Source organism: Nocardia gamkensis NBRC 108242, from assembly GCF_001612985.1.
Classification (GTDB): Bacteria; Actinomycetota; Actinomycetes; order Mycobacteriales; family Mycobacteriaceae; genus Nocardia; species Nocardia gamkensis.
In genome coordinates this window covers 1-57,671 of sequence record NZ_BDBM01000033.1, presented here as the reverse complement: position 1 = coordinate 57,671, position 57,671 = coordinate 1, and the positions used below count along the sequence as shown (strand labels likewise).

At 68.6% G+C, this 57,671-nt stretch carries 52 protein-coding genes and 1 pseudogene (1 of these 53 running past the window's edge); 20 read left to right on the top strand and 33 right to left on the bottom strand.

Annotation, left to right across the window (positions count from 1 at the left end):
* The 6 genes from NG1_RS24525 to typA form a co-directional block, all read right to left on the bottom strand.
* Nucleotides 1–242 carry the 5' portion of a hypothetical protein gene (locus tag NG1_RS24525; RefSeq protein WP_062974548.1) on the bottom strand. It extends 196 nt beyond the left edge of the window, so the window shows 242 of its 438 coding nt (coding positions 1–242); the start codon lies at nt 240–242; the stop codon falls past the left edge of the window.
* Nucleotides 239–397: a hypothetical protein gene (locus NG1_RS37535; RefSeq protein WP_168434053.1), complete on the bottom strand. Its 159-nt coding sequence runs from the start codon at nt 395–397 to the stop codon at nt 239–241. Before NG1_RS37535 ends, NG1_RS24525 begins: the two co-directional genes overlap by 4 nt.
* Nucleotides 398–433: 36 nt before the next feature.
* Complete coding sequence (locus NG1_RS24520) at nt 434–1,903, bottom strand: amino acid permease (protein ID WP_062974546.1); 1,470 nt, start codon at nt 1,901–1,903, stop codon at nt 434–436.
* 108 nt (nt 1,904–2,011) lie between these two features.
* Nucleotides 2,012–2,896 (bottom strand): N-acetyl-1-D-myo-inositol-2-amino-2-deoxy-alpha-D-glucopyranoside deacetylase, encoded by an 885-nt coding sequence (gene mshB / locus NG1_RS24515; RefSeq protein ID WP_062974618.1) that lies wholly within the window; start codon nt 2,894–2,896, stop codon nt 2,012–2,014.
* Complete coding sequence (locus NG1_RS24510; RefSeq protein ID WP_439956476.1) at nt 2,893–4,620, bottom strand: ABC transporter family substrate-binding protein; 1,728 nt, start codon at nt 4,618–4,620, stop codon at nt 2,893–2,895. The genes mshB and NG1_RS24510 overlap by 4 nt, the downstream gene beginning before the upstream one ends.
* A 944-nt stretch (nt 4,621–5,564) precedes the next feature.
* Nucleotides 5,565–7,463 (bottom strand): translational GTPase TypA, encoded by a 1,899-nt coding sequence (typA, locus tag NG1_RS24505; protein WP_062974543.1) that lies wholly within the window; start codon nt 7,461–7,463, stop codon nt 5,565–5,567.
* A gap of 232 nt (nt 7,464–7,695) precedes the next feature.
* On the opposite strand from typA, the gene NG1_RS37530 reads away from it, so the two are divergent.
* Nucleotides 7,696–7,872: a hypothetical protein gene (locus NG1_RS37530; protein ID WP_085994939.1), complete on the top strand. Its 177-nt coding sequence runs from the start codon at nt 7,696–7,698 to the stop codon at nt 7,870–7,872.
* A 51-nt stretch (nt 7,873–7,923) separates the two neighbouring features.
* Complete coding sequence (locus tag NG1_RS24500) at nt 7,924–8,211, top strand: 4a-hydroxytetrahydrobiopterin dehydratase (RefSeq protein WP_040869527.1); 288 nt, start codon at nt 7,924–7,926, stop codon at nt 8,209–8,211.
* Nucleotides 8,212–8,428: 217 nt separating this feature from the next.
* Here the strand turns inward: NG1_RS24500 and NG1_RS24495 are convergent, their stop codons facing one another.
* Complete coding sequence (locus tag NG1_RS24495) at nt 8,429–9,727, bottom strand: mannosyltransferase (RefSeq protein WP_210750005.1); 1,299 nt, start codon at nt 9,725–9,727, stop codon at nt 8,429–8,431.
* A 252-nt stretch (nt 9,728–9,979) separates the two neighbouring features.
* On the opposite strand from NG1_RS24495, the gene NG1_RS24490 reads away from it, so the two are divergent.
* Nucleotides 9,980–10,780, top strand: a complete 801-nt coding sequence (locus NG1_RS24490; RefSeq protein WP_040869528.1) for an Rv1157c family protein — start codon at nt 9,980–9,982, stop codon at nt 10,778–10,780.
* A gap of 129 nt (nt 10,781–10,909) precedes the next feature.
* Nucleotides 10,910–11,269: a hypothetical protein gene (locus NG1_RS24485; RefSeq protein WP_062974541.1), complete on the top strand. Its 360-nt coding sequence runs from the start codon at nt 10,910–10,912 to the stop codon at nt 11,267–11,269.
* Nucleotides 11,270–11,284: 15 nt separating this feature from the next.
* Here NG1_RS24485 and NG1_RS24480 read toward each other — a convergent pair whose 3' ends face one another.
* From NG1_RS24480 to NG1_RS24470, 3 genes are all read right to left on the bottom strand, one after another.
* Nucleotides 11,285–11,998 (bottom strand): DUF1906 domain-containing protein, encoded by a 714-nt coding sequence (locus tag NG1_RS24480; RefSeq protein WP_062974539.1) that lies wholly within the window; start codon nt 11,996–11,998, stop codon nt 11,285–11,287.
* Between the two features lie 176 nt (nt 11,999–12,174).
* Complete coding sequence (locus NG1_RS24475) at nt 12,175–13,302, bottom strand: hypothetical protein (protein ID WP_062974537.1); 1,128 nt, start codon at nt 13,300–13,302, stop codon at nt 12,175–12,177.
* 230 nt (nt 13,303–13,532) lie between these two features.
* Entirely contained in the window at nt 13,533–14,150 is a 618-nt protein-coding gene (locus NG1_RS24470) for a CHAP domain-containing protein (protein WP_062974535.1), read from the bottom strand.
* A 181-nt stretch (nt 14,151–14,331) separates the two neighbouring features.
* On the opposite strand from NG1_RS24470, the gene NG1_RS24465 reads away from it, so the two are divergent.
* The 4 genes from NG1_RS24465 to NG1_RS24450 are packed head-to-tail and all read left to right on the top strand — an operon-like array spanning nt 14,332 to nt 17,906.
* Nucleotides 14,332–14,982: an ABC transporter permease gene (locus tag NG1_RS24465; RefSeq protein ID WP_062974617.1), complete on the top strand. Its 651-nt coding sequence runs from the start codon at nt 14,332–14,334 to the stop codon at nt 14,980–14,982.
* Nucleotides 14,975–16,174: an ABC transporter ATP-binding protein gene (locus NG1_RS24460; protein ID WP_062974533.1), complete on the top strand. Its 1,200-nt coding sequence runs from the start codon at nt 14,975–14,977 to the stop codon at nt 16,172–16,174. The genes NG1_RS24465 and NG1_RS24460 overlap by 8 nt, the downstream gene beginning before the upstream one ends.
* The gene (locus NG1_RS24455) at nt 16,171–16,935 is read left to right on the top strand and encodes an ABC transporter permease (protein ID WP_062974531.1); all 765 of its coding nucleotides are present in this window, start codon (nt 16,171–16,173) and stop codon (nt 16,933–16,935) included. Before NG1_RS24460 ends, NG1_RS24455 begins: the two co-directional genes overlap by 4 nt.
* Nucleotides 16,932–17,906, top strand: a complete 975-nt coding sequence (locus NG1_RS24450; protein WP_062974530.1) for a glycine betaine ABC transporter substrate-binding protein — start codon at nt 16,932–16,934, stop codon at nt 17,904–17,906. Before NG1_RS24455 ends, NG1_RS24450 begins: the two co-directional genes overlap by 4 nt.
* Before the next feature lie 119 nt (nt 17,907–18,025).
* Here NG1_RS24450 and NG1_RS24445 read toward each other — a convergent pair whose 3' ends face one another.
* The gene (locus NG1_RS24445; RefSeq protein WP_062974528.1) at nt 18,026–18,667 is read right to left on the bottom strand and encodes a TIGR03086 family metal-binding protein; all 642 of its coding nucleotides are present in this window, start codon (nt 18,665–18,667) and stop codon (nt 18,026–18,028) included.
* Nucleotides 18,668–18,756: 89 nt separating this feature from the next.
* Here NG1_RS24445 and NG1_RS24440 point away from each other — a divergent pair, with 89 nt between their 5' ends.
* A complete protein-coding gene (locus tag NG1_RS24440) occupies nt 18,757–19,728 on the top strand; it encodes a helix-turn-helix transcriptional regulator (RefSeq protein ID WP_062974526.1) in 972 nt (323 codons plus the stop codon).
* Between the two features lie 368 nt (nt 19,729–20,096).
* On the opposite strand, the gene NG1_RS24435 is transcribed toward NG1_RS24440, so the two are convergent.
* The gene (locus NG1_RS24435; RefSeq protein ID WP_245660032.1) at nt 20,097–21,551 is read right to left on the bottom strand and encodes an MFS transporter; all 1,455 of its coding nucleotides are present in this window, start codon (nt 21,549–21,551) and stop codon (nt 20,097–20,099) included.
* Nucleotides 21,552–21,622: 71 nt separating this feature from the next.
* Between NG1_RS24435 and NG1_RS24430 the strand changes: the two genes are divergently transcribed.
* Together NG1_RS24430 and NG1_RS24425 are read left to right on the top strand one after the other, a co-directional pair.
* The gene (locus NG1_RS24430) at nt 21,623–22,105 is read left to right on the top strand and encodes a MarR family winged helix-turn-helix transcriptional regulator (protein ID WP_062974522.1); all 483 of its coding nucleotides are present in this window, start codon (nt 21,623–21,625) and stop codon (nt 22,103–22,105) included.
* Nucleotides 22,106–22,279: 174 nt separating this feature from the next.
* Nucleotides 22,280–22,594: a hypothetical protein gene (locus NG1_RS24425; RefSeq protein WP_062974520.1), complete on the top strand. Its 315-nt coding sequence runs from the start codon at nt 22,280–22,282 to the stop codon at nt 22,592–22,594.
* Between the two features lie 43 nt (nt 22,595–22,637).
* Here NG1_RS24425 and NG1_RS24420 read toward each other — a convergent pair whose 3' ends face one another.
* From NG1_RS24420 to NG1_RS24370, 11 genes and pseudogenes are all read right to left on the bottom strand, one after another.
* Nucleotides 22,638–23,222 carry an NADPH-dependent FMN reductase gene (locus tag NG1_RS24420; protein ID WP_062974518.1) on the bottom strand — a complete coding sequence of 195 codons (585 nt, stop codon included), beginning with the start codon at nt 23,220–23,222 and terminating at the stop codon, nt 22,638–22,640.
* A gap of 80 nt (nt 23,223–23,302) precedes the next feature.
* Nucleotides 23,303–23,674 carry a hypothetical protein gene (locus NG1_RS24415; RefSeq protein WP_040869544.1) on the bottom strand — a complete coding sequence of 124 codons (372 nt, stop codon included), beginning with the start codon at nt 23,672–23,674 and terminating at the stop codon, nt 23,303–23,305.
* Nucleotides 23,675–23,685: 11 nt separating this feature from the next.
* Nucleotides 23,686–24,162, bottom strand: a complete 477-nt coding sequence (locus tag NG1_RS24410) for a roadblock/LC7 domain-containing protein (RefSeq protein WP_245660031.1) — start codon at nt 24,160–24,162, stop codon at nt 23,686–23,688.
* A complete protein-coding gene (locus NG1_RS24405) occupies nt 24,159–24,989 on the bottom strand; it encodes a hypothetical protein (RefSeq protein WP_062974516.1) in 831 nt (276 codons plus the stop codon). The genes NG1_RS24410 and NG1_RS24405 overlap by 4 nt, the downstream gene beginning before the upstream one ends.
* Nucleotides 24,979–25,338 (bottom strand): hypothetical protein, encoded by a 360-nt coding sequence (locus NG1_RS24400; RefSeq protein ID WP_084499166.1) that lies wholly within the window; start codon nt 25,336–25,338, stop codon nt 24,979–24,981. Before NG1_RS24400 ends, NG1_RS24405 begins: the two co-directional genes overlap by 11 nt.
* Nucleotides 25,339–25,800: 462 nt before the next feature.
* Nucleotides 25,801–26,142, bottom strand: a complete 342-nt coding sequence (locus NG1_RS24395) for a hypothetical protein (RefSeq protein WP_063910422.1) — start codon at nt 26,140–26,142, stop codon at nt 25,801–25,803.
* A gap of 58 nt (nt 26,143–26,200) precedes the next feature.
* Complete coding sequence (locus tag NG1_RS24390) at nt 26,201–28,150, bottom strand: vWA domain-containing protein (RefSeq protein WP_062974512.1); 1,950 nt, start codon at nt 28,148–28,150, stop codon at nt 26,201–26,203.
* 25 nt (nt 28,151–28,175) lie between these two features.
* Nucleotides 28,176–29,568, bottom strand: a pseudogene (locus NG1_RS24385) (sigma 54-interacting transcriptional regulator).
* A 276-nt stretch (nt 29,569–29,844) separates the two neighbouring features.
* A complete protein-coding gene (locus NG1_RS37775; protein ID WP_062974511.1) occupies nt 29,845–31,461 on the bottom strand; it encodes a hypothetical protein in 1,617 nt (538 codons plus the stop codon).
* A gap of 243 nt (nt 31,462–31,704) precedes the next feature.
* Nucleotides 31,705–32,748 carry a transglycosylase SLT domain-containing protein gene (locus tag NG1_RS38495; protein WP_062974509.1) on the bottom strand — a complete coding sequence of 348 codons (1,044 nt, stop codon included), beginning with the start codon at nt 32,746–32,748 and terminating at the stop codon, nt 31,705–31,707.
* 478 nt (nt 32,749–33,226) lie between these two features.
* Entirely contained in the window at nt 33,227–33,865 is a 639-nt protein-coding gene (locus NG1_RS24370; RefSeq protein WP_062974507.1) for a TetR/AcrR family transcriptional regulator, read from the bottom strand.
* A gap of 113 nt (nt 33,866–33,978) precedes the next feature.
* Between NG1_RS24370 and NG1_RS24365 the strand changes: the two genes are divergently transcribed.
* Nucleotides 33,979–35,418, top strand: coding sequence for a cytochrome P450 (locus NG1_RS24365; protein ID WP_062974505.1), 1,440 nt, complete (start codon nt 33,979–33,981; stop codon nt 35,416–35,418).
* A 239-nt stretch (nt 35,419–35,657) separates the two neighbouring features.
* On the opposite strand, the gene NG1_RS24360 is transcribed toward NG1_RS24365, so the two are convergent.
* The 5 genes from NG1_RS24360 to NG1_RS24340 form a co-directional block, all read right to left on the bottom strand.
* Nucleotides 35,658–36,314, bottom strand: coding sequence for an HAD family hydrolase (locus NG1_RS24360; protein ID WP_062974503.1), 657 nt, complete (start codon nt 36,312–36,314; stop codon nt 35,658–35,660).
* Between the two features lie 450 nt (nt 36,315–36,764).
* Nucleotides 36,765–37,250, bottom strand: coding sequence for an SgcJ/EcaC family oxidoreductase (locus NG1_RS24355; RefSeq protein WP_245660030.1), 486 nt, complete (start codon nt 37,248–37,250; stop codon nt 36,765–36,767).
* 37 nt (nt 37,251–37,287) lie between these two features.
* Nucleotides 37,288–38,250, bottom strand: a complete 963-nt coding sequence (locus NG1_RS24350; RefSeq protein ID WP_062974499.1) for an RNA polymerase subunit sigma-70 — start codon at nt 38,248–38,250, stop codon at nt 37,288–37,290.
* A gap of 248 nt (nt 38,251–38,498) precedes the next feature.
* Entirely contained in the window at nt 38,499–39,593 is a 1,095-nt protein-coding gene (gene ychF / locus NG1_RS24345) for a redox-regulated ATPase YchF (RefSeq protein WP_062974497.1), read from the bottom strand.
* Between the two features lie 223 nt (nt 39,594–39,816).
* A complete protein-coding gene (locus NG1_RS24340) occupies nt 39,817–40,740 on the bottom strand; it encodes a quinone oxidoreductase family protein (protein WP_062974495.1) in 924 nt (307 codons plus the stop codon).
* A 478-nt stretch (nt 40,741–41,218) separates the two neighbouring features.
* Between NG1_RS24340 and NG1_RS24335 the strand changes: the two genes are divergently transcribed.
* Both NG1_RS24335 and NG1_RS24330 read left to right on the top strand, forming a co-directional pair.
* Entirely contained in the window at nt 41,219–42,055 is an 837-nt protein-coding gene (locus NG1_RS24335; protein ID WP_062974493.1) for an AraC family transcriptional regulator, read from the top strand.
* Nucleotides 42,056–42,065: 10 nt separating this feature from the next.
* A complete protein-coding gene (locus tag NG1_RS24330) occupies nt 42,066–42,482 on the top strand; it encodes a VOC family protein (protein ID WP_062974492.1) in 417 nt (138 codons plus the stop codon).
* A gap of 91 nt (nt 42,483–42,573) precedes the next feature.
* Here NG1_RS24330 and NG1_RS24325 read toward each other — a convergent pair whose 3' ends face one another.
* The 3 genes from NG1_RS24325 to NG1_RS24315 are packed head-to-tail and all read right to left on the bottom strand — an operon-like array spanning nt 42,574 to nt 45,718.
* A complete protein-coding gene (locus tag NG1_RS24325) occupies nt 42,574–43,422 on the bottom strand; it encodes a carbohydrate ABC transporter permease (protein ID WP_062974611.1) in 849 nt (282 codons plus the stop codon).
* Between the two features lie 56 nt (nt 43,423–43,478).
* Nucleotides 43,479–44,354 carry a carbohydrate ABC transporter permease gene (locus NG1_RS24320; RefSeq protein WP_062974609.1) on the bottom strand — a complete coding sequence of 292 codons (876 nt, stop codon included), beginning with the start codon at nt 44,352–44,354 and terminating at the stop codon, nt 43,479–43,481.
* A gap of 50 nt (nt 44,355–44,404) precedes the next feature.
* A complete protein-coding gene (locus NG1_RS24315; RefSeq protein ID WP_062974607.1) occupies nt 44,405–45,718 on the bottom strand; it encodes an ABC transporter substrate-binding protein in 1,314 nt (437 codons plus the stop codon).
* Nucleotides 45,719–45,921: 203 nt separating this feature from the next.
* Between NG1_RS24315 and NG1_RS24310 the strand changes: the two genes are divergently transcribed.
* The 4 genes from NG1_RS24310 (at nt 45,922) to NG1_RS24295 (ending at nt 50,769) form a co-directional block, all read left to right on the top strand.
* Entirely contained in the window at nt 45,922–48,180 is a 2,259-nt protein-coding gene (locus NG1_RS24310; protein ID WP_062974605.1) for a carbon starvation CstA family protein, read from the top strand.
* Between the two features lie 53 nt (nt 48,181–48,233).
* Nucleotides 48,234–48,437, top strand: a complete 204-nt coding sequence (locus NG1_RS24305) for a YbdD/YjiX family protein (protein ID WP_062974603.1) — start codon at nt 48,234–48,236, stop codon at nt 48,435–48,437.
* Nucleotides 48,438–48,607: 170 nt separating this feature from the next.
* On the top strand, nt 48,608–50,230 hold the full coding sequence (locus tag NG1_RS24300) for a DNA-3-methyladenine glycosylase 2 family protein (RefSeq protein WP_062974601.1): 1,623 nt from the start codon (nt 48,608–48,610) through the stop codon (nt 50,228–50,230).
* Nucleotides 50,227–50,769, top strand: coding sequence for a methylated-DNA--[protein]-cysteine S-methyltransferase (locus tag NG1_RS24295; protein WP_062974490.1), 543 nt, complete (start codon nt 50,227–50,229; stop codon nt 50,767–50,769). Before NG1_RS24300 ends, NG1_RS24295 begins: the two co-directional genes overlap by 4 nt.
* Nucleotides 50,770–50,905: 136 nt before the next feature.
* On the opposite strand, the gene NG1_RS24290 is transcribed toward NG1_RS24295, so the two are convergent.
* Together NG1_RS24290 and NG1_RS24285 are read right to left on the bottom strand one after the other, a co-directional pair.
* Entirely contained in the window at nt 50,906–54,286 is a 3,381-nt protein-coding gene (locus NG1_RS24290) for an AAA family ATPase (RefSeq protein WP_062974487.1), read from the bottom strand.
* Between the two features lie 34 nt (nt 54,287–54,320).
* The gene (locus NG1_RS24285) at nt 54,321–55,496 is read right to left on the bottom strand and encodes an exonuclease SbcCD subunit D (protein ID WP_062974486.1); all 1,176 of its coding nucleotides are present in this window, start codon (nt 55,494–55,496) and stop codon (nt 54,321–54,323) included.
* Nucleotides 55,497–55,782: 286 nt separating this feature from the next.
* On the opposite strand from NG1_RS24285, the gene NG1_RS24280 reads away from it, so the two are divergent.
* On the top strand, nt 55,783–56,928 hold the full coding sequence (locus NG1_RS24280; RefSeq protein ID WP_062974484.1) for a DNA recombination protein RmuC: 1,146 nt from the start codon (nt 55,783–55,785) through the stop codon (nt 56,926–56,928).
* 58 nt (nt 56,929–56,986) lie between these two features.
* Nucleotides 56,987–57,671: DUF6542 domain-containing protein (locus tag NG1_RS24275; protein WP_174554918.1), on the top strand; the 685-nt coding region annotated here is incomplete at its 3' end.

Genomic DNA, 57,671 nt, shown 5'->3' with positions numbered 1-57,671 from the left:
GTGACCGATCGCGCGCCCGCGACGAGCAGCACGTTCACCACCCCCGCCACCACGGCGGACGCGGGGAAGGCGACGGAGCCCAGGTAGGTCGGCAAGTACAGCGCCTCGAGCGCCAGCGTGAGCAGGGCGTTCAGGACCAGGAGCACCAGGATCACCGAACCGACGACGCCCATGGGACGGCGGGCATCCGCGGCTGCCACAGGAGCCCGATCGCCCGCGTGGTCATCGAGCTTCGTCGTCACGGCACCGGCGGGTAGCCGAGGAGGGTCAACAGGTGGCTCTGCATATCGGCGAACGCGTACAGCACCGTCATATACATGTCGTGCTGTTCGGGCCAGTGCGGCCGCATGCTTTCGACGAACGCCGCGATCGCGTTCTGGAGCTCCCAGTTGTACATACTGCCGAGTCTATTCCGGCGCTACGAGATGCATGATCAGTTCTCCCGGTCGGCAGGCAGCGCGGCGACCACCGGGAACTCGCCGGTCGGACCGCCGCGCTCCGCCGCGATGGCCAGCACCCGCTTACGCGCGGCAAACCAGCCGACGATCAGCGCGGGGACGATCAGGGCCAGGGTCGCGACGGTCCAGGTGCCCACCGGATAGTCGAACCCGGTGAGCACGACGACGAAGAACAGGAACACCAGCGTGAGCAGGCCGGTGTAGGGCGCGCCGAACATGCGGAACGCGGGCCGCTCGATGCGTCCCCGAGTGGACCAGCGCCACAATTGCAGCTGGCACAGCACGATGGTGGCCCACGAGGCGACGATGCCCAGCGACGCCATGTTCAGCACGATCTCGAACGCCCGATTCGGGACGATGCCGTTGAGCGCGATACCGACCAGCGCGATCAGGCTGGTGAGCAGGATGCCGCCGTAGGGGACGCCGTTGCCGCCCATCACCCCGGTGAATTTCGGCGCGCTGCCGTTCATCGACATCGAGCGCAGGATGCGGCCGGTCGAGTACAGGCCGGCGTTCAAGCTGGAGAACGCCGCGGTGAGCACCACGAGATTCATCACGCTGCCGATCCCGGGAACGCCGAGCATGGTGAAGAACGTGACGAAGGGGCTCTCGTCGGCGGTGTACCGCGTGTACGGCAGCAACAACCCGAGCAGCACCAGCGAACCGACGTAGAAGACGGCGATCCGGGCGATCACCGAATTGATCGCCCGCGGCATGATCTTCTCCGGGTGCTCCGTCTCGCCCGCCGCGGTGCCGACCAATTCGACTGCGGCGTAGGCGAAGACGACACCGGATACCACCACGACCAGCGGCATGATCCCGGTCGGGAACAGGCCGCCGTGATCGGCGACCACGCTCGGGCCGGTCGCTTCACCGTGCACGGTGAAGCGACCGAGCAGGAAGATCGTGCCGACGATCAGGAACGCGCTGAGCGCGAACACCTTCACCAGCGCGGCCCAGAATTCCATCTCGCCGAACCACTTCACCGAGATCAGGTTGACGCTCAGCACGAGGACCAGCGCGACCAGTGCGAGAACCCACTGCGGGACGGCGGCGAACCCGGACCAGTAGTGGAAGTACTGCGCTATCGCGGTGGTGTCGGCGATGCCGGTCATCGACCAGTTCAGGAAGTACATCCAGCCCGCGACGAAGGCGGCCTTCTCGCCGAAGAACTCGCGCGCGTAGGAGACGAACGACCCCGAGGAGGGCCGGTGCAGGACGAGTTCACCGAGCGCGCGCAGGATCAGGAACGCGAAGAACCCGCACACGCCGTAGACCAGGAACAATCCGGGTCCGGCGCTGGCCAACCGCCCGCCTGCGCCGAGGAACAGGCCGGTGCCGATGGCGCCGCCGATCGCGATCATCTGCAGCTGCCGCGGCTTCAGACTCTTGTGGTAACCGTGGTCCTCGATGCTGAGGTGAGTTTCGTCGCCGCGCGCGGTCATGAAACGCCGGTTCCTCCATTTCGATGTCCCGAGATCACGCCGAACGGTACCCGCCGCGCGGGCACCGCCGGATGGCAACCCTCGGGCGACGACATCGGCGGAGTCCGGTCACCCCAGTCCGGCGAACAGATCGTGCTCCCGCCCGTCCGGCCCGAGCGGACCACGTCGCCCTCGCACCAGGATGAAGTGCTCTTCGGGCAGAACCGGCTGGGCGACTTTGTTCGACAGGGCGAATTCCCGGCCGGACGGCGCGACGGTGACCTGGGTGGCGTGTGCCCGCAGCGCGGCGCGCTTGGCCGTCAGCACGTCGGACACGTCGATCGTGGTGGTCACCGCGTCACTGGGCACGCTCGCGAGCTCGCCTTCGGCGGGCAGCCGCCAACCCGGTGGCAGCGCGCCGGGCAGGCCCGCGGCCGTGCGCCGGGCCAGCGCGGCGGTGTGCAGGCGCAGCATGTCGGCGTCGGTGACGGTCCAGTAGTACTTCGGGGTGTCCCAGCCCTCCCCCGCCGCCACCTGCACGGCGGCCGTGGTGATCTCGTGTGCTCGGATGTGGTCCGGGTGGCCGTAGCCGCCGTTCGGGTCGTAACCGACCACGACGCGCGGCCGTAGCTCGAGCACCGCGTCGGTGAGGGCCCGCACCGCTTCGTCCCCGGAGCGCACGAATACCCGGGGCTTGTGCGCGGCGGGCGTGCCCGCCATGCCGGAGTCGCGCCAGCGTCCCGCGCCGCCGAGGAAGCGCGGCGGGCCCGCGTTCAACGCTGCCAGCGCATGAGTCAACTCGAGGATGCGATAACCGCCGAGCTGGTCGGCGTGCTGCGCGGCGAGCAGCGCCCACTCGTCGCCGATCACCTCGCCCTCCTCGCCGAGCGTGCAGGTGAGCACGGTGACCGGCACGCCGCGACGGCGGTAATGCGCGATCGTGCCTCCGGTGGTGATGGACTCGTCGTCCGGGTGGGCGTGCACCAGCAGCAGCCCGCCCGTCCCCCCGGTCACGGAATCCTGCGCCACATAGACGCGTCGCCGAAGATGCCGACCTGGATCGCGCCGCTGAGCGAGGCGCCGTCCAGCCGGGGACCGGATGCCGCGACGGCGTTGTCCTGCACGATCGGCAGCACCGTCGCCATGGCCCACAGTTTGGGCTCCGCTTCGGCGAGCGCCCGTCCCACGTCGCCGCCCCGCAGAGCCTCATCGATCGCGGGTTGCAGCGCCGGATCACATATCCCGGACAGGTTGCTCGGCGCGCGTTGCGCCGCCTCGGCGATGGCCTGCGCCGGGCCGGTGACCCCCGGCAGCGCGGGCGGCGGGCATCCGTAGCGGGACGCCAGCACGGTGGCCGGATCGGATCCGGCCACCTCCCAGCCGACGATCGCGTCGACCGTGCCCTCGATCAGTTCCTTGCCGTAGAGCTCGTCGGCGGCGACGCTGCGCACGGTGGCGTCGATGCCCGCGCTGCGCAGCTGGTCGGCAGCGGTATTGGCCACGGCCAAGGCGGTGGCGTCCCGATCCACCGCGCCGATGCGCACGGCCAGCGGCTTGCCGTCCTTGCCGAGGGTGCGCGGCTGCGGGGCGGGCGAGGTCGGGGAGATCGCGGGCGGCGGCTCCGGCGCCCGGCCGTAACCCGCGGCGGCGAGCAGCGCGAACGCCTCCTCCGCCGACGGACGCGGCGGAGCGGTCGGCGCGTAACCGGGATCGGACGGCGCGAGCACCTGCGCGCGAGCCGGTTCCACCCAATTGCCGGTCTGGGCGCCGACCGTCGCCAGCAGGGCGGGGTCGAGCAGCGCCAGCACACCCGAACGGACCCTGGGATCGCTCAGTTCGCCTTTGCGCCCGTTGAGCGCCATTTGCAGCACCCGCGACTGCGGCATGATCGCGGTCCGCACGGAGGGAATCGCCCCCAACTGCGCCTGGGTCGCCACGCCGCCGTGGACCAGCGCCATCTGGATGTCTCCGGTGCGCAGCGAGCCCGCCAGCTGCGCGGGCGTGCCGCCGCGGCGCAGCAGGATCTGGCCCGGCATCGCCGGTGTGCCCCAGAAGCGGTCGTTGCGTTCCAGCAGCATCTCGTCACGGCCCGGGTCCGCCGAGCGGATCCCGAACGGGCCGCCGGACACGCGGACCCCGTTGACCTGGCCGTTCATCCCCCTGGCGAACCCGCCGGGCGCGTCCTTGAGCAGATGGGACGGCAGCAGATCGGTGAACAACTCGCGCCAGCCGGGGTAGGGCTGCGCCATCACGACGGTGACCGTCTTGCCACCCGCCGAGGAGTTCACATCCGAGATCATCCGGTATCCGGCCGGATCGACGACTCCCGGTTCGGAGATCATCTCCTGCCACAGGTAGCGGAAGTCCTCGGCCGCGATCGGCGCTCCGTCCGACCAGGACGCCTCGTTGCGCAGCTTGTAGGTGATCGTGAACGGTTCCTGCGCGGTCACTTCGGCGGAGACCAGCAACGACGAATCCGGCACCCATGCCGTCGCGCCGGGTCGCGCCGGATCGGGTACCGGCCGGAACGGGCTCGGCAGCACCAGGGAGGCGATCGCCGAGGTGGCGGCGGACTGGTCCGAGCGCAGGTGCGGATTGAAGGCGGTACCGATGGTGTCCAGGGCGACGACCACGGTCGTCTCCGCGGGCTTGACCGGTGTGGTCTTCGGGCTGTCGGTGCTCTCGATGGGCGGCGGCGGATTCGCGGCACAGCTGCTGATCAAGGTCAGCACTGCCACGGCCGGCAACAACGTGCGCCACGCTGCGCGTTTTCCTGCGCCCACTTTCACGCTCGCGAACTCTACCGTACGGTCGAGGCCGTTCCCAGATTCCTGCTGCCGAGCGGGGAAACGACGCGGTCGATCGGATATTCGCGGACGCGCAAACACGAGTGCGCCGCAGCGCCGGTGGTACGACCCATCCATACCGGGCCGAATCTCGGCAAATATTCGGCGTACCCGCTACGGAGCAATATCCGAGGCTGTACTGGCGCACTGAATTCCGACAATTCTCCTGCCCATCGTCTACGTTCGCGAAAGCACGAGCTGATTTCACTCGTTCGCACACGTGAACAATCGCACCCAAACGCCGACCGGGAGAAGAAACCCGCCTACGCGAAGCAATGATCCGGTGCGCCCGCTCGAGGCGCATGCTTGGCAGAGCTGCACGTCAAGCCCTCCGGTCGCCGAGGAAGGCATCTCCTCGAGCGTCCGGGTGACCACAAGCGGGAGGTCGGGATGAATCAACGTGCCGTAAGTCTGCGGATTCCAGTGGATGACGCAAACGTTCTACTACATCCGAGTCACGTCCCGAATTCTCACCTGCCCCCACGCAGAACACGCGCACCGGTCAGCGATTCCCTACACGGAGAATACGAATACTTCGTTCCATGGTCCCACAGCGCAGGAGAAATGGCCGAGAATGCCGTAGAAATAATCGACGTCCTTCGGAAGGTAGATGCGGCATCGGAGCCGGTCCGCAAACCACATCACAAAGCCGTATCGAGGATATTCCGATTGCCGCGCTCGCCCCGAATTGCATCACGGATGAATTGCCGACGATCCTCAGGTGTACGCGAGTCGAATCCGCGGCTCCCCAGCGCGAACACCTTCCGGCTCGCGCACCCGACCGGAACGGGATCCGGCGTCCCCACGGACACCGAATCCCGTTCCATCGGAGCTGATTACAGCGCCGCGCGGTCCCGCGCCTTGCGCCGGGACAGTTCCCGCGCACGTTCGTTCTGCCCGAGGACCACCTTGCGGATCCGAACCACTTCCGGGGTGACCTCCACGCACTCGTCGGCGGCGCAGAACTCCATGGCGCTCTCGAGATCCAGTTGCAGCGGCTTGGCCAGGGTCTCGAACACGTCCGCGGTCGAGCTGCGCATGTTGGTCAGCTTCTTCTCCCGCGTGACGTTGATGTCGAGATCCTCCGCGCGCGGGTTGACTCCCACGACGTGCCCCTCGTAGGTGTCCGCGCCCGGCTCCACGAAGAACTGCCCGCGGTCGGCGAGCTGAATCATGGCGAACGGCGTCACCGTACCCGACCGGTCGGAGACCAGCGAGCCGGTGTGCCTGGCCCGGATCTCGCCGGCCCACGGCGCGTAGCCGTGCGACACCGCGTTGGCGATGCCGGTGCCGCGGGTCTCGGTGAGGAAGTCGGTGCGGAAGCCGATCAGGCCACGCGAGGGAACGATGAACTCCATCCGCACCCAACCCGCGGCGTGGTTGCTCATCTGCACCATCTTGCCCTTGCGGGCGGCCAGCAACTGGGTGATCGCGCCGAGGTACTCGTCGGGGCAGTCGATGGTCAGCTCTTCGTACGGCTCGTGCACCTTGCCGTCGACCTGCTTGGTGACCACCTGCGGCTTGCCGACGGTCAGCTCGAAGCCCTCGCGGCGCATGGTCTCGACCAGGATGGCCAGCGCCAGCTCACCACGGCCCTGCACCTCCCAGGCGTCCGGGCGGCCGATGTCGAGCACGCGCAGCGACACGTTGCCGACCAGCTCCTGGTCCAGGCGCGCCTTCACCATGCGGGCGGTCAGCTTGTGGCCCTGCACCCGGCCGACCAGCGGCGAGGTGTTGGTGCCGATGGTGACCGAGATGGCGGGCTCGTCGACGGTGATGCGCGGCAGCGCGACCGGATCGTCGATGTCGGCGAGGGTGTCGCCGATCATGATCTCCGGGATACCCGCGATGGCGACGATGTCGCCCGCCACGGCGACCTCACCCGGCTGACGCTCCACGCCGATGGTCTGCAGCAGCTCGGTGATCTTCACCTGCTTGACGCCGTCGGCGTGCATCCACGCGACGTTCTGCCCCTTGCGCAGTTCGCCGTTGTGGACGCGGACCAGCGCGAGACGACCGAGGAATGCCGAGGCGTCCAGGTTGGTGACGTGCGCCTGCAGCGGCGCGGCCGGATCGCCCTTCGGTGCGGGAATGTATTCCAGCAGCACGTCGAACAGCGCGTCGAGGTTCTCCGCGTCCGGGGCGTTGCCGTTCTCCGGACGTTCCCTGGACGCCTTGCCCTCTCGCCCGGAGGCGTACAGCACCGGAAGGTCGAGCGCGAGCTCGGCGGCTTCGGCGGCGGCGTCGTCCAGATCGGAGGCCAAGTCGAGCAACAGGTCGTGACTTTCCTCGACGACCTCCTCGATGCGGGCGTCGGGGCGGTCGGTCTTGTTCACGACCAGGATCACCGGCAACGACGCGGCCAGCGCCTTGCGCAGCACGAACCGGGTCTGCGGCAGCGGGCCCTCGGAGGCGTCCACCAGCAGCACGACACCGTCCACCATGGAGAGGCCGCGCTCGACCTCACCACCGAAGTCGGCGTGGCCCGGGGTATCGATGACATTGATGACGGTGACCGAGCCGTCCGGATGGTGGCGGTGCACCGCCGTGTTCTTGGCGAGAATGGTGATGCCCTTCTCGCGCTCCAGGTCGCCGGAGTCCATCACTCGATCCACGGGCTCGGCCCGCTCGGCGAAGGCGCCCGACTGGCGCAGCATGGCGTCGACCAGGGTCGTCTTGCCGTGGTCGACGTGGGCCACGATGGCGACGTTGCGAAAATCGCGTGCAGACGACACGCCTGAATCCTCCTGCTGTTTCGGTGTGGGAGCCGATGGTGCTCGGTGTCCTGCGAGAGCGGGACCCCTGCGCGGTTACGCAGGTTGCCGCCTCCGGGTCCTGACGCTCACGCCGGGCTCCTTGCAGACAGGTGGAGAATCGAAACTCACCGGGCATAGCGGCCAGCTACACCCTACCGGCAGTCCGTTCGGGCAACGTTTCAGGCTTTGCACTTAGGGTACGCTAACCCTCGTGGGCAAGGTCAAAGCAAAGAAGGTTTCGAGCCTGAAACCCAAGAAGAAGTGCTGTCGGAAGAAGACGCGCTGCCTGAAGTGCCCCGTGGTCATCATGCGGATGAAGAAGTGCGAAGCGGCCGGAGTCACCGGCAAGGATCTGAAGAAGGCACTCAAGCAGGCACGCGCGGCCTGACCATCGCCGCCACCTTTCCGGGGCGGCCCGAGGCGAGTAGTAAGGAGTGTTATGGCCCAGCAGACACTGCTCTCCGATATCGAGATCGCCGAGGCCCTCACCGAACTGCCGGACTGGACCAGATCAGGCGACGCACTGGTCCGCACGGTCGAGGCGCCCACCTTTCCCGCGGGCATCGACCTCGTGCGCCGGGTCGCCGAAGTCGCGGAGGAGGCCGACCACCATCCGGACATCGATATTCGCTGGCGCAACGTCACCTTCAGCCTGTCCACCCACTCGGCGGGCGGGCTGACCGCGCTGGACGTCGCCCTGGCGCACCAGATAGATCGGCTCTGCTGAAGTTGCAGCGCCTGCGGCGCTGCGTGTTCACGGCCCCTTGATGGCTCGTGTCCGAGCGACCGCCGCTTGCTCCTTCGTCGCCTACGCGACGGCCACTCGGACACGAGCCGGGCCGCGAACAGAACATGCTCGGTCTCGCTTCGCTCGAAACCGGGAGTCGCGGCTCATTGTTGCGTCGAGGACGGGTCTTGCCCGAGCCGCTACCGCGCGGTGGCGCCTACGTAGTCCGCGCGGAGCCCTCGGTTGTCACGCGCGTTTCCTCATCCACGCCCGATTCGGCATACCGGGGCCCGAAGCGGATGACCCACAGGTAGAACACCACGACGCCGAGTACGTCGACGGCGCCGAGCCAGGCGAGCACCCCGGGGCGCGAGATGGTCCAGATCGAATCCTGGAAGAACGACAGCACCCACGGCACACCGACCAACATCGTCACCAGCCAGTACCCCGCCAGGATCCGCGCGCCGGGCGCCCGGCGCAGCGGCCCGTAGACCAGCCAGAGCACCGCGGGCAGCAGCCACACCCAGTGATGTGACCAGGAGATCGGCGAGACCATCAGCCCGAACAGCTGCACCACGATCAGCGTGCCGAGCCGGTCGTCGCGGCCGAGCGCGCGCCAAGCCAGCAACGCCAGCACCGCGACCACGAGCACGGCAGCGATCCACCACGGTCCGGACTCCACGTCGTAGCCGAGGATCCGGCTGAGTGTGCCGCGCAACGACTGATTCCACACCGAACCCACCGGGCCGATCCGGTCGGCGTCCCCGAGCAGTGTGCCGAAGTACCGGCGCGCCTCGGCGGGTGCGATCAAGAAGCTCAGCCCCACCGTCGCGCCGAAGACCACCGCCGACCACACGACGGTTGCCCAGCGCCCGCGCGCGACGAAGTAGAGGCCGGTGATCGCGGGCGTCAACTTGATGCCAGCGACGATGCCGACCAGTCCGCCGGAGATCCACCACCGCGAACTGCGCACCGCGAGCATCCCGCCCAGCACCAGGAAGACATTGACCTGGCCGTAGTCCATCGTGGTTCGCACCGGTTCCAGCCACAGCCCCAGCGCGGTCCAGCCGACGGTCGCGGCCTGCCACTGCGGCGTCCGCAGCCGCTGCGCACCGAAGATCAGTTCGAGACTGATGCGCACCACCGCGTACAGCGCCGCGGCGATGGCCAGTAGCCAGGCCACAGCGACCACGGTGAACGGCAGATAGTGCAGCGGGAAGAACACCAGCGCAGCGAACGGCGGATAGGTGAACGGCAGCGGGAAGTCCGGGGTCTTCTCCGCGTAGGTGAAGTCGTAGAGCTGATCGGTCAGCAGCGCGGCCGACCCACCGACGTAGACGTGCAGGTCGACGAGGTTCATCCCGTTCGGAGACAGCAGCATCCAGAGCAACCGGGCCAGCACGGACAGGCCCAGCACCGACAAAGCCCATCGGAGGTGACGATTCAAATCGCTGGCTTTCGGCTCGAGTGCGGTGCGTCGGTTCGGCACGCCCGGACTTGGATGTTCTGGCGACAGCGCGGACGGCACCGATTAGATTAACCGCAGCGCGCTTCCGGTCGGCTCCACCCTCGAACCATCGGTAACATTTGCATCAACTTTCACACCAGTAACATCAGGGCGCGGTATGTTCTGCTAACACTGATCGTCCCCGGCGCCTTTCGGACGCCGCGGCTGTACACATAGCCGCAATGTCCCTAGAGTGACCCCCGAAACGATGGCTTTTAGCAATCGAACCCAGATGTACCCGAGGTAAGGACGGCCAGACCAGTGCTTCGCACCCGAGGATCGCGGATCGCATTGTCCGCGCTCGCCATCGCGGCGAGCGCCACGCTCGCCGCGCCGACGACAGCAATCGCGGCTCCCGCGACCGCCCCGGCGGCGCTCACGAACAGCGTTCCCATGGTTCCCGAAGGTGTTCCGGTGGATGCGCTGGCCGCGCTCGCCCCAGCAATCGTCGGCGCCGTCGCGGGCCCGGCGGATATCGCCGGCCCCGGCGGGATCGCCGGCCCGCAGTCGGCCATCCTGGATCAGGCACGCAAGCTGCTGGCCACCTTGAACCTGCCGCCGCAGATCAAGTCGACATTGGAACGGATCATCACGTTCCTGGACGGCAGCGGCGGCGGTGGTCCCGAGGTGCCGCAGGACGGCCCGGCGATCGCGCAGTTCCTCTACCCGACCATCGGCAAGGGCTGCATCGGCCCGGGCGCCGACTCGGTGGGCACCGCCCTGGCCGTCCCCGGCCCGGCCACGCTGCCGCCGCCCGGCCCGAGCGCCGGTCAGACCGGGTTCGTCTTCACCGCCCTCGGCACCAAGTCGCCGACGCCGGTGCAGAATCCGCCGATGACGGTGCAGTGGCTGAATCTGGACACCCGTCAGTCCGGCGTCCTGCCTTTGACCGACGAGGCCAAGATCAACCCGGACGGCCCCGCCACGCTGTCGGCGATCGCCGACACGGGCTTCGGCCGCGTCGTCGCGGTCGTCTCCGGCTCGCTGACCACGAAGTCCGGTGACGCCGAGGCGCGGACCTGCTCGTTCCTGCCGACGCTCGGATTCTTCACCGTAGGCTGAGCTTTCGATCGAGGGCGGCGACTCCATCGGGGTCGCCGCCCGCGGTCGTTCCGGGGAAGCCCGCGACAACCTCGAACGGATCCGCCGCGCCGCCCCACGAGCCGTCCGGACTGTGGTAGACCGCTAAGTATGGCGACCATCGATCATTCGATACGCACGGCACATTCGATCCGCAGCAGACGCTCGCATCGCTCGATCCTGTCTTTCCGCTCCGAGGGGTCGATCCTGTCCATCGGGTCGGCCTACTCGGTCCTGTCCATCGGCAGCGTGGGTTCGGTGCTGTCGATCGGATCCGTTGGCTCGGTCGGGTCGGCGATATCCTCGTTCTCGTTCGCCAGCCTCGGTTCCGCGTTCTCCGGCCTGTCCCGGTGGTCGCTGTTCTCCTGGCTCGGCAACCACGAAGCCCCGGACAGCCGCCCCACCCTGCGCGTCGTCCCGGACGACGAACCCGACCTGCGCGTCACCCCGATAAGCCACTGCCAGACGTAGCGGAGCTCGGTCGCTTCACCACTGCCCGTACTCGGGTGTGAGCACGTTGTTCACGTCGATCCCCACCCCGTCGATGGACTGCTTGTCGATCTCGAACTGGTGCAGGTGGGCGGCCGGGTGCACGAAGCCTTTGGGTGTGCCCCAGTTGTGCTGCCAGTACCAGGCGCCCAATCCGGCGGTGCGGGCCAGCTCGATGGTCGGGGTGTTCGCGTAGACGCCGGTGTTCTCCTGACCGAGCACGGCCTGCCAGCCCAGCAGGTACGGCGCGATCATGGTGGCGAAGTCGACCGCGGAGGGGTTGTCGTCGATGGACGCGTAGATGGGCACGTTGTCCGGACCACCGGCGGCGCGGTGCAACGCTAGCCCGCGCTCGGCGTGCCGTTTGCCCGCTTCCAGCCCACCGCGCCAGTCCGCGGTCGGGCCCTTGCCGAACTGGTAGCACGACACGATCTGCAAACCGGCCGCTTTGAGATCGTCGACTTCGGCGGATCGCAGCGGTTTTCCCGCCATCCACTCCGCGCCCGGCCTGCGGTCGGACACGTAACGGATCACGCCGACATGTCCGGCGTCGCGGATCGCCGCGGCCGAGGGGACGCCGCCCGCGTAATCGATCAGGGTGCCGAGCGAGGGCCGCGCGGCGGCGGGAGCTGCCGCCGCGGTGACGCCGACCACGGCCGCCGCGGCCGCGTAGGCGAACAGATCACGCCGGGACACCGGAACGGAACGCATCGTCGACTCCTTCGCGCAATCCCGACCTGGAAGAGCAGCGTGCCCGGCGCACCTTCCCCAAATCACCGCGCGCCGGGAGCCTCGAACGTGAACTCATTTCACCACATTCACATCAGAACCGCCAGACCCAGGAGAAACACGTTTCACATTCGCCACATGGGCCGCAGATGATCGGGTCAGGCGACGCCGTCGATCCGCGCGGCCACGTCGATGGTGCGCATCGCGGGATCGGCCAGTTCTCTGCGGATCACCGCCGCCACCTGTGCGACGACCTGTTTCTTTATCCCGGCGAGCGCACCGAGGGCGGCCGCCCGCGCACCTTGCGCGGCGAACTCCATCCGGATGTCCGCGGGGTTCGGCGGCGGCACGTCGATCACCACGCGCAAGGGGTCGGCGGCGCGGGCGGTGAGCGCCAACGGCACCTCGACGTCGGCGCGATAGCGATTGGCTTTCAGCACGTCCACCGTGATGTCCAGGCTTACCGGCAGCGTCAGGTCGAACGCGACCGGATCCGCCGACCGGTCCGCCAGCCGCGGCATGCGGACCGCTCCCCGGACGGTCACGACGGCAGTGGCGCGGGGCCCCGTCCGCAGCGGCCCGACTTCGATCGGCCTGCCCGCCAACCGTTCGACCACGTCGGAGACCCGTTCGCGCGTCACGATGCGGGAGAAGAACCGATGCCCGAACTCGTCGTAACCGATCCAGTCGAACGCGATACGGTCCCGGTGCGGCGAACGTTTACCGGCCACCATGGCCTCGACGTCGAACACCAGGTTCCGGCGGGTCTGCGGATCGGCCAGCATGGCGTTCACCCGGGACGCGACCTCGCGCTGCACCACCCCCGCGATGGGGTCGAGCAGCCATTCCCACGCCGACTCCACCGCTTGGGCGCGCAGGACGAAGCTGATGTCACGCTGGGTGATCGGCGGGATGTCGATGACGATGAGCACGGGCTCTGCGGTGCGGGCGTGCAGCGTCAGATCGATCTCGACCCTGGCCTCCAGCCGCAGTTTCCGGCCACCGAGCAGCACTTTGAGGGTGAGCGACACCGGGACGGTCACGGCGAAGGTCACCGGGGGCCCGCTGTGCAGGACGCGCGGGGCGCCGACCTTGCCCTCGGCGACGAAACCCGCGAGTCCGGCCGGGCCGATCGAGACCGGGCCGATGGTCAAGCCGCGGCCAGTCATACCGGAGATGGCGGATTCGATGCGAGCGGCGTTCACGGCGTGCGTGACGAAACGCTCGCCGAACTCGGCGTAGTCGATCCAGGCTGGCGCACTACTCGATTCGTCGGTCGGATGCATCAGTAGTTCCGGAACCCTCACCTCTCGATGGACACCCGACACGGTACGCGACCGATCTTGTCCCGCCCCGGAACGCGCTGGTCAGCCCGGGATCCCCGTCCTGCCGATGAGGGGGAAGCAGGGCGGGGACCGGCGGCGGCGCTGCCGGGCGCCGCCGTCTCCATCGTAGGACCATCCGGCACGTCGTTTCACCCGCATATCGGACAGATTCCGCTCCGCGGGAGTGATCTTCACAATCGCCCGAGACCGACCACTCCCGTCACGTCGTCCAGGGTGAAGCGGTGGATCCGGATCCCGCCGTACTCGTTGCCACCGATCGTGGTCACCTGCCCGCCATCGGCCCGCAGGACGATGTTCGTGTGCTGCCCGAACGGACTGGACTCCCGGTACAGCAGCACGTCACCGGTCCGCGGTCGATAGCCCGAGCCGATCGGTTCGAACCGGCCGACGCTCTCGTAGTACTCCTGCAACGTGTAGACACCCGGAATCCGCCAGGAGCCCGAATTGGGGTTGGCCAGCGCCACACCCGCTTCGCGCAGCACCCAGCTGACGAAATCGGCGCACCACGCCTCCTCGACGCCTTCCGCGTATTTCGTGCCCGCGCCCGGATCGGCGAACTCGCGCTCGGCGATCGCGACGATTCCGGCCTGGGTGGCGTCGAGCGCCGAACGGTCCAGCGCGGGGAACTCGGTGAGACGCTCGCCCACGACCGCTCGGCGGTCAGCGCGGTCCTGCCACCAGAGGGCCCCGGTGATCCCGGCGCCGACCACACCGAGCACCACCAATGCGAGTGCGATCCACCGCCCTGCTCGCCATCCCGGCCGCTGTGCCATCGCTCCCCCGTTCATTTATGTGATGCTGTTGTCGAGCCTATGGAATTCGACGCGCGAAGGCGCGCGACGGTTCCGGGCGCCACCGTCCGGTTCTCGGTGACCGAGCCGGAGGCAACCCGTACGAGCCGAAATCGTGTACGGCACCGGCGAAACCGCGCTAGTCTCCCGAGAGGCCGGCCGATGGGGAGGTACCGCCCTGGACACGCTGTGGACATTCATCGTGCACCGGCGGCATCAGTTGCTGGTCGATTCCTACCTGCACGTCTCGGCCGTGGTGCAATCGGTGCTGCTGGCCACGGTGGTCTCGGTGCTGATCGGGGTGCTGGTCTATCGCAGCCCGTTCGGCTCCTCGATCGCCTCCGCGCTGGCGGGCGCGGTGCTCACCGTTCCGTCGTTCGCGCTGCTCGGCCTGCTGATCCCGATCCTCGGCCTGGGTGTCGCGCCGACGATCACCGCGCTCGTCGTGTACGCACTGCTGCCGATTCTGCGCAACACCATCATCGGGCTCGCCTCGGTGGACCCGGCCGTGACCGATGCGGCCCGAGGAGTCGGGATGAACCGGCTCCGGGTGCTCGCCCGGATCGAATTGCCGCTGGCCTGGCCGGCGATCCTGACCGGAATGCGGGTGAGCACGCAACTGATCATGGGAATTCTCGCCCTCGCCGCGTACGCCAAGGGTCCCGGACTCGGCAACCTGATCTTCTCCGGTCTCGCGCGCCTCGGCAGCCCGAACGCGGTGCCGCAGGCCCTGGTCGGCACGCTCCTCGTCGTCGTGCTCGCACTCGCACTCGACGCGATCTACGTCCTGATCGGACGGCTCACCACCTCGAGGGGAATCCGTGACTGAGACCGAAACCCGCGATGGCTCCGCGAGATCCGTCGTCTCCGGCGTCGAGATCGTGCTGCATTCGGTGACCAAACATTATCCGGGACAGCGTGATCCGGCCGTGGACAGCGTCTCCCTCACCATCCCGGCCGGTGAGATCGTGGTCCTGGTGGGACCGTCCGGCTGCGGCAAGACCACCACCATGCGGATGATCAACCGGTTGATCGAGCCCACCTCGGGCACCATCACGATCGATGGGCGCGACGCGGCCACGATCCATCCCGACCGATTGCGCCGCGGCATCGGATATTCGATCCAGCAGGCGGGATTGTTCCCGCATCTGACCGTCGCGAAGAACGTCGCGACCGTGCCGGGCCTGATCGGCTGGGACCGGCGGCGCATCGCGGCACGGGTCGACGAGATGCTGGAACTGGTCGGCCTCGACCCGGACACCTTCCGCGACCGCTATCCCCGCCGGTTGTCCGGCGGCCAGCAGCAGCGCGTCGGTGTGGCCAGGGCACTGGCGGCCGACCCGCCCGTGCTGCTGATGGACGAGCCGTTCGGCGCGGTCGATCCGATCACCCGCGGCTCGCTGCAGAACGAGCTGCTGCGCCTGCAAGGCGAACTCGGCAAGACGATCGTCTTCGTCACCCACGATTTCACCGAGGCGGTCAAGCTCGGCGATCGCATCGCCGTACTCGGTGACAAGTCCCGGATCCTGCAATACGACACGCCCGCGGCGATCCTGGCCGACCCCGCCGACGAGACGGTGGCCGGCTTCGTCGGCGCGGACGCCTCGCTCAAACAGCTCACCTTGACCCGCGTCGGGGACGTCGAACTCGGCGACTGCCCCACCGCCACCGAGGAGGACCCGGCCGGCGCGCTGCGCGCCGCGCTCGCGGACCGGGACCGGCCGTGGGCGCTGGTGCTGGACGGTCAGGGCCGTCCACTCCGCTGGGTCTCGGCCGAGCACCTGGCGCACGCCGACTCGCTGCGCGGCCTCGGATCACCGGTGCCGGATACATTGTCGCTGAAATCGACGCTGCAGGACGCGCTGGAAGCCCTGCTGACGCATCAGAACGCGACCGCGGTGGTGACCGGACCGCGCGGCGAGTACGTCGGCCTGATCACCATCGACACGCTGATCGGCCACCTGTCGGCCCTGCGCGCCGAGCACGGAGCGGACGGCGCCGCGCGGGACGGGGCGCCATGACCACCGCCATCGCCTCACCCGCCGCCCAGCGCAGGGCCGAGCGCATCCGTTTGCTCGTGCAGCCCGTGCTCGTGCTCGTGCTCACCGCCGGTGTGCTGGTGTGGGCGTTCGCCCGCGAACTCACCGTCACGCAGCGAGCGAGCCTGAACGCGAGCAACGTCGCGACCGTCACCTGGCAGCACGTGCTGATCACCGGGACCGTGGTGCTGATCGTGCTCGCGGTGGCAGTCCCGCTGGGCACCCTGCTCACGAGACCGGGATTCCGACGCCTCACACCGATCTTCGTGGGCATCGCGAACATCGGCGCGGCCGCTCCTGCCATCGGACTGATCGTGCTGTTCTATCTGGCCACCCGGACCACCGGCTTCTGGATCGGCGTGGCGCCGATCGCGTTCTACTCGCTGCTTCCGGTGCTGCGCAACACCATCCTGGGCTACCAGCAGGTCGACCGGACGCTCATCGATGCGGGCCGCGGTCAGGGGATGTCGGCCGTGACGGTGTTGCGCCGCATCGAGTTCCCGCTCGCGGTGCCCTACATCCTCGCCGGGTTGCGCACCTCGCTGGTGCTCGCCGTCGGCACCGCGACGCTCTCGTTCCTGGTGAGCGCGGGCGGGCTCGGCATTCTGATCGACACCGGTTACAAACTGCGCGACAACGTCACCTTGGTGGTCGGCGCGGTGCTCGCGGTGGCGCTGGCCCTGCTGGTGGATTGGCTCGGCGCGCTCGCCGAAGAATTCCTCGGGCCCAGGGGTCTGAAATGACGCGGGTATGGCGCGCGCTCGCTCTGGGGCTGGGGTTGGCGCTGGTGGCCGCCTGCGGGCTGCAATCCGGCGGCGCGGTGCCGCTGCGGGTGGGGCCGGGCAGCATCCGCCCGATCCCCGCACTGGACGGTGTGCCGGTCACGGTGGGCTCCAAAGACTTCACCGAACAGAACATCCTCGGATATCTCATCGAGTTCGCCCTGACCGCGGCCGGCGCCGAGGTCCGCGACCTGACCAATATCCAGGGCTCCAACAGTGTGCGCGACGCCCAACTGCACGGGCAGATCGACATCGCCTACGAATACACCGGCACCGGCTGGATCAACTACCTCGGCAACGAGAAGCCGGTGCCCGACGAGATCGGCCAGTTCGAGGCGGTGCGGGACGCCGACCTCGCCGAGCACGGCATGGTGTGGACCGCGATGGCGCCGATGAACAACACCTACGCGCTGGTCATGAGCGCGCGGACCGCGCAGGAGACCGGCGTGCGCACGCTGTCGGACTACGCCACGCTGGCCGCCGCCGATCCGGCCGCCGCGGCCATCTGCGTCGGCACCGAATTCAACGTCCGCCAGGACGGATTCCCCGGCCTCGTCCGCAAGTACGAGATCGACGCGGGCAAGGTACGCAAGCAGATCGTGCAGGACGCGGTGGTCTACCAGGCGACCGCAGACGGCAGACAGTGCCGTTTCGGCTCGGTCGCCGCCACCGACGGGCGCATCCCGGCATTGAATCTGGTCCTGCTACAGGACGATCGCGGGTTCTTCCCGAAGTACAACGCCGCGCTGGTGATGCGCGAGAGTTTCGCCGACGAGCATCCGGAGGTGGCCGAGATCATGACGCCGATCTCGCAGCGCCTCACCAACGAGACCATCACCGAACTCAACCGTCAGGTCGACGTGGACGGGCGCGAACCCGCGGAGGTGGCCCGGGACTGGATGGTCGCCGAGGGGTTCGTCACCGCGCGTTGAAGCGAGAACCAGCCACTGGAAAGGCGTTTGGGCACGACCACGCGGAACATGGGCCGAGCCGGGTTGCCCGCACGCAGTCGGCGCGTGAGCATCAAGCCCGGGCGGAGCCGCCGCAACGCTCAGCGCGGCTCGCGCCCCAGGTACCGCAGCAGATCACCGACGGCGTCTCCGGACGGACCGTCGACGATCGCGGCATAGGCCCCCCATTGGCGCAGCGGTTCGACGATCTCCGCCGTCTCGCCGCTGCCGGGCGCCGGGTGGCCTGCCCGGGCGGCGGCGAGCAGGTGGGTGGCGAGCTCACCGGTCAACGGCGACGCCTGCCCGGTCGCGATCGCGATGTCCCAGGCGTGGACCGCGGCGTCCAGCGCGCACATCACCGCGGCCACCGGAGTGGCGAGCGCGCCGTGCGGCAACGGCGTCGGCACCGTCTCGGTGGCGTCGTCCACGGTGCTCCAGGCGAGGGCGGTCTGCTCGATCGCCCCGCGAACCAACTCCGCGGGGGCACCGTCGACCGCGCCGGACGGCTCGAACGGGTTGTAGGCCGGACCGTCGCCGATACCCAGGAACTCGGCGAACGCCAGCTGGTCACCGGCGGCGTGCTGGACGACCTGCGTCACATCCCATTCCGAGCACGGGGTCGGCAGATGCCACTGATCCGCCCGCACACCGGCGACGACGCTCTCCAGTGCGCGGTAGGAATCGGCGAGCACGCCGCGCCAGACGGGGCGCAGAGTCGCGGCGGCGGTGGTGGTGGCGTTCATGTCGGAGCCCTTCGGTCGTTTTTCGGTGCTGACATAAGCCTATGCGGGCATTAGGCTACTTTCGTTCCTATTTGACCCCGGAGGAAAAAGTGGCCTCGACCACTCCGCGACTGTTGCGGTTGCTCGCGTTGCTCCAGGACCGCGCGCACACCGGACGCGAACTGGCCGGGCGTCTCGGCGTCACCGATCGCACCCTGCGGCACGACATCCAGCGCCTGCGCGAGCTGGGCTACCCGGTGCACGCCGAACGCGGCGCCATCGGCGGCTACCGGCTCGGCCGCGGCGCGACCATGCCGCCTCTGCTGCTGGACGACGATGAAGCGGTGGCCGTCGCCGTCGCGGTCGGACTCGCCGAGGACGGCTCCACCGGCATCGCGGACATCGCCGCGCACGTCACCAAAGCACTGGGCAAACTGGATCAGATCCTGCCGAAACGCTTGCAGCGCAAGGTCTCCGCGTTGCGTGACGCGACCGCGATCGGCCCGGCCACGACCGGATCACGCGAGCCGGACGCGCCGGTACCCGCCGCAGTGCTCACCACCCTGGCCGGGGCCATCCGCGACGGCGCGACGGTCCGGATCGCCGAAGCCGGGACCGAAGCGTCTATCGAGGTGGAGCCGTACCGGCTGATCAACTGGCAGCGCCGCTGGTATCTGGTCGCCTACAGCCTGGAAGACCACACGTGGCGCGCGATCCCGGTGGCCCGGATCAGCCGCGCCGAGGGCGGTTCCCGCCGCTTCGCCGCACGCTCGCTTCCGGATGACGATCTGGTCGCCTTCGTCATGCGGCACATCGCGACCACCGGATGGAAGGTGCAGGCCCGGGTCACCGTGCTCGCGCCCGCCGAGACGGTCATCGCCCGCATCAATCCCGCCGTCGGCGTGGTCGAGGCCGTGGACGCGGACACCTGTGTGCTCTACACCGGCGCGGACGCGCTGGAGACCATCGCGATCTACCTGTCCATGCTGATGATGGATTTCCGCGTCGACGGGCCGCCGGAGCTGGTCGCCCACATCCGTACCCTCGGTCGCCGGTACACCGAGGCCGTCGCCGACTCCTGATGCGAACCTGATCGGCACTCGACCGACAAGCGCTGCCACGGCACACGGCACACGGCACACGGCACACGGCACACGGCACACGGCACACGGCACACGGCACACGGCACACGGCACACGGCACACGAGGATTCGCGCACGCGCCAACCCAACACACTCGCTCACCGAGGAAGTGGGAGAACCCCTCACAAGCACGAACGAAGCCGTCGGCAGGTAAGGCGGGGCCATATACCGGTGCCCGACCAGCAGCCCGCAGGAACGATTACCGCCGGAGTCGCCACTCGCGCGCAGCCGCTCCCGCTGGGCCCGTGGTCACGAACCCGGGTACCGACCCGGCTGAACCCGGGATCGGTACCCCGGAACGACAGTCGTCAGGAATGCCCGATGGTGGTGGCCGCGTCGGCGGTCTTCCGCATCGGGATCAACGCGGTCAGGCCGATCGCGACCAGCGCCGCCACCATCGCGATGAGGAAGGTGGTGTGGAACCCGTCGCGCGAGGGCAGCAGGTGCGGGCCCAGCTGCATGGTCATATGGGCCAGCACCACGCTCATCACCGCGGCGGAGGTCGAGGTGCCGATCGAGCGCATCAGCGAGTTCAGGCCGTTGGCCGCCGCGGTCTCCGTGATCGGCACCGCGCCCATGATCAGCGCGGGCATCGCCGCATACGCCAGGCCGACGCCGCCCGCGACGATCACCGCGGCGAGCATGATCTCCCAGACGCTGTTCATCAACACCACCGCGCACAGGTACCCGACCGCGATCACCGCCGATCCGAGCGCGAGAGTGACCTTGGGGCCGCGGCTCGCCGACAGCCGCGCCGACACCGGCGACAGCAGCATCATCACGAAACCGGTCGGCGCCAGCGCCAACCCGGCGCTGATCATGGACAGCCCGAAGCCGTATCCGGTCCGCTCCGGCGCCATCAGCAGCTGCGGGAAGGTCAGCGACATGCCGTAGAGCGCGAAGCCGACGGCGATCGAGGCCGCGTTGGTGAACAGCACCCGCGGCCGCGCCGAGACCCGCAGGTCCACCAGCGGTGAACGCTGCCGCAGTTCGAAAGCGCCCCAGCCGAGGAACACCACCAGAGATACCGCGAACAGGATCAGGATCGGGGCGCTGGCCCAACCCCAGTCCGCGCCCTTGGTGATCGCGATCAGCAGCGCGAGCAGCGCCACCGACAACCCGATCGCACCGCCGAAGTCGAATCGGGCGGGTGTGCGCACCGGCGACTCCGGCACCAACACGAAAACCACCGCGGCGCAGACGACGCCGAGCGCCGCGGACGTCCAGAACAGCACGTGCCAGTTCGCGTTCTGCGCGATGGCCGCCGCGACCGGCAGCCCGATCGCGCCGCCGACGCCGAGCGTGGCGCTCATGATCGCCATCGCCGAACCCACCCGTTCGGGGGGCAGTTCGTCCCGCATGATGCTGATGCCCAGCGGAATGGCGCCGACCGCCGCACCTTGCAGCGAGCGGCCGACGATCTCCGGCAGCAGCGTGGAGAACGAGGCGCAGACCACCGAACCGGCAACCAGCAGAAGCAGATTGGCGAACAGGATGCGGCGCTTGCCGAACATGTCGCCGAGACGGCCGCTGATCGGCGTCGCCACCGCGCCCGCGAGCAGCGTGGCGGTGACGACCCAGGAGGCGTTGGACGCGGAGGTGTGCAGCAGCGTGGGCAGTGCCGGAATGATCGGGATGACCAGCGTCTGCATGAGCGAGACGACAACACCGACCAGGCCGAGCGTCGCGATGAGCAAGGCCGGCGCGGGACGCCGGACGCCGGAATCAGAGACGGTCGAAGACGCGTCGGCGGTTACTGTCACGTATGTACGGTACATATGGTGTGTATGCTGCACAATTTGGTATCGACGTGATCCTCGCGACATAGTGGGGCATGTCCGATTCCGGTCCCGGCGACGACGCAGCGCTGAGCCGCCTCGCCTTCGAGCTCTCGCTACTGTCCAGGCACTTTCCCGCCGCGCTGCTACGGCGCCCCGGCTTCCAGCTCGACCGCTCGGCGTATCTGATCTTGACCAGGCTGGAATTGGACCACCCGCTGAGTCTGCGCGAACTGGCCGAAGCGTTCCGGTTGGACATCTCCACGATCAACCGGCAGGTCGCGGCGATGCTCAGGCAAGGGTTGGTCGACCGGGTGCCCGACCCCGACGGGGGTATCGCCCGCAAGATCCGCGCCAGCCCGAAAGGGCTGGAGTCACTGGCCTCCGACCGCGTGCAGAGCCGCCAAGGCATCGGCGCCGTGGTGGCCGATTGGACCGAGGCCGACATCGATCAGCTCAGCAAGCTCATCGCGCGCTTCAACCAGTCGGTCGAGGACAAAGAGCACAATCCGTGGCCACGCCCGTCCGACCTCGCGTGACGAACGGTCATGCGAATCCATCGCGCCCATCCAAGCCTTCGGCGCCGCAACGATGTTCGCCGGGCATGGCTCGACACCCGTGACGGCAAACCTGGTGCGGCCGCACCACCGCAGCTCGCACCGGATGCCCACGATTTGCCCCTCTCCCCGGGACCACGGCGTTAGGCTCCCCGCATGCGAGAGCCACATCGGGCGACGAATACCGCGTGGTGGGACAACTACCTGGTCGCACTGGTCGGTCTGCTGCTCGCGGGCGGACTCGCCTTCGCCGCCGTCACCGCGGCTCAGGCGGGCGCCTACCCGCTGGCAATTGCCTTGGGAGCGCTGGCTGTTCCCTTCGCCCTGCCCACCGTCGTCCAGATCGTGGGCGAAATCGTGGTCTACCTGACCCTGATCGGGCTCGTCCTGCTCCTGCCGGTGCTGATCGTCAGTCCCCGATTACGCCGGTGGGGGAACAAACGGTGGCGCAGCCTGCGGTTGGTCGCCTGACTTCCCGAGCACAGCCCGGCGGAGCGAACCGAAGTGTCGAACGTCAAGCGGTATAGGGATGTTCGGCTCGCGCCGACCGCAGTGCACGCCCCCACCAGACCAGCTGACCGAGCAGTTGATCGGCGGCTGACACCGGCATCTCCGGATCCGTCGGCTGCCCTGCGGAGTCGAACCGCCTGCGCGCATCGTGAAAGCTCACCGTGTCGCGCACGGTGACCGCGTGCAGTTCGGCGAACACATGCCTGAGGTGCTCGACCGCGCGCAAGCCGCCGGAGATCCCGCCGTAGGAGACGAATCCCACCGGCTTGGCCCGCCATTCGGTGTAGTGCCAATCGATGGCGTTCTTGACCGACGCCGGATAGCTGTGGTTGTACTCGGGTGTCACCACGACGAAAGCGTCCGCCGCGGCCAGCCGGGGGCCCACCGCTGCCAGCGCCCGCGCCGCCTCGGGGCCGGGATGGTGGGAAAGCTGTTCCGGCAAGGGTGTTTCGGCCAAGTCGACGACGTCGACGGTGACGTCGTCGCGCCGGTCGGCGTGTTCGGCGAACCAGGTGGCGACGGTCGGGCCGAAGCGGCCCGTACGGGTGCTGCCGACGATCACGGCGAGCTGAATCGGGTGGTCGGACATGGTGGTTCCCTTCGACGCGTGCGTTGCACACAACAGCGTCGGACCTGAACCACGCTTCAGGTCAAATCGGCGAGCGCCGATCAGACCTCCAGGTCCTCCTCGATGCCCTTCAGGCGGTGCCTGGCCATCGCCAGATTCGCCCGGCCCCGATCCAGCGCCAGGTAGAGGAACAGGCCCTTGGACTTGCGGCCGGTCATCGGCCGGATGATGTGGTATTGCCCGGACAGCGTGATGAGGATGTCCTCGATGTCCTCCTTGAGGCCCAGCTGGTCCATGGTCCGCATCTTGGCGCGCACCACCTCGGTGTTGCCCGCGCCCGCGACCTGGAGATCCAGGGACTTGGAACTGCCGAGCATGCCCAGCGCCATACCGCTGTTGTAGTCGACCACGGCGGCGCCGATCGCGCCGTCGATCACCATCATGTCTTTGAGGGCCAGATCCATAGTGGACATAAGTGTTCCTTTCAGTGGGTTTTCGTTGTCTGTTCGCTTCGTGCGTCGATCGCCACCGGCGTCAGCAAGTCGGCGATCGCCCGCGCCGCCGGGCGGGATTCCAGATGCAGCCTGCCGATGTTCACCTCGGGGGCGGCCAGGACCGTCAGCGACGTCCAGCCCGCCGCGTAGATGACCACGTGCCCGCTCGTGCCGTGCACCACCACCTCGCTGAACCCTCCGCCGTGCGCGGTGGTGGCCAGCCGGTGCGACAGCGACAGCTGCGAGGCGGCCATCGCCGCCATCCCGTTCGGCTCGATCTGCGCAGGTAGATCATGGGCGACGAGCAGCCCGTCGTTGGATGCCACGAGCGCGCCGGTCAGCCGAGGGACGCGATCGCGCAGGGCCTTCAGCTCCAGCAGCACCGCCGCGTTCGGTTCTGGTCCGGACATCGCCACCTTGGTCAACCTTCCCATCACATTGCCGAGCAGTTTCTTCCGCGCGGTCACGCGAGTTCCTCCAAAGCCGCTTGCAGGCGGACGAGCAGGTCCCGGTCCGGCGGCTCCGAACGCTCCGCGACAGGGACCGGCGCCGAGTGCCGCCCACGGCGTCTCGGAAGCCGGCCCGGCTCGGCGCTCACGGCCGCGACCGCCACGGGCTCGTCGGTCACCGGTTCGGGTGCGACCGGCCGGGCCGCCACCGGGACGGACGTTCCGGCGGGCGGCTCGATCAGCCCCGCGGCGGTCAGATCCCGCACCGCGACCAGACATCCATAGGTGGTGCGGCCCAGTTCGCGGCCGATCCCCGCGACGCTGCGCCGCGCGTCCGCGGCGGCCAGCACCTCGGCCTGCCCCCCGGTGAGCACCAGACGGCGCCGCCGCACCCGGCGCACCGGCACCACCGGGACCCGATCGACCAGGTCCGCGGGCCACGGCCCGGACTCCGGATCGCCGCGCCGCGCGCACTCCTGCACAAGAGCCCGCGGCGCGATGTGGCAGACCGGGGCCAGCCAGTGCGGTGGGGCCGGACGGAACTCCGGGACGGCGGGCGAGGCCAGCAAGAAGTAGGCGGCATCGAAAACCGACAGCATGGCGAGGGTTTCCAGCCGTGGCCGCCCCAGCACACGGCCGGGATCGCCCGCCCCCGCGCGCCGCCAGTCCTCGGCGGTCGCCACGCCCGCCTCGACGACCAGCCGGTCCAGTCCCGTGGTGCGGCGGCAATCGGCGGAAACGATCGCGCCTTCGGCGAGGTGAAACGCACCGTCGCCCGCGCGCAGCACGCCCGTACGTCCTTCCTGCTCCAGCCGCCGCAATTCGACCGCGAGTTCAGGACTCATCGGTGTCCTCGGCCAATTCATCGAGAATTCCGCGCAGCTGATATCGCGCCATCGCGAGATTCCCGGTGTCCGCGTCGAACAGCACGTGTACGAAAAGCCGTCCGTCGAAGTCGCCGTTCACCAGGTTCAGCAGGTGGTATCCGCGGGTTCCGCAGACGATGATCTCGGTGACGTCGTCACCGTCGCCGCCGCTCGACAATGCCGGGCAGGCGAGCACCGCGCGCACCACATCCGTTGTGGCGGCGGCATCTTCGTGCTCGTCCAGCACCTCGTGCCTGCCGTCCGCGGCGATCGCCAGACCGCTCGCGCCGTCCACCAATGTCACACTGCGCGCACCGGGAATATCCATGATGCGTTTCAGACAACCGTCGATACCGATCACGCGCCACCACTTGTCATGTGAGGGGTTTACGGTTTCCAGACGCTACACACGCGCACCGCACGATGTACAGCAAATCGTGGAGAAATTTCCGGTAAAAAACATTTTCCCTGGCAGCGCGGATTGAATACCTTTCGGTATTCAATACCTATTGGTATTCAATACCCGTCGGTTTTCGATCTCGACACTCCGACCCGGCCACAATAAATCCTCGATACGGCCGCTCGACTGCTCCGGTGCCACATACGCGACACGCCTGCGACTGTGCACGCACGGGCGGGCATCACCGAAGCCGCACGCCTCCGCCGCCGTGCGCCGCGCACGGAGGCATGCCATGCCGGGGAGACCGGCGCACCGGGCAGTCATCTCGCAGCAATTACAAGATCGGCGATACACCCGCTCGAAGGACCGGGCGGGCTACACCGGACGAAATCAGCCGGCGGTAAGGCCGGTGGAGATCTTGACCACGACCTTGTCGTCGGTCACCTCCTGCACCGCGACGGTGCTTCCGTCGGCGGACCGGGTCTCTCCGACCGGGACCGTGACCTCCTGCCCCCCCACCGACAGGGTGACCAGGTTGCCGTTCACGCCAACGAGTTTCGCTTCGATGCCCAGGATGCTCGCTTTGGCGTCCACACCACGGGCGAATGTCACCGTGCAGCCGCTCAGGGCGCAATCGGTCTTCGTACCAGGGCCTTCCGTCGTGCAGGCAGCGACGCCGAGGGGAACCATCAAGGCGAAGAACGACACTGCGACGAGCCGACGAAAAGTCACCCGCTCAGTCTAGGGCCGGCCACCCTCCCTGTCCGCGGCGTTGGTCGCGCCTTACGCCTTACGCCTTACCGCGCAGGTAATCGCTCACCACGGCGGCGCCGAGACCGTCCAGATCCGGCATCACCACGCGGCCGCCGCTGCGGCGGGCCATCAGGTCGACGAACGCGGCCAGGCGCGGGTCCTCCCCGAGCATGAACACCGTCACCGACGCACCCAGCTTGGCCAAGGCGTCGACCTGAGCCATCGTCACGGCCAGCGTGCGCTGCGCGGGTGGCCAATCGAAGTACGTCTGGCCGTCCGGCTCCAGATGAGCGGTCGGCTCACCGTCGGTGACGACGAGCACGATCGGCACCGCGTCCGGATGCCTGCGCAGGTGCCCCGCGGCGAGCAGCAGCGCGTGGTGCAGATTGGTGCCCTGCTCCCAGACGCCTTCCAGCGCGGTCAGTTCGCCGATGTCCACGGTCGTCGCGTGCCTGCCGAAGGTGATCACGCTCAGCGCGTCGGAGCGGAACCTGGTGGCGATCAAGTGGTGCAGCGCCAAGGCGGTGCGCTTCATCGGCACCCATCTCCCGTCCTGCACCATCGACCAGGACGTGTCCACGCACAGCGCGACGGCGGCCCTGGACCGCTGCTCGGTCTCCATGATCTCGACATCGGAGACGTCCAGCCGCACACCGCGTTTGCCCGTCGACGCCGACCGCAGCACGGCATTGCGGATGGTCCGCGACACGTCCCACGGCTCGGTGTCGCCGAACCGCCAGGCCCGGGAACCGCCGGTCGGCTCACCCGCGGCACCCGCCAGGGCCGTGTCCCGTTCACCGCGACGGGATCGCAAGCGTCCGACGACGTCACGCAGCGCCACCTCGCCGAGCCGGCGCAAAGCCTTGGGCGTCAGTCGCAGCGAGCCGTCCTGCGTCCGCTCGAAGATGCCTTGCCCGCGCAATTCGCGCTCCAGTTCGGCCAGCCGGGCGGCATCCACGCTCGCGTCCGCACCGAGGTGGCGGGCCAGCGCGTCCAGGTCGATGTCCTCCAAGCGCGCACCGGCATAGGACTGGCCGAGTTGCTCGGCGAGCGCGTCGAGTTCGGCGAGATCTTGCAGGGCTTGCGCGCCTTCGCCGAGGCCGAGCGGGTCGTCGCCGCGGAACCTCCGACCGGAGTTCCAGTCCTCTCCGGGACGCAGCGCCCGCAGATGCGCGTCCAGCGCGGAGACCTGCTGTGCGATTCCCGGATCGCCGAACGCCTGGCCGATCAGCTCGGACAGCTCCGCGCGCTGCTGCTCGGACATCGAGTTCATCATGCGCTGCGCGGCGGCGGCACGGGCGGCGAGCGCGTCGATCAGTTCCTCGGTGTCGCGCGGATTCTCCGGGAAGAATTCGCCGTGCTCGGCCATGAACTCGGCGAACCGCTGCTCGGTGTCCTCGCCCCTGGCGTGGGCGGCGAGCAGGTCGTTCAGGTCGGCCATCATCCGCCGTACCCGCTCCACGTCCTGCGGAGTGGTGTTCTGCAAAGCCTGTTTCATGCCCTGGAAGCGCGATTCCAGCAGCTCGCGGCCGAGCAGGTCACGGATCTTCTGATAGTTGTCACGGCCGGTCTCCGACCGCCAGGGGTACTCGGCGAGTTCGGTGACGGCGGCGGCGGTGCTCGACGACAGTGCGTCCAGCTGCGCTTCGGCGAACCTGGCGTCGTCGGAGGGGTCGGGGAACAGGGCGCCGCGCTCGGCTTCCAACGCCTCTTCGAGCAGTTCCCGGACTTGTTGCAGCGTGCCGTCCAGCCGGTGGCTCCTGGCGATCTCCGCGCGGCGCTGCCACAACCGGCGCGTCAGCTCCTCCAGCCCCGGCATGGTGCGGGTGCCGCGCCGCAACAGCTCTTGCAGGGCGTTACGCGGGGAACTGCCCTCCATGACGTCGCGACCGATCCGGTCCAGCGCCTCCCGCAGGTCCAGTGGGGGCTCCAACGGATCGGGCCCCTCGTGGTAGGGGCCGTAGGAGTAGCGGTCGGGGGTCGTCACGACGCCTCGCCGGGAACGACGGCGGTCATCGGCCGTACACCGCCAAGCCGTCGTCGGAGTCCTTCGCGATCTGACGGGCCAGATACAGCGCTTCCAGCGCGAACTCGACGGCCGAGGCGATCCGCGGCGGCGGATCGGCCGCGTCGACGCCGAGCCGCTCGGCGACTTCGTGCAGCACGGGCAGTTCGGGCAGGGCCGAGAGGACTTCCTCCCCGGGGACGCGTTCGCCGGTGGTGACCAGATGCCCGTCGCCGACCGCCTCGGCCAGTGGCCGCAGGTTCAGGCCGCCGAGCAACGCCCGCGCCGTCTCGGAGAACGAGCGGCGCAGCAGGTGGGTGAGATGTTCCTGCTCACGCCCCTCCTCACCGGATTCGAACTCCAGCTTGCCGCGCAACACCGCGGGAACGGACTCGAGGTCGACGGGCCGCGCCACCGCGGGACTCTCCCCCGTCACCGCCGACCTGCGCAGCGCCGCCGCCGCCACCGTCTCGGCCGCGGCAACGGCGAAGCGCGCGGACACCCCCGAGCGCTGGTCGATCGCGGACGACTCGCGTAGCTGCCGCACGAACCGAGCGAGTACCTCGATCAGCGGATCGCCCACCTCGGCCACCAGTTCGGCCTCCTGGCGCACCAGCGCCACCTCGGCCTCGACACTGAGCGGATAGTGCGTGCGGATCTCCGCACCGAAACGGTCTTTCAGCGGTGTGATGATGCGGCCGCGGTTCGTGTAGTCCTCCGGGTTGGCGGTGGCCACGAGCAATACGTCCAGCGGCAGGCGCAGCGTGTAGCCGCGGACCTGGATATCGCGTTCCTCCATCACATTCAGCAGCGCGACCTGGATGCGTTCGGCGAGGTCGGGCAGCTCGTTGATCGCCACGATGCCGCGGTGCGCGCGGGACGAGACCGAAGTGAATCGTCTCGGGATCACCGAGACTTCGCCCCTCGGCCACCTTGACCGGGTCGACGTCACCGATCAGGTCGCCGACGGAGGTGTCGGGCGTGGCGAGCTTCTCGGCGTACCGCTCCGAGCGATGCCGCCACGCGACGGGCAGATCTTCGCCGAGTTCCGCGGCCAACCGCCGACCGGCCGGGCTGATCGGGTCGAGCGGGTGTTCGCCCAGCTCGGCCCCTGCGATCACGGGCGACCATTCGTCCAGCAAGCCGACCAGGGAACGCAGCAGCCGGGTCTTGCCCTGGCCGCGCTCGCCGAGCAGCACGACGTCGTGCCCCGCCAGCAGCGCGCGTTCCAGCTGCGGCACCACCGTCCGGTCGAACCCGACGATGCCGGGCCAGGGGTCGCCGCCGGAACTCAGCAGCGCGAGCAGGTTCTCGCGGATCTCGGTCTTCACGCCACGCGGCAGATAGCCGGCCGAACGCAGGTCGCCCGCGGTCGTGGGCAGGTGTGCGGGAACTTTCACGAATTCGACGCTACGTCCATTTCGCCATCGGGTCGACCGGGAAACAAGCGCCGGCCTCCCGGCACGCTATCTCCCGGCGACGAAGGAACGCACCCCTTCGGCCTGCCCGATTCGTGCACGGGCCCACGGTCACCCGAACCGGCGATCCCATCGGAGTCGGACTCCCACAGCAGAAAAGCCCCTGTGTGAGGGGCTTTTCTCGAATCCCGGGATCGGCCGTCGACCGATCCGCAGGACCCGGCGAGGCTACTCGCAGCTCCGAAGAGACGAGCCGGACTATCGGGTAGTCAGCTGAGGTTCGCTGATCGCGCGCGGCGCTGTCGCGGCGGACATGTCGTCGGCGTCGTGCGCGCTCGGTGACCCGTTCGCCGCCACGACCGAGGTGACCGGTTCCATCCGCGCCGGGCGATCCATGTCGTCCGCACCGGGTGCGTAGTGCTGGACCACGCCCGCGTCGAGCGGCTCCAGCGCACGGACATTCGATTCGGGGTGCGTCTCGGCAGTCTCCGAGTCGTGCTCCCCATCGGCCCCGGGCGCCGTAACCGCCTCCGCCACATCATCGGCGATCGACGCCTCTGCGGTCTCCCCTGGCACGCCGTGCTCGTCGGCCGTCTCCGCGGTTTCCGCGGCGTTCTGTGCGGGCGCGGCAGCGGCGGGGTGCTCCACCGGTTGCTCGCCGGGCTTGCTGAATCGAATCCGGTTGAGCGTCTGACGCACCGCCGCGGCCAGTCGCGCGTCCAGCACGGCTTCGTCCGCAGTGGCCTCGACAGGCGCTTCCGAACCGCCCTCCGCGACGGGAGACCGTCCGACCGCGGGAAACGGCGTCGTCGCCAGCCACAGCTCCGTGAGTTCCGGAGCCGGAGCGGGCGCTGAGATCTCGGCGGCAGGCTGCCCTGCTGCGACCGGAGAGCCTTGTTCGTGCTGCGTAGCGTCGGGGCGCTGTCCCGCAACAGCCACGCCCTGCGGAGCCGAGGCAGGCTGTGGCGCAACGGCGGGTTGCTGAACGGTCGCCGCAGGCTCCATGAGAATGCTGGGCAGGATCTGGTTTCCGGCTCCGCCGACCTGAGTGAGCGCCGCCAGGCGTTCCTGGAGATCTTCGTGATCGGGCACGGCGGCGGTCGCTTGCTCGATCGCGCGGCCGTATCGCTCGGCGACGAGCCGGTGGGTGACGAGCGCGACGCCGATCATGATCGGTGCGATCGCGTGGATGCCGATCCCCGCCATGTCGCCCGTCCGGAAGTACGGGAACGTGTTCAGCGCGATACTCGCCGTCAGCAAGACGCCCTCGACGGTGTAGACCTGCCACAGCCGATCGATCACCCCCCACTCGGCGGTATCCCCCGTGGACAGCATCAGCGCGACGAGTACCGCGCTGATCAAGGCTTCCAGGCCATACGACAGCCAGAACATCGGATTCGTCGCGCCGCCGGTCGGCGCGATGTTCTGCTGCACGGTGACCGCGGAGAACAGCATCGAGAACGCGACCACACCGGCGAGCAGCCCCAGCACCCGCGGCTTGCGCTGGTGCAGGCGAGCGACTTTCGCGTGCGGGCTGCTGCTGTGGCGCTGTTCACCGATCGCCTGCGCGGCCCGCAGCAGATCGGCGGCCTCGCGTTCGGCCAACTCGGCGGCCGTGCGCCGCACGCGCTCCGCGGCATCGGCGGCCGCCTGGATACGCGCCCGCTTCTCGTGGCGTTCGTAGTCGCGCACGAGCTCGGCCAACTCGCGGGAGGCGGCGAGCTCACGCTCCGACAATGCTTCCAGCAGTGCCGGATCGTCCTGGTGGGCCAACCGCTCATGCGCGATCTGCACCCGGTCCGGCAGCGCACCGGCCACCAGGTCATCCACCGGCGGCGCACCCGTGGGCGCGTTGGTCGTGAAACGACGGAACATCAGCAAAGAACCTTTCCGACGATCGAGTGTTCCAGACGCAGCGCGACATAGCTGCCTCGGCCGTCGACCACTACCGCCGAACCGGACGATCGACCCGGCCCAGACGGAAAAGATAACCCGTCATCGAAATCCGTTCGACCCGACGAGCAAACAGGACCGAATGGAGTACACCACCGGGCAGCGGGACGAACCACCCAGCACAGAACTCGGGCCACCACGCGGACCCGCTCTCGGAGTCCGTGCTCAGTAGCCCTTCGGCGAACGGTTCGGATCTGCCTGCTGGACCTTCGCTTGCAGGTCGTGGCCGTCCCGTGAGACACCGTACCGTTCCATGACATAGTTCATGCTGGCGGCGACATTGGCCACCGGGTCGTGGATGTTGCTGGAGGTTCCGGCCACGTGATAGCCCTGGAAGGTGCCCGGAATGGTCTGGGTAAGTCCCCTGGACGCCTTCCCAGCGGCGGCGTTGCTGTCCCAGTTGTTGACGGCGTTGGGATTTCCGCCGGATTCTCGTTCGATCAGCACCTGGTAACCGCGCTTCCAGTACTCGCGGGCCACCGGATCGGTGATGCCGAGCGCGTCGAGCGCGCCCTCGATCGCGGCGTCGACCGAGACATTGCCTTGATATCTGGCGTAATCGGCGGTCGTCGCGGCGGGCACGAAGCCAGGGCCGGGCGAGTAGCTGCGCTGCATGTAGTTGCTCGGCACGTAGTTGCTCGGCATGGGGTTGCTGCCCGCGGACGTCGGGGTGTACGTCGGGGCGGAGCCGGTGATGTCGTTCGCGTGGGTCTGGACTTTGTCGTTGGCTTTCTCGATCTCGTCGTTCACCTTGTCGACGGTCTTCAGTACGGCGTTCTCCACCCTTTTTTGGAGATCCGGGTCTACGAACTCCTTGCCCGGACTCGGCTTCGGAACGTCGCGCAGGACTGCTTGCAGATCTTCGACGTGTTGCTTGACCGCCGCGAAAGCGCCGCTGGAGATGTCGTAGGTGCCGTAGGCGGAGAGGTCGACACTCTCGTCCTGCTTGTGGATCTCGTTTTTGATGGTGTCGAATTCACGCACCCGGCTGGAGTAGCCCTCGGCCATGACGGACTTGTCCTCGTCGCCCGTGACGAGCTTCTCGTCGCGCAGCAGCTTCAACAGATCCGGGGCCTGCGAGGGCGTACCGGTGGCCAGCAGATCCGCGGAGGTCTGAATACCCTCCTGCACCGCCGCGAGGAACTCCTTGAACCCGGGGCGCATGCCGGCGGGCGGGTCGAGCTTCACCACCCAGCGCTCAGGACTCATCGCAGCACCCGATCCCGGGCCGGCCGCCGATCTGCGAACAACATCATCACCTCACGCCTGACAACCCTCATCAGGCCACACGCGGCCTGGCACTGCGACACTGCCGAGTATCGCGCAGCGGATAAAGGCTCATTCCCCGCGCTGGGAGTAACGCACTCATCGACCCCTTGGGGCACTGCACCGCTGGTCGCCGCCCATGCGCCGTTCGGACTCGAGTTCTTGCCTCAGCGGAACCCCGAGCAGGCGTGCCGCTCCCTCGCGGAAGACCTCGGCCTACTCGGGCGCAACTGGTATGCCATTGCGCTGGAACGGGATCGAGGCCGTACGTCGAACACTCGTGGAGTGGGACTCGTCGGCCATGGTTCGAAGCCTCGATGGACGGCTGCCCGACTGGCATACCACCGTCAACTCCTCGGTCGGCCGACCAGAACCGTTCTCGACGGCGGCAGACAGCCACCGTCGAGGCCATAGCGGGTGCTCACGAGCGGGGACGGTCTCCGAGATAGTGCCCGGCGAGGATGTCGCCGAGACGGTTGGTCTGACCGATGAGACCGGGAATGTCTATCGCGACGGCACCCGCCCGCCAAGCGCTGGTCAATTCCACGAACCCGCCGACAGCCATCAGTGCCGTGCGATGAAACTCCTCGCGGTCCACGCCTGCGCGAAGGTAGGGTTCCAGGCCGGTCGCGAGCAAATCGGCGGCGAGTAGCACCAGATCGTGGCGGCGGTGTTCCAGTATCTCGCTGCCCGCGTGGTCGCCGAAGAGAACCTGGCTGCGACGGGGATCCTCGGCGAAGCCGAGCACCACGGCCTCGACCGCGCGATGCAGCACCTCCAGTGGCGGCGTATCGCGCCGGTCGCCGATCGCGGCGATCAGCGTGGCGGTCGTTTCGTCCCGGACGTGATCCCACGCGGCGGCGAGCAATTCTTCCCGATCGGCGAAACTCTCGCGAAAGTACCGGTCGTTCAGTCCCGCTCGGGCGCAGACGCTGCGAAGACTGACCGCCGCCCAGCCGCTGTCGGCCCAGATATCGATCGCGGCGTCGATCAACCGTTCGCGGCGGGCGGCGCGGCGCGCCTCGACGGTCCGGCCGCCCCAGGTCGATGGGCTGGTCATGACTCCATCTTGACAAGCACACACCCAGTGCGAGTCAATTGGTGACGGAACGTCACCAATTGATGGCGAGCCGGATCGCTTCGAACCTTCGCAGCGCCGCGAAAGGACGCCACATGCACGCAGGAATTCGCCGCAGGCTCCAGGAGTACGCCGCCGACCTGGCGGATCACTATCCCGCCCCGACGACTGCGCTCGCCCAACCGCCGGCCGGGAGCAACCTACTGCCGGTGCTGGGAGATGCGGGGCCGCCGCTGATCGGACATTCGCTGCGCGTTTACAGCGATCCGATCGCATGGGGACGCAACGCCTTCGAGAAGTACGGCGAAGTTTCGTGGACGAACCTCTTCGGCCGCCGAGCGGTCAACGTGCTCGGCCCGGCAGCGCTGGAAGTCGTCTGGAGCAACAAGGACAAGGTCTTCTCCAGCGAGAAGGGGTGGGAGTACTGGATCGGGCCGTTCTTCCGGCGCGGCATCATGCTGCTGGACTTCGATGAGCACCTGCATCACAGGCGCATCATGCAACAGGCCTTCACCAGGACGCGGCTGATCAGCTACCTCGACCTGATGCGGCCGGGCATCGAGCGGGAACTCGGGTCCTGGCGCCCGGAGCCGGGATTCCTGTTGTACGACAACGTGAAACAGATGTTGCTCAACCTCGCGACCGAGGTCTTCGTGGGTGCGAAGCTCGGGCCGGAGGCCAAGCGGCTGGAGCACGCCTTCGAGCACACCGTGGTCGGCGGGCAGGCGTTGATCCGGGCATCGGTACCCGGCGGCACTTGGTCGCGCGGACTGCACGGCCGAGCGCTGCTCGAGCAGTACTTCCGCGCCCAACTGCCCGCCAAACGCGCCGGCGACGGCTCCGACTTGTTCAGCGTGCTGTGCCACGCCACGAGCGACACCGGGGAGACCTTCACCGACGACGACGTCGTCAACCACATGATCTTCGTTTTGATGGCGGCCCACGACACCAGCGCCGTCACGTTGTCCATGCTCACCTACCTGCTCGGTAAGAATCCGCACTGGCAGGAGCGGCTGCGCGTGGAAGCGATCGCGCTGGGCAAGGAGCATATCGACTACGACGACTTGGAGCGGCTGCCGTCGCTGGACCTGGCATTCAAGGAAACACTGCGGATGTACGCGCCCGCGGGTGTGTTGATGCGTCAGGCGATCGCGGACACCGAAATCCTGGGTCGCTACGTTCCGGCCGGCACCGACATCATCATCGGCGCGTACCCGTCCATGCGGTTGGCCCGGTGGTGGCCCCGGCCCGACGAGTTCGATCCGGAACGTTTCGCCGAACACCGGCGCGAGGACCGGATCCATCGGTATGCCTGGTCGCCGTTCGGCGGCGGCGCGCACAAGTGCATCGGCCTGCATTTCGGTGGCATGACCGTGAAGTCGATCATGCACCGAATGCTGCTGCGGTACGAGTGGAGCGTTCCCCCCGGCTACCAGGTACCACTCACCTGGGGCACAGGCCCCACCCCCGACGATGGCCTCCCGATCAACCTGCGGCATCGACACGCACACAGCTCGACGTTCTCAGCGGCGTGACGAACCGGCTCGGCGTCGACCGGAACCGCTGTGGGTGACGCGATGCGTGCCGCGTTGCTGCCCCCGGTCATGGACGCGGTGGAGATTCCGACTCCTGATCAAGCCGCTCGCAACGCCGCCGGGCCGCATGGTCCGACGGCGAAGCGGGTAGCTCAGCAAAGCTTGCTGACGCGGCCGCCACAGCCGTGCTGGAGAAGCCGGTTGTACGACTGGCATACAACCGTCAGTTCATTGGTCGGCTAACCGGCGGAATTCTCTGTCGCGACGATGTGGGCCAGTTCGTTGAGATCGCTGATCTGCCAATCGGACAGATCAGCGACTTCCTTTTCGTTGCGGTGGATCCACCCCCAAGGGCCCCTCACCAGGTAGGCCGTTCGCATACCGGCCTGTATCGCAGGAGCCACATCGTTGTCGATGCGGTCGCCGACGTAGATGATCTCTTCCGCTGGTCGGCCCGCCGCCGTAATAACCTTGGCGAAAAACTCGAGCGAAGGCTTTTGCACACCCCAGTCGTCAGAGGTAGCGATGAAGTCAGCGGGCAGGTCCAGCCCCCGAAGCAGTGCTCCCGCGCGGACCGTTTGATTCCCGGCGATCCCAACCCAAACCCCCATCTCACGCAGCTTCGACAACGCAGGCCGCGCATCGGGATAGAGATCATCCTCGCCGAACCACTCGGCCTGTCCCGCGTCAGCTCGTGCTTGCCGTTCCTTGTCCAGTTCGAACCCGGGACGGAAGATTTGGAACGTCTCGCGGTAGTCGAGACCGGTTGCGATGATTGCTCCGAACGCTGCCGCGAACGTATGCCTGGGCACGCCGAGCCAGTCCGCCCACGTTCCATACTCTCGAGTCTCGTCGACTAGCGTCTCTCCGACGTCGAAGACAACCGCCGCAATCACGAGCCAACTGTACCTTTTAGCTCGCCGCTACAACTGCCGCTGGCCAACGCCCTGTAACGTCGCGTTCCGAATGTGCCTTGGGCACTTGCGGCTCAGAGTCCGAGTACCTGGCCGACACTATTGGTCAGATCCTCCTCGGACACGGTGTCGACGTCGATGACGGGAAGTCCGAGGCGGGTGCTCTCCGCGCGGAGACGGTTGGTGAACAACCGATCACGTTCGAGCAGATTTCGTGCTGATCGGCGGCCCCGGGTACGGGCTGGTGCCACTAGCGCGTGCTCATGCCGATTGGTTCGCACCGCCGAACTACATACTCGCCGGTCTCGGACCAGCCGAGTTGCGTGGCGGATGGAACCGCAGTTGTACGGAGGCAATTGCGACGGGCGGCCCTCATCCACATCGGCGGATGAAAGCCGTCCAGTCAGTTCGGTGGCTGGTTCACCCCGCGGCTCACTGGGCAGGCGCCAGTACCGGGCTGTTGTGATAGGCGGCGATCAGCCACTGATGGTTGCGCTTCTCGAGGACCCACGTCGCGTTCACCTTGCGTTCGTCGGTGGGAACGTCGGTCTCGCCGGCGAACAGGATGGCGGATTCGCTGATGACGATCGCGGCATCCTCGCCGATGAAGCGGACGCTGAGCTGTTTGTTGTAGGTCGAGCTGCCCGCGAGCGGCCCTGCGAAGGCCAGTGCCATGTTCTGGCGGATCACCTCACGACTGTCGCGGAGCGAGCCCGTCATGATGGCGGTCGCGTCCGCGGCGTAGTTGGCGACCATGGCGTCGGCGTCGCCCGCCTCCCACGCCTTGTAGGAATCAGCCAGCACGGCCTGGATCGCGGCCTCGTCTGCGGCGCGATGGTTCGACATCGGAGTCTCCCTTGGTGGTCGGATCGCCTGCAGTGTTCCGGCGACCTCGGGAATACATACCGGCGGCGGCATCCGAACTCATCGCGCCGCTGGAAGGAAACTCTCCGGTCTAGGCGTCGAGTCGGGCCGCCAGGCCGAAAGCCGCGAAAATCTCGGGATCCTGGAACACCGAATTCCGGCTGATGCCCTCGGCGGTGACTGTGAAGATCTGGAGCGTGTGCAGTTCGTACCGGCCACCGACGCGCTGATAGGCGGCGAATCCGGGTTGGCCGCCGTTGGCGGCGACCTGCTGGAGAACCCAGTCCTTCCCGGCCGCCTCGAAGACCCATTCCATGAACAGGCCGTAGTTGCCGCGGCCGGAGAACCAGTTGAGCATCGGCGGCATCTCCATAATCACGTCCTCGGTGAGCAGACGCTTGAGGCCCTCGATGTCGGCGTGCGCGAACGCCGTCATGTAGCGCTCGACCCAGGCGCGCTGCTCGGTCGTGGACGGTTCGCGGACCCGTTCCAACCCGACCCCGATCTCTTTCAGGCGGGTGCGCGCCCGCTGCAGGGAGCTGTTCACCGATACGACGGTGGTGCCGAGAATTTCCGCCGTCTCGGCCGCGGAGAAGCTGAGCACCTCACGCAGGATCAGCGCACCGCGCTGACGCGCCGACAGGTGCTGCAAGGCGGAAGCGAATGCCAAGCGCAGGCTGCTGTGATCGATCACGGTCCCGGACGGATCGGCGTTGTCCAGCAATGAATCCGGTAAGGGCTGCAGCCAGGCGGCGTGCTCTCCCCGCACGAACGGCCCGAGCGGATCCGCCGCTGCCACCAGTCCCGATGGCAGCGGTCGGCCGCCGCGAGTCTGCAGCGCGGTCAGGCAGACGTTGGTCGCGATCCGGTAGAGCCAGGTGCGCAGTGAGCTGCGCGTTTCGTCGTACTGCTCCCGCGCCCGCCACGCCCGCAGATACGTGTCTTGGACCAGGTCCTCAGCGTCGTGCGCCGAGCCCAGCATCCGGTAGCAGTACGCCAGCAGCTCCGTCCGGAACGGTTCGATCCGACGATCGAAGCCTTCTTCCCTCGTCATCACGCCTCATCTCCACGACCGTCACAAGCACCAGATCGGCGACTGCGGTGGTCATCCGCTGCGGAAGGTCGACCACCACGCGGGTCGTCAACAGCCCGGCCATGGCCGACCTCTCGGCCATCCGCTTCAGCCGCATACCGCGCTGACCGAACCGACCGGCGCGCAGCCCGGCCGTACGGCTGGGCCCCCACCCGAGATACCGGACGGGGCCCAGCAGAGTCTCTACCAGCAACGAGGTGCGCGCTACCCTACTTCTTCGCAGACGCTAATCCGCTACGGAACTCGACCACGTCGCCGTCCGCCATGACGTAGTCCTTGCCTTCCATGCGCACCTTGCCCGCCGCTTTGGCTGCGGCCATGGAACCCGCTTCGACCAGGTCTTTGTAGGCGACGACCTCTGCTTTGATGAAGCCGCGTTCGAAGTCGGTGTGGATCACGCCTGCGGCCTTGGGGGCGGTGTCGCCTTGGTGGATGGTCCAGGCGCGGGCTTCTTTCGGGCCCGCGGTCAGGTAGGTCTGGAGGCCGAGGGTGTGGAAGCCTGCGCGGGCCAAGGCGTGCAGGCCGGGTTCGGTCTGGCCGATGGATTCGAGGAGTTCGAGGGCGGATTCCTCGTCGAGTTCCAGCAGTTCGGCTTCCACCTTGGCATCGAGGAAGACCGCGTCGGCCGGAGCGACAGAGGCTTTCAGCTCGGCTACCTTCGCCTCGTCGGTGAGCACCGACTCGTCCGCGTTGAAGACGTAGAGGAAGGGCTTGGTGGTGAGCAGCGAGAGTTCTTTCAGCAGCTCGGTGTCCACCTTGTCCGCCGCGGCGAACAGGGTGGTGCCGTTGTCGAGGATCTCCTGCGCGGCCTTGGCGGCATCGGCGACCGGCTTGCGGTCCTTCTTGACCTTGGCTTCCTTCTCCAACCGCACGACCGCCTTCTCCAGGGTCTGCAGGTCGGCGAGAATGAGTTCGGTCTCGATCACCTCGATGTCGGCGCTCGGGTCGACGCGGCCGTCGACGTGCACCACGTCGTCGTCGGCGAACACCCGCACCACCTGGCAGATGGCGTCGGCCTCGCGAATGTTGGCGAGGAACTTGTTGCCCAAGCCCGCGCCCTCCGAGGCGCCCTTCACGATGCCGGCGATGTCGACGAACGACACGGTGGCGGGCACGATCCGCTCGGACGAGAAGATCTCCGCGAGCTTGTTCAGCCTCGGATCGGGCAGCGGGACCACGCCGACGTTCGGCTCGATCGTCGCGAAGGGATAGTTCGCGGCGAGCACGTCGTTCTTGGTCAACGCGTTGAACAGCGTCGACTTTCCGACGTTGGGCAGGCCGACGATTCCGAGGGTGAGACTCACGAGGAAGGGAGTCTACGCGGCGCACCGGCTCCACTCCCCCGCGGCCGCCCGAACTCGAGCGTCCACACCAGCGCCGATACCTCTCCGCCCACGACACGAACACTGACATCGCCGTCGGGCACGACCGGCCCCGGCGATCCCCGCCCATGCCGCGAGTGGCACACCACGAAGCAGCCCTCTCGCTTGGCTTCGGCGCGATCATGTGCCACTCGCGAGGCGCGCGTCAGGGGATGAGGACGACTTTGCCGAGGTTGGCGCGATGCTCGATGGCGGCGTGGGCGGCGGCGGCTTCCTCGAGGGAGTATTCGGCGTGCACGGCGGGGCGTAGTTGGCCGGAGGCGAAGTACTGCCACAGCTCTTGGCGCCAGTGCTCGTATAGGTCGGGCTGTTTTTGCGCGATACGGGCCATTTGGAAGCCGATGACGGATTTCGCGCCGACGAGCAGGTCGTATGCCTCGATGGCGCCGCCGCCGGAGCTGTAGGCGACCAAACGGCCGCCGGGGGCCAGGGCCGCGAGCGCGGGCGTCAGGAGGTCGCCGCCGACCGCATCGAGCACGTAGTCGGCGGGAGCGCCCCAGGGCTCCTGGCTGTACTCGACCACGTCGTCGGCTCCGAGATTCCGTACGAAATCCGCCTTCGCGAGATCCGACACCGCGCCGACCACTCGGGCCGCGCCGCGCACCCGCGCGAGCTGGACCGCGAGATGACCGACGCCACTCGCGGCGGCGGTGATCAAGGCGGACTCGCCTTCCTGCGGAGACGCGGCACTGAGCGCGCCCAGAGCCACCAGACCGCTGCGCACCAGCGCGACCGCGTCGACCGCCGACGCTCCGTCGGGAATCGGCGAGGCCATGGCCGCCGACAGCAAGGCGTAGTCGGCATAGCCGTGTCCGAATACGAGCCCGGTCACGCGGTAGCCGGGCGTGTACCGCTCGACGCCATCGCCTACCGCGACCACCTCACCCGCGACCTCGCCGCCCAACGCGATCGGTTCGCGCTGCTCACGCACCTTTCGCACCACCGGCAGGGTCACCCCGACCGCCTCGACACGGACCAGCAACTCCCCCGGCCCTGGCGTCGGGACCTCGGCCGAGACGAGCTCGAGCACCTCGGGACCACCGCTGCGCTCGTACTGCACCCGCCGCATCACACCTCCAGAAATCGTTAGAAGGCGTAACGGTAACCGGATCACGACGGGCGAAGACAGTCCACTACACGCTGTAGTGGTACATCTCACCGGCGGCTGGAATCGGCGGAGAGCCACCCGGGTAAGTCGTAGCCATGCGCCCGGGCCGACTCCAATAGGCGTCAGCCGACCCGCCCGAACTCGCGCCGGCATCACGCCGAGCGCCATCGTCCGCGGCACGCAGACCACCACCCTGAGCCCGAACAATCGGCGAGCGAGGCGGTGCTGGAGGATCGTCCGCGCGCCACAGCTCACCGACCATGCGGCCAAAGGCCCCTACCGCACCGCGGCGAGGGAACGTGCTGTTCGGCATCCGCCTCACCCGCGACGACTCGCCACCTGCCTGCTCGATCGGCCTCCGACGAAAACGGCGATACACAAGCACGTCGACGTCGGCTGATCGCGCCATCTGTCGGTCCCCCGGCGTAGCCTGACCAGCATGGAGCCGACCACGGAGGTGGTGACGGCGCGTCCGGCGCCCGTGCTCGCCGCCTTCATCGACCGCTATATCGGGTATCGCATGTCCGGGTTCGCGGCGGCGACCCATCGTGGGTTGCCTTCGCGGCACATGACTTTCATCGTCGGGATCGGCCCGACGATCGACGTCGTCGAGCAGACCGATCCGCGACAGTCTCCGCGGAACTACCGGTGCGTGCTGAGCGGCCTACAGGAGAGCACGGCGCTGATCGCGCACGACGGTCACCAGGAGGGCGTCGCCGTGGCGCTCACGCCACTCGGTTGCCGCACCTTGTTCGGCATGCCCGCGGCGGCGCTGTGGGACACGTCGGTCGAATTGTCCGACGTCGTGGGTCCGGTCGGCCTCGAGCTGTGGGAACGGTTGCAATCCGCGCCGAGCTGGCCGGAACGTTTCGCCGTATGCGATCGGGTGCTCTGCGCGCTCGCCGATCCCGACCGCGCGGTGCGTCCGGAACTCACCTGGGCCTGGCGCGCCGTGGTCGGTTCCGGCGGCGCGATCGCGGTCGGCCCGCTGGCCGAGGAGATCGGGTGGAGCAGGCAGCATCTGACGCGCCGGTTCAATCGCGAGTTCGGGCTGAGCCCGAAGCTCGCGGCCCGGATCACGCGTTTCGAACGAGCCCGCCGCATGCTCGCGCACACGCCGTCCTACATCACCATCGCCCAGGTGGCCGCCGCGTGCGGCTATTACGACCAGGCCCATCTGGACCGCGACTTCGCCGACCTCGCCGGGACGAGCCCGACCGTCTGGCTCGCCGAGGAGGTTCCATCCGTCCAAGCCGCCGACGAGTCCGCCGGATGATGATTCAGCCATGACGAATCCGACAGAAACCAGCACCCGCACCGCCGTCTGGCCCGCGCTGACCTTCCGCGATGCCCGCGCCATGGCCACCTTCCTCGTCGAGGCGTTCGGCTTCCGGGAAGCCGCGCTCTACACCCGCGAGGACGACCCGTCGATCGTCGAGCACGCGGAACTGCGCTGGCCGCTCGGCGGCGGCGTCATGTTCGGCTCGGCAGGCAAGGACGACAGCCCGTTCGGCACCCGCCCGACCGGCACCGACTCTGTCTATCTGGTCTGCGAGGAGCCCGACGCCTTGTTCGCCCGCGCGACCGCCGCGGGCGCCGAAGTGGTCCGCGACCTGCGCGACGAGGACTACGGCTCGCGCGGCTTCACGGTCCGCGACCCGGAGGGCAACCTCTGGAGCTTCGGCACCTATTGGGGCGCTTGATCGGCGCGGCCGACGACGCCCGTCCGCTACCTGACCGCGGGGCCTTGCCGAGGCCCCGCGGCAGCTTCCCCGTTGGCGGGCGAGGTCCTGCTCAACGCCCGCCGAGCCCCGACATCGCGATGCCGCGGATGAACGCGCGCTGGGCGATCGCGTAGATCACCAGCAGCGGAACCAGGATGACGATCGCGGCGGCCATCAGGATCGGCCACTGGGTGTGGTACTGGCCTTGCAGCCGGACCAGGCCCAGTGTCGCGGTGGCAACGTCCTCGCGCTGGATCATGACCAGCGGCCAGAGGAAGTCGTTCCACACGGTGATCCAGGTGAGCACGGCGAGCACCATCAGGGCCGGACGGGTGTGCGGCAGCAGGACCCGCCAGTAGACCTGCCAGGTGTTGCAGCCGTCGAGGATGGCGGCCTCCTCCAGTTCGTCGGGCAGCGTGCGGAAGAACTGCCGCATCAAATACGTGCCGAACGCGCTGCCGAACAGGCCGGGAACGATCATCGCCCACGGGGTGTCCACCCAGCCGAACGCCCGCATCAGCAGGAACTGCGGGATCACCGTCACGGTCAGCGGCACCATCAGCGTCGCGAGGTAGGCGAGGAACAGCACGTCCCGCCCGCGAAAACGGAGGCGCGCGAACGCGTAACCGGCCAGCGAGCAGAAGAAGACCTGCCCCGCCGTGACACACAGCGCGTAGACCGTGGTGTTGAGCAGCATCCGCCCCATCGGCAGCAGTTCGAAGACCTTTCCGTAGTTCGACCACTGCGGCCGCTGCGGAAGGAAGGCCGCGTCGGCGATCTCACCGTCCCGCTTCAGCGAGCCCGACACCGCCCACAGGATCGGCAGCAGCGCGCACCACGCGATGCCCACCAGCACCGCGTATATCGCGGTCCCGCGCAGCAGCCGCCGCACGATCGCCCGGTCGACCCGGCCGAACACGACGCCCGCGCGGTCGCGCCGGACCGGCAGTGCGCGCCGCACCACCTCGTAGGTGTTCACTGTTCCACCTCCGAACGCCGGGCCAGCCGCAGCTGCACCAGGGTCAGCAGGAACAGCATCGCGAAGATCACCCAGGCGAGCGCGGAGGCGTAACCCACCTCGTAGAAGCCGAACGCGTGCTGGAACAGCATGATCCCCAACAGGTACGTACCCGTCTCCGGTCCCCCGTTCCCGCCGGTCAGCGCGTAGGCCTGGTCGAATGCCTGCACCGAATTGATGATCGTGATGATGAAGACGAACGACAACGGCCCTCGGATCAGCGGCAGCGTGATCGCGAAGAACCGCCGCAGCGCACCGGCTCCGTCGATCTTCGCGGCCTCGTAGAGCGTCTCCGGCACGCCCTGCATGGCGGCGAGCAGGATGACCGTCGCGAACGGCACGCTCTTCCACACGGTGACGATGCTGAGCGAGACCAGCGCCCAGTCGGGGTCGGTCAGCCACGGCACCGCGCCGATGCCGAGCCCGCCCAGCGCCGAGTTCAGCAGCCCGTCGTCGGTGAACAGGAACCGCCACACCACGGCCATGGCGACCGCCGAGGCGACCAACGGCAGAAACGCGATGGTGCGAAACAGGCCGATACCGGCCAGCTTTCGATTCAGTGCGGCGGCGACGACCAGTCCGATGCCCACCGTCGGCACCAAGGTCGATACGGTGAAAACCGCCGTGTTGCGCAACGCGATGAGAAACAACGGGTCGGAACCGAACAGCCGCCGGTAGTTGTCCACACCGACAAAACGCATGGGGCTGAACAAGTCCCACGAATGAAAACTCAGATAGAGCGAAAATCCCAACGGGAACAACAAGAAAATCGCGACGGCCGCCACGTTGGGCGCGACGAATGCCCACCCGGCCCGTTCTCGACGCCGCGCCAACCGGGAGGCCACACCCCTTTTGCCCGATGTTTGCGACCTTTGCGCGCCGGTCACGGTGTCTCCAGCAGCGCGTCGACGTCGGAGGCGAAGCGCCCGTCCAAGGACGCGGCGGTGGCGGCGCCGCGCAGCACCCGGTTGGAGCCGCGTTCGAGCAGGGCGGACACCTTCCCCCACGCCGGCGTCACCGGCAGAGGACGGGAGCTGGCCGGGCCGTCGGTGAACACCTCGAGGTTGCGGACCTCGCGGTGTGCGGCGGCGAAACCCGGTGAACTCATGGCCGATTTCAGCACCGGAACGAACAGCCCGGACGCGGCGATGATCGCCTGCCCCACCGGCCCGGTCGCGAACTTCACGAACTCCCAGGCCTGTTCGACGCGCGGACTGTCCGCGGCGATGGCCAGGCCGGTACTGCCGACGTCGGTGATGGCACCGGGACCGCCGTGCGGGCCGACCGGCAGCACCGTGACGTCGATCGCGAGATCGTCGTGCCCGGCGAATTCGGAGTACAGCCAGTGCCCGCCCAACGCCATCGCCGCCCGGCCGCGCCGGAACAGGTCGGGCGCCGAAACCGAGAGCGTGTCGGCGGCTTTCGGCGCCACGCGGTGGCGTACGGCGAGATCGGCGTAGAACTGGAAGCCTTCGGCGAAGCGCGGATCGCCGAGGTTGGTCCTGGTCGGGTTGACCGAGGGCGAGAACCATTCGGCGCCGTTGTTCATGCCGAAGCAGGCCGCCGAGAAGTACGGCACCCAGGCGTCGGCGAAACCCCACCGGGTCCGTCCGGACGAGTCGCGCCTGGTCAACGCCGTGGCCGCGGCCAGGAACTCGTCGAACGTCCAGGCGTCCCGCCAGCGTGCGGGCGGGGTGATCCCGGCCTCCTCGAACAGGGTCCGGTTGTAGTACAGGAACACGCCGGACCACTGTTCGGGCAGAGCGTACTGCCCGCCCGCGTAAGCGAAGGTGTCATACAGCTCCGGGTAGCTGTCGGCTTTCAGCTCGGCTGCGTAGCGGGGGTCGCGGTCCAGCAGCGTGTTCAGATCCAGCAGGACCCCGCGCTCGGCCAGCCCCGAATAGAGCAGCTCCCACGCCATCAGCACGTCCGGGCACTTACCGCCCGCGCAGTAGGTGAGCATCTGCTGCAACGGATCCGGCCCCGACACGATGGTGCGAATCCGGATGCCGGGGTGCGATTTCCGGAACTCGTCGATGATCTTCAGCCGCACCCGTGCCTCTTCCGGCCTGGCCTGGAAGAAGAAGGTCAGCGCGTCGTCATCGGAACCGCAACCGCCGCCGGCCAGCAGCGGCGCGGCCAGCGCCGACCCGAGCAGCGTCCGGCGACGGACCCGGGCGACGGGATTCGCACGCAACACAGCCCTCCTCCAGGGCGGATGTGGAGCTTCTCGAACCGCATGGCAGCATACGTTCGGCAATCACCTGGTGACGGCCGACACATGAACAATATTTCACGGTGCCCGCCCGGCGTCCGGAATCGGCACGACGGCGATCATTGATCGGATACGTTGTCACGTGTTTCAGCAAGATCCTGCGCGTTTTACAGGAGAGAAGGCAGATGGCGACAATCGAATATCTGCGGACCGATCCCGATCTGCCGCCCGTCGGCGTGGTCGACAAGTCCCCGATCACACCGGCCAAGAAATTGATCTTCGGCGGGATCGCCGTACTCGGCGCCATAGCCTGGGCCGTACTCGCCATCTCGCGGGGCGAATCGGTGAACGCGGTGTGGATCGTGATCGCGGCGGTGTCCACCTACATCCTCGCGTATCGGTTCTACGCCAGGTTCATCGAACGCAAGATCGTCGAACCGCGTGACGACCTGGCCACGCCCGCCGAGATCCTGGAGAACGGCAAGGACTACATGCCGATGGACCGGCGGGTGCTCTATGGGCACCATTTCGCCGCCATCGCGGGCGCGGGTCCGCTGGTCGGGCCGGTGCTGGCCGCGCAGATGGGCTACCTGCCGGGGACCATCTGGATCGTGGTCGGCGTGGTACTGGCCGGCGCGGTGCAGGACTACCTGGTGCTGTGGGTCTCGATGAAGCGGCGCGGCCGCAGCCTCGGGCAGATGGCCAGGGACGAGCTGGGGGTGATCGGCGGCTGGTCGGCCATCGTCGGCGTGCTGGTGATCATGATGATCCTGCTGGCGGTGCTCGCTCTGGTGGTCGTCAACGCGCTCGCGCACAGCCCGTGGGGCGTCTTCTCGATCGGCATGACCATTCCGATCGCGCTGTTCATGGGCGTGTACCTGCGGTTCCTGCGGCCGGGCAAGGTCGGCGAGGTCTCCGTGATCGGATTCGCGCTGCTGCTGCTGGCCATCGTGAGCGGCGGTTGGGTATCGGAAACCGACTGGGGCGCGGACTGGTTCACGCTCTCGCCGGTGGCCATCTCATGGCTGCTGATCGCCTACGGCTTCGTCGCCTCGGTGCTTCCGGTGTGGCTGCTGCTCGCGCCGCGCGACTACCTGTCGACGTTCATGAAGGTCGGCACCATCGGGCTGCTCGCGGTGGGCATCCTCGTCACGCTGCCGGTGCTGCACGCCCCCGCGGTCTCGTCGTTCGCGTCCACCGGCACCGGGCCTGCCTTCGCGGGCTCGCTGTTCCCGTTCCTGTTCATCACCATCGCCTGCGGCGCGCTGAGCGGGTTCCACGCACTGGTCTCCTCCGGCACCACGCCGAAGCTGCTGGAGAAGGAATCGCACGCCCGGATGATCGGCTACGGCGGCATGCTGATGGAGTCGTTCGTCGCGGTCATGGCCATCATCACCGCCTCGATCATCGACCAGCACCTGTACTTCGCGATGAACGCGCCGCTCGGCCTCACCGGCGGCACCGCGGAGAAGGCCGCGGCCTACACCAACAGCCTCGGGCTCAGCGGTCCCGCGGTCACTCCGGCTGAGCTGAGCCAGGCGGCGAGCGACGTCGGCGAATCGTCGATCATCTCGCGCACGGGCGGCGCGCCGACGCTGGCGGTCGGCATCTCGGAGGTGTTCCACCAGTTCCTCGGCGGCGCGAGCATGAAGTCGTTCTGGTACCACTTCGCGATCATGTTCGAGGCGCTGTTCATCCTCACCACGATCGACGCGGGCACCCGGGTGGCGCGGTTCATGCTCTCGGACGCGCTGGGCAACTTCGGCGGGGCGGCGAAGAAGTTCCGTGATCCGTCCTGGCGGGTGGGCGCGTGGCTGTGCTCCGCCATCGTGGTCGCTGCATGGGGTTCGATCCTGCTGATGGGCGTCACCGACCCGCTGGGCGGCATCAACACGCTGTTCCCGCTGTTCGGCATCGCCAACCAGTTGCTCGCGGCCATCGCGTTGACCGTGGTACTGGTGATCGTGGTGAAGAAGGGCCTCGCGAAATGGGCCTGGGTGCCCGGCATTCCGCTGGTCTGGGACCTGCTGGTGACCATGACGGCATCGTGGCAGAAGATCTTCTCCGCCGACCCGAAGCTCGGCTACTGGAAGCAGCACAGCATCTGCCAGGCCGCGCAGGACGCCGGGAAGTTGTGCCTGACGGCGAAGACGCAGGACGATATGACCGCGATCGTGCGCAACACCTTCATCCAGGGCACGTTGTCGATCGTGTTCGCGTTGCTGGTGCTGATCGTCGCGGTGGTCGGCGGGTTGGTCGCCTATCGCGCCTGGCGCTCCGGCGAGACGAAGACCACCGAGACGCCGGAGGAGCCGTCGAAGATCTTCGCGCCCAGCGGTTTCCTCGCCACCGCGGCGGAGAAGGAAGTGCAGAAGCAGTGGGACGAGCTGATCGCGACCGGAAAGGTGCGCGCTCCCGGCGCGGCACACGTCCACGCGCAATGAGCGACTCGGCCATCCAGGGTGCCGACCGGTCCGGGCGACCGGTCGGCACCCGGCTGCGTGCCACGGTCCGCGCTTGCCGCGACGGCGTTCGGGCGGCCGTCTGGTGGTTCGACTCGATCCTTGGCGGGCAGGATTACCAGCGCTACGTCGAGCACCTGCGTCGCAGGCACCCGGGATGCGCCATTCCGACCGAGCGGGAGTACTGGCGGCAGCGGCATGCCGAGGCGGATCGCAATCCGGCCAATCGCTGCTGCTGACCGGCAGAATTTCGGCGCGCGCCGCCACACCCCGTTTGGTAGCCACCACAACCGCGAAGCAGGCGACGGCTGTGCGATGTCATGACCGTTGTGCGAGGTGGGGACGACCACCGGCGGTGGTGGCCGATTCCCGCTAGCACGGGTCCGCCGCAGCTGCCATTGTGGTGGGCGTGACGATCACGGCATTGGATTTCGAACGTTGCTACCGGGCGGTGTCGACCCGGGACTCTCGATTCGACGGGCAATTCTTCACCGCGGTGCGCACCACCGGAATCTATTGCCGCCCTTCGTGTCCGGCGATCACGCCGAAGCGGGCCAACGTGTCGTTCCTGCCGACCGCCGCAGCGGCGCAGCAGGCGGGCTACCGCGCCTGCCGCCGCTGCCTGCCGGACGCCGCGCCCGGATCGCCGCTGTGGAACACGCGGGCGGATCTGGCCGCGCGGGCGATGCGGCTGATCGGTGACGGCGTGGTCGAGCGCGCCGGAGTGCCCGGGCTGGCCGCCACGCTCGGCTACTCCCAGCGGCAGCTCACCCGGGTGCTGACCACGGAACTGGGCGCGGGGCCGCTGGCACTGGCACGGGCGCACCGGGCACACACCGCGCGGCTGCTGATCCAGACCACCGCCATGCCCATGTCCGACATCGCGTTCGCGGCGGGCTTCGCGTCCATCCGCCAGTTCAACGACACGGTGCGCGAGGTCTTCGCGGTGAGCCCCACCACCATGCGGCTCGAGGCGCAGCGCGCGAAGAGCAGCGCCCCCGCGCGCCCGGCACAGGCCGGCAGCGGATCGCTCACCCTGCGGCTGCCCTACCGGGAACCGCTCGACCGGGCCTGGCTCGAATGGTTCCTGTCCGCCCATGTCGTACCCGGCATGGAATTGTGGGAGAACCGCGCCTACACCAGGAACCTGCGCACGCCACACGGGCACGCCACCGCGCGGCTGAGCTTCCAGCGCGACCACGTGCGAGCGGAATTGTCCCTGCACGACATGCGCGATCTCGCGCCGACGGTGGCCAGGCTCCGGCACCTGCTGGATCTGGACGCCGACCCGATCGGGATCGATGACGCGCTCGGTGTCGGTCCCGCGGCGCGCATGCCCTCCTCGGGACAACTGCCCGAGCAGGCCGCCGAGTATCTGCCGGACGCGGGGTCGGGGTCGCCGCCGGAAACCGAGGCACTGACCGAGGCGGAGCCGCTCGACGCGGCGCGCCCGTCATTCACGCCGGGTATTCGTGTGCCCGGGTGCGTGGACGGAGCCGAACTCTTGCTGCGCACCATGATCGGGCAGCAGATCTCGGTGTCGGCCGCCGCCACGCACACCGCGCGGCTGGTCGAAGCGCTCGGTGAACGGGTGGACGGGCCGATTCCGCTGCTGTTCCCGGCACCCGAAGTCATCGCCGAACGTGGTGCCGAGGTCTTGACCGGACCGGCGCGGCGCATCCGTTCCATCATCGCGGCCGCCGAGGCACTCGCTTCCGGCGAGCTGCCGCTGCACCAGGGACGTACCGCGGCCGACCTGCGCCGCGACCTGCTCGCGCTGGACGGCGTCGGACCGTGGACGGCCGACTACGTGATCATGCGCTTGCTCGCCGATCCGGACGTCCTGCTCGGGACCGACCTGGTCGTCCGCCGCGGCGCGACCCTGCTCGGCGTCGATCTGACGGACACCGCCCGCTGGGCGCCGTGGCGGTCGTATTTGTCCATGCACCTGTGGAAAGCGGCACTGACCAGCCGTGCCACACCATCCGATGTCCCCGCGCTCGCCACCACGAAAGGCAGTGTCGAATCATGACCACCAGCATCACCGTCCGCGCCGAGGCCGGCGGCACCACCACCGCGACAGCGGATTTCGCTGTCACGCAGACCCCGCTCGGCCCGTTCACCACGCTCGTCGACTCCGAGGGCGCGGTCCTGGCCTCCGGCTGGACGTCCGATGCGGAGAACCTGCGCGGCCTGATCCACCCCACCCTGCGCCCCGGCCTGTTACGGCAGCGGGATTCGCTGGGCGAGGTGACCGGAGCCGTCACCGCCTACCACGAGGGTGATGTCACCGCGATCGATCGGATTCCGGTACGTCAGCAGTCCGGGGAGTTCCTCCTCCACGCTTGGGAGATACTCCGCGCCGTCCCGGCGGGCAGCCCACTGACCTACACCGAATTCGCCGCCCGCGCCGGCCGCCCCGACGCCACGCGCGCCGCGGCCAACGCGTGTGCCCGCAACGCCGCCGCCCTCTTCGTGCCCTGCCACCGCATCCTGCGCATCGGCGGCGCACTCGGAGGCTTCCGTTGGGGATTACCGGTGAAACGGTGGCTGCTCGACCACGAGGGGTGATCGTCCGGCGACCGCAGCACTCGCGCGAGCAGACCCATGGATCGCAGGTTGGCCGCGTGAACCCCGTGGCACATTATCGGGGTCGGCAATCGGCTGTAGGCGATCACCCGTCCCTCGCGGAAGGGCAGGCCCACACTCAGGCGATGGTCGCTTGCAGGTGGGAGCCCGCGCGGCCGCGCAGGACGTGCAGGCGGCTTGGGATGCGTTGACGCATCTCGTCCACGTGGCTGACGACCCCGACCACGCGGCCGCCCGCGCGCAGTTCGTCCAGCACGCCCATCACGGCGTCCAGGGTGTCGGCGTCCAGACCGCCGAAACCCTCGTCGATGAACAGGGTGTCCAGCACGAGGCCACCGGATTCGGCGGCGACGGTGTCGGCCAGGCCGAGCGCCAGCGACAGCGAGGCCATGAAGGTTTCGCCGCCGGAGAGCGTCTTGGCCGGGCGGATGGCGCCGGTGTAATCGTCACGGATGTCCAGACCGAGACCGCCGCGGCGACCGCGCGGCCCGGCCTTGTCCGAGTGGACGAATTCGTAGCGGCCGCCGGACATCCTGCGCAACCGCAGCGATCCCGCTTGGGCGACTTCTTCCAAACGGGCGGCGAGGACGTAGGAGTGCAGGGACATGCGGCGGTTGTTCGCCCCGCGCCCGGCGACCACGTCGGCGAGACCGTCCAGTTCGTCGAACGCGCGCTGAGCCGGGGCGATCCGGTCCACGGCGGCCCAGAGCTGGCCGCCGAGGTCCTCGAGCTGGCCGGCCCGCCTGCTCGCCTCGGCATGGGTGGCCACCGCCGCGTTGAGCGCGGCCTGCGCGTCCGCCACGAGCGCGTCGAGCTCGGCCGGATCGCCGGGCTCCTGCTCCGCTGCCGCCCGGATCTCCGGTTCCGCAAGCACCGCTTCCGCCGCGGCTCGGGCACGGTCGGCCGCCACGAGTTCCGCGTCGATCTCGGCCTGCTGCCGCGGGCTGCGGGACGCGGCCGCGACGACCTTCGCGTAGGCGGTCAAGAGCGCGACATCGTCGCGAGCGGTGACGGCAGTGGCGAGGCGCGGCAGGTCGTCCAGACGAGCGGAGCCGGGCGCGACCGTCTCGCCGGATTCGGTGCGACGAGCCGAAGTTGCGCCAGGTGAACCCGCCTCATCGATCGCGGCCGAACCAGCGGCGCCAGTAACATCCGTCTCGCCGGAGTCCAGCGACAGAGCCGAGCCCGCGCCGAACAAACCCGCCTCATCGGTGACGGCCGAACCAGCAGATCCAGAGACGGCTGTCTCGCCGGAGTCCCGGGTCGGAGCCGAACCCGCGCCGGACGAACCCGCCTCGTCGGTGGCGGCCGATGCGCCAGGAACGGGCCGCGGACCACCGAACTCGCCCTCCGGCACGAAACCCGCTGCGCGCGCGAGGTTCTGGACCCGGCCTGCGATTACCGACACCTGCTCTCGCGCGGCCACGGCTTCGGCGCGGGCGTCGCGCAGGGCGGTGGCCTCGCTGACGAGGGCGGCGAGCCGCGCACGGCGGCGCTCGATGGTCTGGTCCGCGCCCGCCGCGGTACGCAGCCGTTCGGTGAGTTCGACCAAGCGCTCCTCGGCGGAGACGATGGTGGCGGCGACCGCGCTGCGGCGCGCCTCGGATGCGCGCAACTCCTCGTGCAGGCGGGCCTCGCCGTCGCGCAAACGGGTGAGTTCGGCTTCCAGCCCATCGGCGTTCGCGGCCAGTTCCGAGGTGTCCTCGTAGCGGTCGGTCGCGGCGCGCAGGGCGGCGGCGAGTTCGACGCGGTCGGTATCGCCGCCGCGAGCGATGAGCGCTTCGATCTCGCGTTCGAGCCCGGTGATGCGGGCCAGCGCGCGGTCGCGGGTGCCCTCCGCGGCGCGCTCGGCCGCCACGGCGGCCTCCTCCTCGTCCTTGGACACCGCGGCGTCGGTGGGCCGGGCGGGTGCGGGATGCTCCGCCGAACCGCAGACCGCGCACGGACTCCCGTCCACCAATTCGCCGGCGAGTTCGGCGGCCATCCCGCTGAGCCTGCGCTCGCGCAGATCCAGTACGCGTTCCTTGGCGTCGAGATGCGCGGTGCGGGCGGCGTCGAACTCGATCCGGGCGTGATCGAGCGCGGTGCGGCGGGCCGCCAGCTCGACCGCGGCCGTCGCGGCGGTCTGTAGCCGCTCGGTCTCCGCGGTGATGCCCGGCAGGGCCGCGGCCGCTTCGGTGGCCTCACGCAGCCGGGCCTCGGCCGCGCTGAGCGCGGCGGGCAGTTCGTCACGCCGCGTGGCGAGTTCGGTGACGCGCCGGGCCAGCGTCGCGTCCTCGGTGCGCAGCGTGGCGAGTTCACCATCGAGCCTGGTTGCGGTGGCGGCATCGGTCCGCACCTCGTCCAGCGCGCCGATCTGCGCGCTCCATCGCTGGATCGCCGCGTCGATGTCGGCATCGTCCCGGACTTGCCCGCCGTCGGGATCGACCAGTTCGGCGCCACCGAGTTCGGCGCTCTCCGGTTCCCGCAGCCTGGCCGCGAGTCGCTGTGCCGCGGCGTGCTTTTCGCCGTCGAGCCTGCGCTGGGTTTGCACCGCCGAACGCGCTTCGTCGATAGCGGCCGCGACCGGCTCGGCCCGGCGAGCGAGGTCGAGTTCGGCTTGCAGCTCGGCCCGCCGGGCGGTGCCCGCGCCGTAGTCGTCCAGCTGGGCGCGCGCCACGCTCAGGCGGCGACGCAGCTCGCGCAGCCGACGCGCCTGTTCGGCCTGCTCCCGGACGCGCGCCGAATCTTGTTGGCAGCGTCGCACCTCCGCGACGGCGGCGGCGAGATCGGCGCGTGCCGTGGCCAGCAGGTCCTGCGACCATCCGACGCACTCGGCCGGACCGACCGAATCCGCCACTCCGGCCGCCATACCCACTTGCGTGATCAGCCGCTTGACGCCGTCCGCGCGAGCGTCCAGGTCCGCTTCGGCGGCGCGACGCTTGTCGGCGAGCCACTGTTCCGCGGTGCCGAAACGTTTGGTGTCGAAGAGCTTTTCGAGCAGTTTCTCGCGATCCTCGTTGTCCGCGCGCAGGAAGCGGGCGAAATCGCCTTGCGGCAACAGCACCACCTGGAAGAACTGGTCGGCGCTCATGCCGAGCAGGCGCAGCACCTCCTCGCCGATATCCGGTATTCGGGACAGGTTCTCCCCGTGGCCGTCCAGCCAGGTCAGCGTCGCCTTCGGGTTGATGGTGCGGGTGCCGGTCCCGTCGCGCTTGGCGCGCTGGAACTCGGGGCTGCGGGTCAGGCGAACTCGCCGCCCACCCAAGGTCGCCTCCAAGACCACTTGCGGTGGTGTCTGCTCCGGGGCGTGATCGGAGTGCAGTCGCTTGCTCTCCCCGCGTGCGCCGGGGACCCTGCCGTAGAGCGCGAACGCGATGGCGTCCAGCACCGTGGTCTTGCCCGCGCCGGTCTGACCGTGCAGCAGGAACAGCCCGTCGGCGCCGAGCGCGTCGAAGTCGACGACCGTGGTGCCGGCGAACGGACCGAAGGCGGTCATCTCGAGCTTGTGCAGCCTCATCCCGCCGCGCCTACGCCCGGCTCCGGCAGGACGCTCATGCGGTCAGTTCCTCGGCGGCGGCCACCGCGGCCGCCTGCTCCGGCTCCGCGACAGCGGCGGACAGCGCCCGCTCCAGCCAGCTCATCTCGCTCGAGCTGGGTACGCCGCGGACGTCGGTGAGGAAGCTGCGGGCTACTTCGATGTCGCGGCGGCCGTGCACCCGCTCACGGTAGCGCAGCTCGGGGTTTCCCTCGGGCCGCGCCCATTCGACGTGGACGGCGTGGGGGAACCGTTCGCGCAGCTTGCGCATGGCGTCGACCGGGCGGGCGATGTCGGTGAGCACGGCGGATACGTAGTGCTGTTCGGCCACGCTGTGCTGCGCGGCGCTCAGCAGCTCGTCCAGGGTGCCGGTCAGTTTGCTCAGCCCCCGTACCGTCGGCAGGTCCCGGCGGCGCACCGCGTGCAGACCGGACGCGTCCAGGTCGATGATCCAGACAGCTTTGCGATGCGCGTTCTCGCCGAACGAATACGGCAGCGGCGAGCCGGAGTAGCGGACCTGCTCGGCGAGCGTCTGCGGCGAATGCAGGTGGCCGAGCGCCACGTAGTCGATGCCGTCGAAGGCGGCCAGCGGGACCGTCTCCACCCCGCCGACCGAAATCGAGCGCTCCGACCCGGTGGATTCCCCGCCGACCACGAAGGCGTGTGCCAGCACGACCGTCCGCACCCCGGGCCGTCGCGCGATGTCGGCCCGCACCAGGGCCATTGCCGCGTCGAGGATCTCGGCATGCGAACGTGCTTGCGGCACTTCGAGTTCGGCGCGGGTGATCTCCGGTTCCAGGTACGGGATGCCATAGAAAGCCACCGGTCCGTGCGCGTCCTCGAGCAGAACGGGGTGATCGGCGTCGGCCACGGTGGTACGCAGATGCAGCCCGCCCGCCGCGGCGAAACTCGCGCCGGCGCCCAGCCGGGCCGGCGAATCGTGATTCCCCGAGGTGGCGACGATCCGGGCGCCCGCGGCCCGGATCGCCTCGAATCCGCGGTTGCACACCGCGATCGCGTCGGCGCTCGGAATCGACCGGTCGTACACGTCACCCGGTAGCACCACCACGTCGACCGACTCCTCGGCCACCAGCTCCGCGATGGCGGCCAGTGAACGCGCCTGATCGGCAAGCAGATCGACCCCATGGAACGTGCGCCCGATGTGCCAGTCCGAGGTGTGCAGCATCCGCATGCCGCGAAACCGTAGGGCAACCCACCGACAGACTTCAATCGCCCCGCCCGCTGCGCCGGGTTCGCCCAGTAAGAGCCCGGCGTGTCCGGCGGAGGGGACGGACGTGTTCGAGCCGGTCGGCCCGCCGAGCCGAATCATCACATACCGCATGGCGTCCCGAACCCCGACTCCGGATGCCGGATTCCGGATGGTTCGCGGAACACGCTGGCACAGCCGGTTGTCGACTCGATGCCGAACAGTTGCCGGGTGCTCGATCTTGTCGGTGACCTACGGCACTATCTGCGCTATGACCGCACCGATGCTCGTCGCACTGACGCTGGTGTTCGCCGCCGGTTTCGGCCTGGGCCGGCTGGGCCACGCCGCACGGGCCGGGCAGCGCGCCGCGGCGGCGGAAGCGCGGCTCGCGGTCGCCGCCGACAACGAACGGCTGCTACGGCAGTCGCTCACCGCGGCCAACGAGGACGCCGCGCGGCGGCATTCGCACGCCGTGGGCGCGATGGTGGAACCGCTGCGCGCGGCGGTGGGGGCGTTGAACGAGCACATCCAGCAGGTGGAGCGGCAGCGGCTCACCGCGTATTCCGGCCTGCGCGAACAGGTCGAGAACATGCAGCGCACCTCGCACCTGCTCACCGGGCAGACGGGGCAGCTGGTCGCGGCGCTGCGCGCGCCCCAGGTCCGGGGCCGATGGGGCGAGATCCAGCTGGAGCGGGTGGTAGAGCTGGCCGGGATGACCAGGCACTGCGACTTCGACACCCAGGTGACCCGCACCGGTCGCGACGAGGGCGACCGCACGGTGCGACCGGACCTGGTGGTGCGCCTGTCCGGCGGCAGGCACATCGTGGTGGACGCCAAGGTGCCGTTCGCCGCCTACCTGGACGCCTGCGGCACCGACGACCCCGACGTGCGCGCCGAGCTGCTCACCCGGCACGCCAAGCATCTGCGCGCGCATGTCGATCAGCTGTCGGACAAGGCGTACTGGGCCGCTTTCGATCCTGCGCCGGAATTCGTGGTCTTGTTCGTGCCAGGCGACCCGTTCCTGGACGCGGCCCTGACCACCGACTCCGAGCTGCTGGAGTACGCGTTCGGTCGCAACGTGATCCTCGCTACCCCGACCACCCTGATCGCGTTGCTGCGCACCATCGCCTTCGGCTGGCGGCAGGAGGCGCTGTCCAGGGACATGGCCACCGTGCAGCGGCTGGGCCGTGAGCTGTATCACCGGCTGGGGATGACGGGCAAGCACCTGGACCGGCTGGGTACGCAACTGGGCAGGGCGGTGGAGGCTTTCAACTACACCGTTGCCTCAGTGGAATCGCGGGTGATGGTCACCGCGCGCAAACTGCACGACCTGGAGATGGCCGAGCAGGAAGTGCCCGCCATCGGGCGCGTGGATTCCCGGCCCCGCGCGGTGGGCTTCGCCGACGCGGGCGAGTAACCAGGAGTATGGCCGTGCCGCCACGCCGCCACGAGCGGCGGCAACTAGTGTGCATATCGTGGCTGCTTCCGAACGTGTGCGATCCCGGGTGCCCGCGCCGCAACGCTCGATCCTGCCGTCGGTGCCGGGGATCCCGGTCGGCGCGGCGATCCTGATCGCGGTTGCCTGCACGTTTCTGGGGTTCCTGATCGATGCCGGCGGCGGCAACAACGAGCTGACCGGCACGTTCGCCGCGCTGTACATCCTCGGGTGTGTGGCGGCGGTCGCCGCCGTCCGCTATCGCGGCTTGTTCAGCACGATGGTGCTGCCGCCGCTGCTGCTGTTCGTCGCCGTGCCGCTGGCCTATCAGCAGCTCACCGGCCGTGGCTCGACCTCGCTGAAGGACATCCTGCTGAACCTGGCGATCCCGCTGGTGAACCGGTTCCCGACCATGATGCTCGCCACGGTGGTCGTCCTGCTGATCGGTGGCGCGCGGATCTATCTGCACCGCCGCGAAGAGGAGTCCACTCGTCCGCCGTCGACCCGCCGCGGCGCGGGCTGGGGCAAGGCGCCTGCGAAGAAGAACAAGCCCGGCCGTCCGTCCCGCAGCCTCGCGGACTCGCCACGCCGCAAAACCCGCCGTCCGAAGGCGGAGCCCGCCGAACCCGAGACGGACGGCTCGGACGAGTCCACCCCACGGCCGGCCCGCCGACCAGCGGCGCAGGTCGCCGATACCCCGCCGCGCGTCGCACCCGCTCGCCCGC

Excerpts from the sequence above, each read along its gene's own strand:
- NG1_RS24295 (WP_062974490.1), top strand. The coding sequence starts at position 50,227 with ATGACCACCAGCATCACCGTCCGCGCCGAGGCCGGCGGCACCACCACC.
- NG1_RS38495 (WP_062974509.1), bottom strand. The coding sequence starts at position 32,748 with ATGAGTCCTGAGCGCTGGGTGGTGAAGCTCGACCCGCCCGCCGGCATG.
- NG1_RS24400 (WP_084499166.1), bottom strand. The coding sequence starts at position 25,338 with ATGGATATTCCCGGTGCGCGCAGTGTGACATTGGTGGACGGCGCGAGC.
- NG1_RS24290 (WP_062974487.1), bottom strand. The coding sequence starts at position 54,286 with ATGAGGCTGCACAAGCTCGAGATGACCGCCTTCGGTCCGTTCGCCGGC.
- NG1_RS24450 (WP_062974530.1), top strand. The coding sequence starts at position 16,932 with ATGACGCGGGTATGGCGCGCGCTCGCTCTGGGGCTGGGGTTGGCGCTG.
- NG1_RS24365 (WP_062974505.1), top strand. The coding sequence starts at position 33,979 with ATGCACGCAGGAATTCGCCGCAGGCTCCAGGAGTACGCCGCCGACCTG.
- NG1_RS24480 (WP_062974539.1), bottom strand. The coding sequence starts at position 11,998 with ATGCGTTCCGTTCCGGTGTCCCGGCGTGATCTGTTCGCCTACGCGGCC.
- NG1_RS24350 (WP_062974499.1), bottom strand. The coding sequence starts at position 38,250 with ATGACGAGGGAAGAAGGCTTCGATCGTCGGATCGAACCGTTCCGGACG.
- NG1_RS24455 (WP_062974531.1), top strand. The coding sequence starts at position 16,171 with ATGACCACCGCCATCGCCTCACCCGCCGCCCAGCGCAGGGCCGAGCGC.
- NG1_RS24285 (WP_062974486.1), bottom strand. The coding sequence starts at position 55,496 with ATGCGGATGCTGCACACCTCGGACTGGCACATCGGGCGCACGTTCCAT.
- NG1_RS24335 (WP_062974493.1), top strand. The coding sequence starts at position 41,219 with ATGGAGCCGACCACGGAGGTGGTGACGGCGCGTCCGGCGCCCGTGCTC.
- NG1_RS24500 (WP_040869527.1), top strand. The coding sequence starts at position 7,924 with ATGGCCCAGCAGACACTGCTCTCCGATATCGAGATCGCCGAGGCCCTC.
- NG1_RS24425 (WP_062974520.1), top strand. The coding sequence starts at position 22,280 with ATGCGAGAGCCACATCGGGCGACGAATACCGCGTGGTGGGACAACTAC.
- NG1_RS24470 (WP_062974535.1), bottom strand. The coding sequence starts at position 14,150 with ATGAACGGGGGAGCGATGGCACAGCGGCCGGGATGGCGAGCAGGGCGG.
- NG1_RS24370 (WP_062974507.1), bottom strand. The coding sequence starts at position 33,865 with ATGACCAGCCCATCGACCTGGGGCGGCCGGACCGTCGAGGCGCGCCGC.
- NG1_RS24310 (WP_062974605.1), top strand. The coding sequence starts at position 45,922 with ATGGCGACAATCGAATATCTGCGGACCGATCCCGATCTGCCGCCCGTC.
- NG1_RS24340 (WP_062974495.1), bottom strand. The coding sequence starts at position 40,740 with ATGCGGCGGGTGCAGTACGAGCGCAGCGGTGGTCCCGAGGTGCTCGAG.
- NG1_RS24485 (WP_062974541.1), top strand. The coding sequence starts at position 10,910 with ATGGCGACCATCGATCATTCGATACGCACGGCACATTCGATCCGCAGC.
- NG1_RS24280 (WP_062974484.1), top strand. The coding sequence starts at position 55,783 with ATGACCGCACCGATGCTCGTCGCACTGACGCTGGTGTTCGCCGCCGGT.
- NG1_RS37775 (WP_062974511.1), bottom strand. The coding sequence starts at position 31,461 with ATGTTCCGTCGTTTCACGACCAACGCGCCCACGGGTGCGCCGCCGGTG.
- NG1_RS24405 (WP_062974516.1), bottom strand. The coding sequence starts at position 24,989 with ATGAGTCCTGAACTCGCGGTCGAATTGCGGCGGCTGGAGCAGGAAGGA.
- NG1_RS24445 (WP_062974528.1), bottom strand. The coding sequence starts at position 18,667 with ATGAACGCCACCACCACCGCCGCCGCGACTCTGCGCCCCGTCTGGCGC.
- NG1_RS24475 (WP_062974537.1), bottom strand. The coding sequence starts at position 13,302 with ATGCATCCGACCGACGAATCGAGTAGTGCGCCAGCCTGGATCGACTAC.
- NG1_RS37535 (WP_168434053.1), bottom strand. The coding sequence starts at position 397 with ATGTACAACTGGGAGCTCCAGAACGCGATCGCGGCGTTCGTCGAAAGC.
- NG1_RS24430 (WP_062974522.1), top strand. The coding sequence starts at position 21,623 with ATGTCCGATTCCGGTCCCGGCGACGACGCAGCGCTGAGCCGCCTCGCC.
- NG1_RS24420 (WP_062974518.1), bottom strand. The coding sequence starts at position 23,222 with ATGTCCGACCACCCGATTCAGCTCGCCGTGATCGTCGGCAGCACCCGT.
- NG1_RS24330 (WP_062974492.1), top strand. The coding sequence starts at position 42,066 with ATGACGAATCCGACAGAAACCAGCACCCGCACCGCCGTCTGGCCCGCG.
- NG1_RS24520 (WP_062974546.1), bottom strand. The coding sequence starts at position 1,903 with ATGACCGCGCGCGGCGACGAAACTCACCTCAGCATCGAGGACCACGGT.
- NG1_RS24415 (WP_040869544.1), bottom strand. The coding sequence starts at position 23,674 with ATGTCCACTATGGATCTGGCCCTCAAAGACATGATGGTGATCGACGGC.
- NG1_RS24355 (WP_245660030.1), bottom strand. The coding sequence starts at position 37,250 with ATGCCGCCGCCGGTATGTATTCCCGAGGTCGCCGGAACACTGCAGGCG.